The organism is Oceanobacillus kimchii X50 (assembly GCF_000340475.1).
GTDB lineage: Bacteria > Bacillota > Bacilli > Bacillales > Amphibacillaceae > Oceanobacillus > Oceanobacillus kimchii.
In genome coordinates, this window is the sequence record NZ_CM001792.1 from 3,226,948 (window position 1) to 3,284,618 (window position 57,671).

Genomic DNA, 57,671 nt, shown 5'->3' on the forward strand with positions numbered 1-57,671 from the left:
AATTTCAATCATTACAAGCAGAAACTATCTTACTTCATGGTGGGCAAGAACCAGATCCATCAACTGGATCACGTGCAGTTCCAATATATCAAACTACATCCTATGTGTTTCGAGATACCGAACATGCACAAAATTTATTTGGTTTAGCAGAACCAGGAAATATTTATTCACGTATTATGAACCCAACTGTAGATGCTTTCGAACAACGAATTACTCAACTAGAAGATGGTATTGGCGCTGTTGCTACATCATCCGGTATGGCTGCGATTACGTTAGCAATTCTTAATATTGCTGGTTCTGGAGATGAAATTGTTGCAGATAGCAACTTATACGGAGGTACATTCAATCTATTTGCTAATACCCTTCCACGTTACGGAATTAATGTAAAATTTGTAGATGGTACAGATCCTCAAGCAATTGAAGATGCTATTACAGAAAAGACAAAGGCAGTTTTTGGTGAAATTATAACCAACCCTAGCCTCTATGTATTTGATGTTGAAAAAGTTGCTGAAGTAGCACATAAGCATGGTGTACCGTTAATTATTGATAATACCTTTGCTACACCTTATGTAACAAAGCCATTAACTTGGGGTGCAGATATTGTTGTTCATTCCGCAACTAAATGGATTGGGGGGCATGGAACAACCATTGGTGGTGTTGTCGTCGATAGTGGTCGGTTTGATTGGAATAACCAACGTTTCCCGGACTTTGTAAAACCTGATGAAAGTTATAATGGGTTAAAATACGTTGATCTTGGTGCGGAGGCATATATTACAAAGCTTCGAGTGCAGTTATTGCGTGATATTGGAGCATCCCTTAGCCCACAAAATGCCTTTCTGTTACTGCAAGGATTAGAAACATTACACTTACGCATTAAACGACATACGGATAATGCATTACAATTAGCAAACTATTTACAAGCACATCCAGCTGTCGAATGGGTGAATTATCCAGGATTAGAAGAGCATCCATCTCACGAACTGGCAGGTAAATATTTAAAACAAAGCTTCGGATCTATTATTACTTTCGGAATATCTGGTGGTAGAGAAGCAGGTCGAACATTAATAGATAATGTTTCATTATGGTCACATGTTGCAAATGTAGGAGATGCCAAATCTCTCATTATTCATCCGGCATCTACCACTCATCAACAATTAAACGAAGATGACTTAGCATTAAGTGGTGTAACAGAAGAATTAGTACGATTATCCGTAGGTCTTGAGTCTATCGATGATATTATCGCTGATCTTGACCAAGCAATTGAAAAGGCTACTGGTAAATCACGTACAAATAAACCATCTCAAGAGGAAGTTGCAGTACAATGGTTACTTCAATCTCCATTTGATCGAAGCAATGGAGTGAGAAAAAAAGTAATAGCTACGCTTCAAATAGACCAAGATCAAATAGCACCGCTTAAAACACTAGGATATGAAATATTGCCGGTGACATCTTTAAGTGATCTTAATACAGAAGTTGATGCTATTTGGATTGATGAGACAATACCGTCTATCGAAGGAGTAGTACCTACAAATACGATTGTTTTTGCATCGGATAATCAATCTGCGCAATTAAAAAATAATATTGTGATAACCAATCAATCTCCAGCAAAAATCGCTCTACAACTTCGTAATGGTCAAGAGACGAAACAACCAATCAAATTATAATTAGCTCTAAAATGTGTTTATGTTTCATTTTATAAGGGTATTAAAATATATATAAGATAAGGAGCCTTCCATAATGAAGGCTTTTTTTTTTGAAAAGATAAGAGTATAAAAATTGGGAATTCCAATCGTTCATAGAAAGATAAGGCCACTTCTAGCTCCATCGACCAGCAACGGCGACTTCACGAAATTGCCCTACGAAGACTGCCGAATGGCGTGGTCGCACTTATACCCTTGGGTGAAAGTCATCATCGGTTGTCACCTTACCGTGTCCTTTATCTTAAAGAAAAAAGGAAGTTCGACCATTGTCGAACCATCCTTAAAAAAAAAGGGAGACACTCGCTACGTTGCTAAACGGTCGCTTGTGCTTTTATTCCTATAAATTGTTGGTTTAGGTTATCAATAAATGGATTAAACTATTATTATAAAAATCCATCTACTCCAGCCTTCTTCATAGACAAATCCATTTACTAATTCATAATATATAAGAAAAGAACTGCATAGGTGTGATTACATGAAAAACAAGAAAAAGATTATGATCTACAGCGGATTGGTTGCGTTAGTACTTCTTATTATAATTGGATTTATCTACCAATCTCAAGATCCATTTAAGCATCTTTCCTCCGACCAAATAGAGAAAGAAACAGCACTACAAAAACAAGTAGATCAAAATAAATCAAACAATCAACAAGACAATACGAATGACGAAACAGCTAATGAGAATGCAGAAGCCGAAGAAACATCAGGAAATTCCTTCCCCAAAGTTATCAATGAAGCTGTTCAGGGAACGATGAACTTCTTATCTACAGATGAAACACAAATCGTTGCTGTTGGTGATTCATTAACTCAGGGTGTTGGTGATGAAACCGAGCAAGGCGGTTATGTTGGCATTCTTGATAGAACAATAAATAGTACTGGATATAGTGCTGAATTTGATAACTTCGGAAAACGAGGTAACCGAACAGATCAACTGCTAGAAAGATTACGAAATGAACAAAATTTGATTGATGCCATTCAAGAATCAGATATTGCTTTAGTAACTATTGGTGCAAACGACATTATGCAAGTGGTTAAGGAAAATATCACAAGCTTAGATATTAATGATTTTCAAGTAGAACAAGTTCATTATGAGCAAAGGCTCCAAGATATTTTCACTGAAATCCGGGAAATTAATCCCGATTCTTATATTTATTTAGTAGGGATTTATAATCCTTTTAAAAATTACTTTGAAGACATCCAAGAGCTTGATATGATCGTTAGTGACTGGAATGATACTGGAATCAGCATTACAGACGAATATGAAAATAGTACTTTTATACCAATTGAAGATTTATTTAATGATACAAATAATATTAACCTATATGCCGACGACAATTTCCACCCGAACTACGAAGGGTATTATAGAATTGCTGAACGAGTATTAAATTATATGTCAATTAGATAAGGATGAACATAATGAGAGAACGATTAAGAAGACTAAAAAAGATAAACAAGTGGAAAAAACTTTTCATAGGGTTATTTACCTTAAATATACTTTTGATAATTATCGTTCTTTCCCTCATCTTTTGGCCTGTATCGAATAATGAATACCCATCCTCAAATGATATAAATGAACAAGAAAGTTCCGAGTTTATTATTCGTACAACAAAACAAAATTTAAATAGTTTAGTAAATGCATATATCGAAAAATTACTTGAAGGGACAAATCATCATTATCGAATAGCACTTGAAGAAGATGTACATTTAATGGGAGAATTACCTGTATTCTCTTCCACGGTTCCTTTATCAGTTAGACTTGAACCACTAGTCCAACCGAACGGAGATCTGATACTCAAACAAAAATCAATATCTGTAGGTTTATTAGAGCTTCCGAACAAAAAAATTATGGAATATATGGGAAGATACTTACCAATGCCAGAATGGGTTACGATTAACCCAGAAGAGCAAGAAATCTATGTTGCAGTTACGGATATGGATATACAAGGAAACTTTCATGTATCTGTAGAAAACATTGATTTAGAGGCTAATAATATAGCACTTAAATTGAATGTGCCGTATGAAACACTTGGTATTCAACAACTAAACTCAGAATCATTACGAGGGCTTTATGAGGAAGACTAACCATTTATGCGTGCGATAGTGGATAGCCTGATTATTATAAAGCCACAGTGGAGACATTCTTCTCCTATATACTAAGCTTCATCATAATCTTGAAGTCTGGATATTCCTGCACGTCACATGCAGAATAAGACATAATAAAAAAGAACCTATGTTTTGGATAATCTATACCCCTTATATCACATTCTACACATAGGTTCTTTTTCTAATAAAATAATATTATAAAATAGATAATGAGTGCTTTTCTATATTCTTTTTTAAACCGCAGTAATCATCTAACGTTCCTTCGTATAATAGTTCAATACCTTGTAGTTCACGTAAATCAGATGGTGTGGTAAAATAAGGAGGCTTTTGGAACTTAAAAGATGAGATATGTTGTAGTACTGTTGCTACAAATTGAGAACAGAAATATGCTGATTTTCGATTAATTCTAATATGAAGCATTACTCCAAACAAACCAATAAAATTATAACGATATATATTTTGATTATTTTCTATATCTCTTATATGTTTTTTTATACTAAGATAATCTTCATTAGACACTTGAAAACGATAAATAGCACAAGGCGAATATCGCATAAATGGATTTCTAATATCTTCCTTTACGAAACCACCAATAAACGGATTATTAGGTTGTTTTCTCCCAAAACTGTATAATTCGGTTAATTCTTCATCAAATCCTATGGATACATGATTTAAAGGTTTTTTCGTATACAAATTTATCGCTCTCGAAAGATAACTCCCCGTGTCTGTAAATAGTAAATATACCGTCCTTTCACACATTCCTCTTACCCCCTTTTGCTTAGGACGCATCTCTTTGTATTACTATATACAAAAGTACCTAGTTGTACAAGTTAATTTTTAATATATTTATAATATTACTTTTAATTTATGCACCTTTACCTAAATATGCCTACACAATTTAACTATTTCTAAAGCCCTATCTTGCATTGTAGCTACAAATGACGTAAGCTGAATTTGATACTTTTTTTCTGGAGGCAATTAATAATGATTAACGTTACGAATGTTAGTTTACGATATGGAGATAAAAAACTTTTTGAAGACGTGAATTTAAAGTTTACACCAGGCAATTGCTATGGAGTGATTGGAGCAAATGGAGCCGGTAAATCAACTTTTCTTAAGATACTATCCGGTGAAGTGGAACCACAATCTGGTAATGTATCCATGGCACCCGGACAGAGATTAACTGTATTAAAACAGGATCACTTTGCATATGAGGAACATCCAGTTTTAGAAACTGTGCTTATGGGACATGAACGCCTATATAAAGTAAAGCAGGAAAAAGATGCAATTTACATGAAAGAAGATTTCTCTGAAGAAGACGGAATTCGTGCTGCTGAACTTGAAGGTGATTTTGCTGAGATGAATGGTTGGGAAGCAGAATCCGACGCAGCTGTATTATTAAAAGGTCTTGGTATTGATGAGTCCATTCACGACAAATTGATGGCAGATATTCCTGAAGAACAAAAAGTAAAAGTTCTTCTTGCACAAGCATTATTTGGTAATCCAGATATCCTATTATTGGATGAGCCGACAAACGGTTTGGATATTCAAGCAATTCAATGGTTAGAAGAGTTCCTTATTAACTTTGAGAATACAGTTATTGTAGTATCCCATGACCGACACTTTTTAAACAAAGTATGTACGCATATCGCAGATGTTGACTATGGAAAGATACAAATTTATGTTGGGAATTATGATTTTTGGTATGAATCTAGCCAACTTGCATCAAAAATGGCACAAGAAGCGAATAAGAAGAAAGAAGAAAAAATCAATGAATTAAAAGAGTTTATTGCAAGATTTAGTGCAAATGCTTCTAAATCAAAGCAAGCAACTTCACGTAAAAAAATGTTAGATAATATTACGCTAGAAGATATTAAACCATCTTCACGTAAATACCCTTATATTGCATTTACACCAGAAAGAGAAATTGGAAATGACTTGTTACAAGTACAAGGACTAACTAAATCCATTAACGGTGTAAAAGTTTTAGACAACATCAACTTTACGTTAAATCCAAATGATAAAGTAGCATTAATTGGTAAAAATGATATTGCCAATACTACGTTATTGCAAATTCTTGCTGGTGAATTAGAGCCGGATGAAGGTTCTTTTAAATGGGGAATTACCACTTCCCAGTCCTACTTCCCGAAAGATAACTCGGAGTACTTCGAAGGAAGCAATTTACCATTAGTTGATTGGTTACGTCAGTATTCTCCAGAGGATGAAACAGAAACGTTCTTACGTGGGTTCTTAGGACGTATGCTATTCTCTGGTGAAGAAGCGAAGAAAAAAGCTAATGTATTATCCGGTGGGGAAAAAGTTCGTTGCATGCTATCTAAAATGATGCTTTCACATGCAAATGTGTTATTACTTGATGAGCCTACAAACCACTTAGATTTAGAATCCATTCAATCATTAAATAATGGATTAATCCGTTTTAAAGGTTCCATCATTTTCACGTCACATGACCATGAATTTATTAATAGTATCGCTAATCGTTTAATTGAAATTACACCATCTGGCATTATCGACAAAGAAATTTCTTACGATGAATACGCTCGTGATAAAGAACTACAAGATCGTATCCAAAAAATGTATGCATCATAAAATAATGTTTTTGAGATAGAGATATTTTACAATATGAAACACCTTCGATTTTGTACGTAACGCTTGTACCATTTCGAAGGTGTTTTTTTGATTGAATGGAAGAATGTATTCAAGTGAAGTTAACTGGGAGATGGTTTTTAGGAATATAATTACAGTATAAAATTCCTTGATCGCTCTTTCGAATGATTTTGGTTTATAGAGCATGTATATTAAACCCTTTTTACATTTTCTCCTTCTATTTTGGTTTATAGAGCACGTCTGTTAACCACTTTTTGCGATTTCTCCATCTGTTTTGGTTTATAGAACACGTCTGTTAACTACTTTTTACGATTTCCTCTTCTGTTTTGGTTTATAGAGCACGTCTGTTAACCACTTTTTGCGATTTCTCCATCTGTTTTGGTTTATAGAGCACGCTATGGAACAATTTAAGTTACATTCCTATTCAGATGTAAGTCAAGTCACCACCACAAAAATATTTCTCACTAATAAGAAAAAAGCCGCTTCATTCCAATTAATGAGGAAATAAAAGCGGCCTAACAAGCAGAGAAACTATTTTTTATTATACATTGATTTTTTTACGGACTTTACTTAACATATCTGTAGTCATACGATCGATATCATATTTGGCTTCAAATCCCCACTCAGCCGCTGCTGCATCAGCAGATATGGAATTCGGCCAACTATCTGCAATTGATTGACGAATAGGGTCAACAGAATAAGACATTTTAAAATCTGGGATATGCTTCTTAATCGCTTTAGCAAAATCTTCTGGTGCAGCTGAAATTGCTGCGATATTAAATGCATTACGGTGGACCAATTTGTTTGGATTAGCTTCCATTAATTTAACAATCGCATTTAATGCATCTGGCATATACATCATGTCCATATACGTTCCTTTTGAAATATACGACTCATAAGAACCTTTACGAATAGCTTCGTAATAGATTTCTACTGCATAGTCTGTTGTTCCGCCTCCTGGAGGAGCTACATATGAAATTAATCCTGGGAAGCGGACACCACGTGTATCTACACCAAAACGAGAATGATAATAATCACATAAAAGTTCTCCAGAAACTTTATTCACACCATACATTGTAGTCGGACGTTGCAATGTATCTTGTGGTGTTTGATCGCGAGGAGTTGATGGACCAAACGCACCAATAGAACTCGGTGTGAAAAATTTTAAATCTAATTCTTTGGCAGTCTCCAACGCATTTAATAATCCACCCATATTTATATCCCAAGCCATTTTAGGGAAAGCCTCTGCTTTAGCAGAAAGCAATGCGGCTAAATGCATTACTGAGTCTACTTTATGTTTTTTAGCAACATCAAATAATTGCTCGCCATTTGTTACATCAACTACTTCAAAAGGCCCTTGAAAATCGCCTTCTGGTTCTCTTAAATCTGTTGCAATAACTTTGTCGTCTCCATAGATACGACGGAGCATACCTGTTAACTCGGAACCAATTTGACCTAGGGCTCCTGTAACTAAAATCTTTTTCATAGTAAAAATCTCCTCTTACTTGTCATTCATTAAATAAGCTTCATTTCTTGCCCAATTTTTTTGTAAATGGCAATCGCATCATCAAGCATTTCTTTCGTATGTGCTGCTGTAGGCATATTTCTTACTCGGCCTGTTCCCCTTGGAACGGTTGGAAATACGATCGATTTTGCATATACGCCTTCTTCGTATAGACGTTTACTAAACTCTTGAGCTTTCTTCTCATCTCCAATAATACAAGGAGTTATTGGAGTTTCACTTTCACCGATATCGAATCCTAAGTCTTTAAGACCTTGTTTTAAGTAATCACCGTTTTTCCATAATTTTTCATTTAATTCCGTGCTTTCCATTAGCATTTCAATAGCTTTTTTACTTGCTACTGCGTCAGCCGGAGATACTGCAGTAGAGAACAAGAATGGACGTGAGCGTACTTTTAGCCAATCAATTAATGACTGTTTTCCAGCTACATAACCACCAATAACACCAATTGCTTTTGATAATGTCCCCATTTGCATATCTACTTTATCCTGCAAGCCAAAATGCTTAACCGTACCTGCTCCATCTCCGGTAACACCAGATCCATGTGCATCATCAACATACGTAATCAAATCAAATTCTTCAGCAATGTCTACAATTTCAGGAAGTTTTGCAATATCTCCATCCATTGAGAACACACCATCAGTAATTACCATAATTTTATTATATTGACCAGACTCTACTGCTTCCTTTGCTTTCTGGCGCAAATCATTCATATCCGAATGTTCAAACCGAATAATTTTTGCCTTCGATAAACGACATCCATCAATAATAGATGCATGATTAAGGGAATCGGATAAAATGGCATCATTTTTATCCATAACAGCAGAAATTGCAGCCATGTTGCAATTAAAACCAGATTGATAAGCGATTGCTGCTTCTGTTCCTTTAAATTGAGCGATTTTCTTCTCTAACTCAATATGTAAATCTAAAGTTCCGTTAATAGTTCTTACAGCACCTGCTCCGACACCGTGAGAATCAATTGCTTTTTTGGCTACTTCCTTCATTTCATTATTAGTAGCAAGTCCTAGATAATTATTAGAAGAAAGGTTGACGAGTTTTTTCCCTTTAATTGTTATCTCAGGACCATTTGCTCCTTGCACTGTATCAATTTCATTATATAGTCCACGTTCTTTCAAATCAGAAATATTTTCTTGTAAAAATTGATCTAATTTACTACTTGTCATCTAAATCATCCTCCTTAAGAGTGAGAGAATTTATCAACCTCTCTCAGTTTACCATAAACCCATTAAAATGTTTAATCTTGCCCTATTATTACTGTCTATAATTACCTATTTAAAAATATGTTTTTTATGTAGAAAAGTCAGTTATTTTCCCTTATACTGAAAATAGGAAATTAACTTTGGGGGATAGCACCATGAGAAAGATACTACTCGCATTATTTATTTGTATTATTGTTACTGTCGGAGTTGTTGGTTATAACGATTTGAGTGATGATCCAACTGAAGTAATTGAAGAAAAATCAACTCATTCAACCGAGATACAGCTTTAATATAATCTCTTGTTTTAAAATAACCAAAAAGGGGACCTTTATGAATAAAGGTCCCCTTTTTTTATGATTGACTATTATTAGTCTACAATAGTCACGTCTACTTGTTGTACACCAAAGTTATTTGCTTCTTCTTTTGTTGGAACATGAAGATCGATTTTGTTACCGTTAATTGCGCTACCAATATCTGCAGCTGTTGCATAGCCGTATCCTTCAACATAAACTTCAGAACCTAATGGAATTACATTAGGGTCAACTGCAACAACCTTAGCATTTGGATTGCTATTTAGATCAATGCCTGTGTATGTGACACCAGAACAACCATCGCATTTTGCTGTATAAGCTGTAGCTGACATAGAGATAGTTTCTCCCTCTGGTGCAGATTCTTCTGTTGATTCAGAAGCATTGCTTTCATCAGCTTCTGATTGATCCGATGTATTTTGTTCTTGTTGCGGTGTTTCTTTATTCTCTTTAGTATCAAGTTCCCCTTTAATGGATAACTCTTGATCTATAACAATTAAATCAGTAGAAAGATTGTTCCACTCCTTAAGTTGAGCAACCTTGACATCAAACTCATCACTAATACTTGTTAACGTATCTCCACGCTCAACTGTATATATATTATTAAGATAAACCATATCCTTTGGATGAACTACGGTTGATTTTAAATCATTTATATCCATTAACTCTTCTACTGTTGTATCATATTGGTCTGCAATTTCCCAAAGACTTTCTCCGGGTTGGATTTCATGTTCTGTTGATTCAGCGGAAACTGTGGTTGCAGCCAAGCCTGTAAATACAATACTTGCTGATAACGCTGCTACTAGTTTTCTCATCTGATAACCTCCTTCAATTTTGACAAACTCTATCCTATCACAGGGGTAAGGAGAATACAGTTACAGGAGATTTAAGTGTAAGTTACAATAATTACGTTATACTCTAAAACTATTACAAATGTAATATAAATGATATATTCATATACTTATATATTCCTATTATGTCAAAACTTCTTTATTCAAGAAAAACTGTAATAATTAAAATTCTTTTTCTAATCATAATCTCATGCAAATAGTTAAGTGAAACTTCACCAGAATGATTAATTATATTAAGGGGTTAAATTTCTATTTATTATGAATATTTTGGTTGTATTGTATGAAATAAACAGTAGTTGCTAATGATAAAAAAGAGGAGGTGTTTTTATGGCAAAAGATGTACTTTGTGAAGTGAATAACTGTACGTATTGGGCTGTTGGAAACAGATGCATGGCTGATGCAATTTACGTGGTTAGTCATAAGGGTAGACAAGCTTCTACAAGTGAAGAAACGGATTGTAAAACGTTCGTTCCGAAAATTTAAATGTGTAGCTAAAACATTGCTTCTATCAACGTTAGCAGTTCGTAAGTAGAGATTCATTATCTCTACTTACGAACTGACTTTTCACTTTACGATTTTATACCATCCCCATTCTCACTTAGTAAATAAAAATAGCTGAAAAGATCATTGTCAACGATCCTTCCAGCTATTGTTTGTTCCAAAATTACTTTTAAAATCAATCAATTAACTAAATAAATTTCCTATAGAACGAAATAAATCCCTAAAGAAGTTCGCTACTTTATCCCAAAATCCTTCATCAAGCCCGAGATCTTCAGCTTTCTCAACAATGGAATTTGTAATGCTATCGAGTTGCTCCTTTACTGCTCCAAAATCTATTTCTAACTCTTTCATTTTATCAAATAAATCCACTAGCATTTGGCGATCTTGCTCGCTTAAGTTAATTTCTAATTTATTGAGTTGCTCACTTACAATTTGCTCTACATCTTCTCTTGTCGCTGGATTTTGTTCTGCAATCATTTTTTTTATTTCTGTTAATAAATTACTTACTTCCTCTTGATTGACATCACCATTGTCAACAAGATCAGTTGCAACATTCAGCTCTTCATTTGCTAATTCCATTCTTTCTTTATCTAATTGCTCTCCCTCTACATCGTAGGCTTTATAAATACCTGTAAGTGCAGAGTGGCCAGAAACTTGTACTGGTGAAACAACATTCACTGTCGCATCTTCAGCTCCTGCTGTAAGTAATGCATTCTCATACATCTCTGCTGTAACTTCTGTTATATTTTGCGGTGTAACGATGTTAACCTCTAATCCTGTCCCTTGTGATTCTAAGATAATTCCTGCAGAAGAATACATATTTGATCGTGGGTTACCGTTAATGTAGTCCGCGTAATCTTGCCCAGTTACATCATGCTCCTCAACCATTTCTTGATCTGATATATCTAATAACTCTCTTACCTCCGCACGTTGGCTATCCGTTAATTTGTCTCCATATATAATGATTGTAGTTGAATCTGCAGATACTGGCATTGCAAAACTTCCAAACAAGATTAATCCTAAAGCGATATACTTCATCATATTTAATGTAGTTTTCATTTTTTTCCCCTTTCTTACAAGCTAATTCATCTTATGCTTGTCTCGAAATTATTAGAATTAGATGAGCTATCTTATATTATACCTCGAAAGGAATTAACTGACAGGAATTAAGCGCATTTTTTTTTGAGCAGATTTCTTTCTTTTTATTTCGTGTTTCTGTATATTTAGATTGACGAAATAAATCGGCAAGAAAGAAGGTTCGAACATCATTCATAACAATCAAGATGTAAAGCGCAACTTGGTCATCATGTGGTTAGCAAACTTTTTTATTAGCGGAAGCATGACTATGGTTGTTCCTTTTATCTCCTTATACATTGAGTCAATGGGAGATTTTTCTGAAGGCTACGTACAAACTTGGTCAGGGCTAACGTTTGCTGTTACATTTATTACAGCATTTGTCTTTTCTCCTGTTTGGGGAAGAATCGGCGATCGATACGGACGGAAAAAAATCATGATCGCCTCTGCTTTTGGAATCGGTATTTCTGTATTTTTAATGGGATTTGCGAATACTGTTTGGCAATTATTTCTTTTACGCTTGTTTATGGGAATTGTAACAGGATTTATCCCTATGTCACAAGCTTTTATTGCAACACAAACACCTAAAGAAATTGCAGGAAAAGTACTAGGAACCCTTCAAACGGGAACAATTACTGGTTCTCTCATGGGGCCGTTACTCGGCGGAGCATTAGCAGATGCATTTGGATATACGAGTACATTTAAATGGGTTGCAATTACTATTTTCATTTCTGGATTGCTCGTTTTATTTGGAGTTAAAGAATTAAAAATGAAATTCTCCAGTGATGAAAATGATACGAAAAAATATTCCAGAAAAGAAGTATTACAACACATTCTACAAAAACCCGTACTATTTGTAGTGATGTTATTATCTGCACTTGTTCAGATTGCCCACTTTAGCATACAGCCAATTCTTTCTTTATTTGTGGCTGAGATTCACGGTCCAGTAAATCTTGCATTTTTTGCCGGTATTGCTTTTTCAGCTGCTGGGCTAGGTAATCTTTTAATGGCTCGGCGCTGGGGAATCATCGGAGATAATCAAGGTTATATAAAAATACTCATTATTTTATTATTTGCTGCAGGGTTTGTATATTTACCTGGAATGTTTGTAACAAATATATGGCAACTCGTTATTTTACGTTTTCTACTTGGCTTATCTATTGGAGGCATTGTCCCATTGAGAATTGCATATATTCGTCAGGAAGCACCACTATCTATGCAAGGAGAAGTCCTTGGTTATAATACAAGTTTACGTTTCTTGGGTAATATTATTGGACCTGCATTGGGTGGTACAATTGCCGCCTCGTTTGGTTTCTCTGCCGTATTTTTAATAACAAGTTTATTATTGATTCTCAGTGGACTTATCATGTTATATGTTTGGTATCAATATGAATATGAATCAAGTGGGTCTCATTCTCACTCCTATTCTTCTAAGTAAGATCCATAAATCATTTCATTTCGATTTACACATATTTTTTTATCGCTAAGTTCACTTCTGTCTAGTTTCTAAGTCAATTAATTGATTTGTTGTATCAAATATGCTAAAAATAACAAGAAACTATTATAGAAAGAAAGTGATAGCAATGGGAATAGTCGTCGTTGAAATTTGTGACGGAAATGCAATCACTACCATTGATATAGAGTCTATCTTAGAGGAAGAATTTCCGGAGGTAGCTGTGCTAACAAATGAATGCTTATCTTTTTGTGGCCTTTGTGCCGTAAGACCATATGCATTAGTTAATAATAAACGCGTATTTGGTAAAACTCCCGAAGAGTGCCTAATTAAAATACGTAAGCAAATTAAAGAAGAGCTTGCCGTGTATGAATAATACACGACAAGCTCTTCTTTTATACGACAATTTATTTCCCGGGAAATTACAAACTTGCCGTAAAAATATCGACAGAATCTTGCCGAGTTAGTTTTTTATAATTACCAAATTCTGGTCTGGCAATCACCGTTTTATCTGCCATTTCTTCGACAGACTCTTCATTAATATCATAATCACTTAACTTGGTTGGAGCTCCGATACTAGTCCAAAATTCTTGAAGCTTATCAATACCTTCAAGTGCAACTTCTTTATCTGACTTACCTTGATCATCTACATCAAACACTCTCACAGCTAATTGTTTAAAGCGTGGTGCATTTTCTTCATCTAATACATGTCGCATCCACTGCGGGAATAAGATTGCCAACCCACCACCATGTGGAATATCATGAACAGCTGAAACTGCATGCTCTAAGTTATGTGTTGCCCAGTCACCATGATATCCTAAATTCAGCATGTTATTTAATGCTAAAGTACCGCCTAGCATTGCAGTTGATCTATACTCATAATTTTCTGGATCATCTAATAGTTTAGGTGCAGTATCTATCATTGTTAACAATATTCCTTCGCACCAACGATCTTGTATTGGTGTATTCGTTGTATGATGGAAATAATGCTCTAATACGTGAGACATCATATCAACAATACCGTATATCGTTTGATCACGAGGCACAGAAAATGTATGGACAGGGTCTAATATAGAAAACTTAGGGAATGAAAATGGAGAACCCCAGCCATGTTTTTCATTTGTTTCCCAATTCGTTATAACAGATCCAGCATTCATTTCAGAACCAGTTGCAGCTAATGTAAGTACCGTACCAAATGGCAACGCACCCTGTGCTTTTTCTTTTTTCGTAACAACATCCCACATATCCGCCTCAGTAACTGCACCGACTGCAATTGCTTTCGTGCAATCAATGGTACTACCTCCACCGACTGCTAATATAAAGTCAATGGATTCTTGGCGACAAATTTCTACACCTTTTTTAACCGTAGAAATACGTGGATTTGGCTCTACACCTGGTAATTCAAATACAGCTGCTTCTATTTTTCCAAGTTCAGCAAGAACATTATCATATATACCATTGCGCTTTATACTTCCTCCGCCATAAACAATCAATACACGCTTCCCAAAAGGCTCAATCTCTTTAGAAAGTTGTTCAATCTGTCCTTTACCAAAAATCAGTTTGGTCGGATTTTGGTACACAAAATTATCCATACTATTCCTCCTCTACATTATCTATTTTACGTATGCAACAAGGTCCATTTCAATTAATACGTCTTTCGGCAAACGACTCACTTCAACTGTCGCTCTGGCAGGATATGGTTCCTGTAAATATTTTCCGTATATCTCATTAACAACTTTAAAGTCTTCCATTGATGATAGATAAATAGTAAATTTAACTGCATGATCGAATGACGCTTCTGCTTTCTCTAAAATAGCGTTTAGATTATTTAAAACTTGTTTCGTTTGATTTTCTATTCCTTCTTCAACATTTCCACTATCTGGATTAATTGGAATTTGCCCAGAAATGTAAAGAAAATCACCAGCTTGAATTGCTTGAGAATATGGTCCAATGGCAGCTGGTGCTTCCTCTGTTTGAATTGCTTTTCTCATTTTCTTCTCCTCCTCAAACATATGATTTATTCCATCATATCAGTTTCCAATCTGTCTTTCTATTACAATCCTATAATCCATAACAGAGGAAACATAATAAATATCTCCATAACATGCTTCCAGTTCTTTTGCTTCTTCCCGTCTACACGTATAGATGGAATTATTTCTACCCGCTTGATCATACATTTTTTGTGAGAAAGTAATTGCCGCCTCTTGTGTGTACTCTCCCCCATTATCTTGAACGTACTCGATAAATCCATGCCCAAAATTATACGCTTGTACAGCCAATTTAATATCACCGTCGGCTTTATCTAAAGCTAGTGCAAAAAATGATACACCTTGCTGTATGGATAGGTCAGGGTCTTTTATACAGTTCCTCTCCCCGCATAAACTCTCAGATGATTGCATCGGGTCTAGTCCCCTTCCACCCGACTCTTGCATCATCATAGCAAGTATAACTGGTGTGTGTTCTTCGATTCCATACTGTTTGGCATATCTGCTAACAATCGAGTGATACTCCCATATATTCTCACTAATTTCCGGTAACGCATCTTTTTGCATCGGGCCTGGGGCATCTCTCGTACGGTGATTTTCAATGTAATTCGTAATCCAAGATAATACAATTAATGATAAAATAAGCAGAAGACTAATTCCGAATAGTTGTTTTGTCGTATATTTCCACTTCTTAGAAGTTTTTCTATTCAATCTTCATTCTCCTTCAAGTTTTGTTCCAATACTGTTGAAGTAATCCAATGGAGGAACCATAAATAAGGTGACCGATTAGCCAGATGATTATAGAATAGCCATCATAAAGTTCTGGGGTACGATTGGATAAAAGAGTAGTAGGATAAATTAATAAACCGATTAATCCACTTATACTTACATATGCCCAAAGTTTACGTTCCAAATCCCATAAACGAAGGAAGAAGATTAACGTGTAAACCAATACAATAGATACAATAATATGATAACTAAATTCAAATAGTGGTGGATGTTGCCATTTCCCTATTATTGGGAAATAATCAATGTTCATTAATAAGGTATATACTGGTTTATTTGTAATTAATTGGCATAAATAAAAAAACAAACCAATAATAAATCCGGATATAATTCCAATTAATAGAAGCATGTTTTCCTCCTACTCTGTTAATTAATTCGCGAACAATTCCTTCTGTCGCCATTTACCATATCGGTAATAAAAAATAGCGAACAAACTACTTAATACAAAACTCCCGCCCATACCAATTGCAATTCCAACTTCCCCAAACCACGAGGAAAATAGAGCCGTTAACGGATATCTTAAAATCCAGAAAGAAATAACATTTAGGATGAGCACTTGGTACATCGCACCAGCTGCACGCACTATTCCATTTAATATAAAGTTAATACCTAAAAATGGATAACAAAGTGCAACAATTTGTAAATATACCGTTCCAAAATCTACTGCATCAGATTCTCTGATAAATAACCGAACTCCATATTGTGCAAATACGGCTACTGCAATACCAATTATCAGCATAATAGCAAAATTATATATTACTCCATAAATTGCAATTTGACGTATTCGTTCCCAATTTTTAATTCCGATATTCTGTCCAGCCATACTTGCAACGGATGTACTTAATGCATGAGCAGGCAGCATAAGTAAACTGTCTAGACGTTGAGCCGCTCCAAACCCAGCTATCACAGACTCTCCATGTGTTGTCACTACACTCATAATTGCTGCAGAACCTGCTGAAATAACAGCCATTTGTAATCCAGATGGTATTCCTAAATGCAGAATTAATTTTATTTCTTCTCTTGCCGGTAACGCAGGTAGAGAGAACGGAGCCAATTTCTTCCATAAAACATAAGAAATTCCACATAAAAAAGAGAATGCTTGTGAAAGTAGAGTAGCATATGCAGCTCCTTCTATCCCCCAATTGAATACAGAAATGAACAACGGATCTAATAGAATATTTAAACCTACTGCAATGGTAATAAAATATAATGGCGTTTTACTATCCCCTAATGACCGAAGTACTGTACTAATAAAGTTATAGCCAAATAGAAACCAAATACCCATAAAATTGATTCTTAAATATGTACTGGCATCTTCCATCATCGTTTGTGGGGTTCCTAATAAACCTAAAAACTGCTCAGCAAATATGTATCCTATTACCCCTAAAAATATTGAAATCAAGGTTAATAAAACAACAAAAGCATTTAAGTAATTTCTTAAGCCTTTTTCATTTTGTTTTCCTTTTTGTTGGGAAAGAATGGTAAGTGCTGCATTATTCATACCAATAATAAAGGAGAGAACCACGAAAAGGATACTACCTGATATCGCTACCGCACCTAGAGCAGATGAACCTAATAAATTACCTACCCATAAACTATCTATAAATTGATAAGAAGTTTGTAATAAATTTGCCAGTAATATCGGTCCTGAAAAATAAAATAACTGTTTAGCGATACTACCCTGTGTAAAGTCATATTGCTGGTTTTTCATATGTATTCGCCTCTTCTTAATCAAAAATCACTGTTTCCATCATAACAGAAAGATTTTCTATGAAGAATTATTTAGAAATAATCCATTTTAATAATGTCATAATGTATAAGTAAACCCGCATGAAAACCATTTTGGGTTTCATGCGGGTCTTTATTCATCTAGTTGTTAGCTATACTTACTTCACTTTGATTATCATTATCTTTATCCCTAGTAACAAATTGTATCAGTAGTTGAAGTGCAAATAACACAAATCCTATGGTATCTGACATACCCTCAGGATAAATCAATAATAAACCTGTTGCAATTGCTAAGACCCTTTCGTACCACTTAATATTTCGGTACCAGTACCCTATCATACCTGCACTAATAGCAATCATACCGAGTATTGCAGTAAATAAGGAGAATAAGATCTCTAACCAAGTAGAATCAATCATTAGTAATGTAGGATTTAATACGAACATATACGGAATGATGAAAGCAGCAATTGCCAATCGAGCAGCATTCCCACCTGTACGAATAGGTTCTCCACCAGATATCCCTGTTGCCGCAAAAGCAGCAAGAGCTACCGGAGGTGTAATATCCGCTACAATACCGAAGTAGAATACGAACATATGAGCAGCTAATACAGGAATAGCTACATCTAAATTATCATTCAACGCTAAAATCGCTGGTAATGCGATGGTTGATGTAATAATATAATTCGCCGTAGTTGGTGATCCCATTCCTATAATAATGGAAGTTATCATTGTAAATACAAGTGTAAGCATTAATTGTATTTCAGGTGTACTTGCAATAGTTCCAGCAATAGATACTAAACTATTACCAAGTTTAAGTCCCAAACCGGTTTTCGTGACCACACCAACGATTATACCCGCACAAGCTGTTGCTGCAGCAACGCCAAGTGCTGTTCTTGCACCTTGTTCTAAGGCTACAAAAAACTTTGGAACTGTTATACGTGTATCTTTAAGGAACAAGCTAACAATGATGGTAGCTAAGATACCGTATATTGCTGCTCTTTCAACACTAACTCCAACAAATAAGAAATAAACGATAGCAACGATAGGTAGTAATAGATGTATTTTCTTTAATACCGTTTTTTTACTAGGAATTTCCTCACTAGACAAGCCTTTTAAGCCTGTTCGTTTTGCCTCCAAGTGAGTCATTATCCAAATACCTGCGAAATATAAAATAGCAGGTATGATAGCTGCCTTAGCTATATTCCAATAACTTTCCCCGGCAAACTCAATCATCAAGAATGCTGCTGCACCCATTATCGGCGGCATTATCTGTCCACCAGTTGAGGCCGCTGCTTCTACAGCCCCGGCAAAATTCTTACGATAACCAAGTCGCTTCATTAAAGGGATCGTATAAGAACCAGTAGTTACTGTATTTGCTACTGAACTTCCTGAAATTGTTCCATTCAAAGCACTGGAGAATATAGCAATTTTAGCAGGCCCCCCAACCCTTTTTCCAGCTATAGAAATAGCTAAATCATTAAAATAATTTCCTACACCCGTCTGTACTAAAAACGCCCCAAATAAAAGGAATAAGAAAATATATGTGGACGATACTTGTAATGGGGTACCTAAAATTCCTTCTGTTGTAAAGAACATAGAACGGATTAATTGTTCTAATGATAATCCAGAGTGTGCAAACATCCCTGGTATATAAGGACCTAACAATGCATAACCCAAGAATAGCAGAGCAATTATCGTAATTGGTAATCCAACCGCCCGACGTGCCGCTTCTAATACAAGCAGAATCGCTAATCCTCCAATAAGCATTTGATCTAGTGGGATTGAGCCAAATTGTTGTACAAGTGAATCGTAATTTAACGGCCAATAACCACAAACTACAATGGCTAACACCATCAGAATATAATCGTACCAAGGAATTCTATCTTTTTTTGTCTTACGTACTGCAGGAAATAGCAAAAAGATAAGCGACAGCGCAAATCCTAAATGTATGGTTCGTTGTAAGTATGCTGTCAATTGTCCGAATATCCCCGTATATAATTGAAAAATGGAGAAAAGAACAAGGGCAGCAAATATTATGATTGCTAAAACTCCAGTCAGTTTTCTAGTATTCGCTTCTGCATCATACTTTTCTAACAGTTCTTGTTGTTTGCTTTCAGAAAGATTTTCATATTGTTGATCACTCATGAATGTTCACTCCTTTCAATTGCTCAAATAAGGACATTTGTTTAACTTCTAACTTATACCAATTGCCCGGGATAAAGTAATCATTAAAAGGAACAGTGTGTACATCCGTGCGTTCATCGCTGTTCCCCCAAGAAAGTCTATGATTAGAAACTTTTTTACCGTTTCGTATATTTAAATAGTCAAATTCATTGGTCATGTTTTTTATATGATATTTTCCATCAATATATTCAAACTCTTCATCTACCATTGCATCATTTGGCATTCCTATTCCAAATTCTTCATAGATCATTTCATATTGTATAATTTTATTATCATCTGTAATATGGTACTTTTCCACGACATCTGTTAAGTGTATGGAATGCGTAAAAGTTATTCCAAAATAATCTCCAGAATCAAGAATCAGAAATGCCTGTTGATTATTCGTTTTTCCATCATAAAAGACAAGGGCGGTTCGGAAAGGTATGAAAAGCATACTAATCATAAGTGCAATAGTGAGAAGTATGAAAAGCCATTTTTTTTGCATAAAATCACCTTTTACAGGATTAAAATCAAAAAATAGCCGGCAGCCTATCCCTAAATGGGCGGAGCCGGCCATTTCATGAAATTATTTACTCTTCACCTTGTTCGTCAAAGTATTTTTGTGCACCTGGATGTAAATCAATTCCAATTCCATCAAGTGCAGTATCAATTGTTATAAATTCACCTTTTGCATGGGAAATCTTATCTGTATTATCATAGATTGCTTTAGTAATGTCATATACAAGTTCTTCTGATAAGTCACTAGATACTGCTAACATTGCAAGAACAGCAACGGTTTGAACATCTTCATCAAGGCCACCATATGTTCCTCCAGCAATTACATCAGAAGCATAGTAAGGATACGCTTCTACTAGTTCTTCCACCTTATCTTCTGCAATTGGAACAATAGAGATATCTACAGAAGCAGCTAGACCTTCTACAGCACCTGTTGGTGTACCTGAAGTAATAAATGCTGCATCGATATTACCGTCTTGGATACCACCAGTTGATTCACCGAAATCAAGATTTTGTGCTTCCACATCATCCATTGTCATACCATGTATTTCAAGGATTTGTTCTGCATTAATATACGTTCCTGACCCTGGCGCACCTACAGACACTTTTTTGCCCGCTAAGTCTTCCACTGAAGAAATACCAGAATCAACAGTTGTTACGATTTGAATAGTTTCTGGATATAATGACCCAATTGCCTGTACTTTTTCCACAGGTTCACCATCAAAGGCATTGATTCCTTCAACTGCGTGAGAAATTACGTCAGTTTGAATAAATCCAAGTTGAGCCTCTCCATTTTCAATTGCCAATACATTTTCAGCAGAGGCATTAGAGGAAATAGCATCTACTTGTACTTCGGTATTGTTATTAATATTTGTTGCCATTTCTCCACCTAACGGGTAATATGTACCACTTGTTCCACCCGTTACAAGTGTTAACATTTCTGGATCTTCTCCACCGTCTGAAGTATTCTCATCTCCATTAGATCCTTCATCATTACCGCCACAAGCAGCAAGAAGAAGAATAAGTGCAACTAAAATAGCTATTTGACTATACCATTTTTTCTTCATACAAACGCCCCTTTTAAATTATATTTATCTAGTAAAAATATCTTACAATATTTTAAACTAAGATGTCAAATAATTATCAAAATAGAAAGCGAATACATAATATCGTTTACATAACAATCTAATCGCTATTCCGCCGTGATAACCAAAAATTTTGATATATCTTAATTTTAGAACTTTATTTTTCGACAATAATTTTGAAATTATTGATTTTTGTGTCTGTATTAGGGTTTCTGATACATATTTCCTATTATATTTTTACAAAATTCTTTCTTTCTCAACATTCACCTTATTGTAAATCAATTCGTTCATGATATAATCATACAGATAGTATACTTATTGATAGAAAGGAAGTTAGCAAACTATGAGCCAACCAACAGAACACATAGAAACTCCCCAAACTGCTCATAAGCCACCTAATCCTAGGCTGAAAAGTTGGAAAATTGTTTTTAATAAGTTTAAGAAAAATAAATCAGCTATGATTGGTGGATTTTTAATTATTCTTTTATTAATTATTGCAATTGTTGGGCCATTTTTCACTCCATATGAACCCTATGAACAAGATATCGTGAACAAGTTACAAAGTCCTTCTGCCGAACATTGGTTTGGAACGGATAACTTTGGAAGAGATATTTTTAGTCGTGTTATTCAAGGGACAGGATTAACACTTACTATTGGATTTTTCTCCATAGCCTTAGGTGCAACCCTTGGCGTTCTTTTTGGTTTAATAGCAGGTTTTTATGGCAAACGAACAGATAGCATTATTATGCGAGTTATGGATATTTTACTTGCTTTCCCTGGTATTCTTTTAGCCTTAGCTATTGTAACTGTACTTGGAGGAAGTATTGCGAACTTAATCATTGCAGTTGCAGTCTCAAGTATTCCTGTATTTGCACGTATCGTTCGTGGATCTGTTTTATCTGTTAAGAATTTAGAGTATATCGATGCTATGCGCGCACTTGGCGCTAGTGACACCCGGATTATTTTTAAACACATTTTTCCGAATATTACCTCTCCTATCATCGTTCAGGCAACTCTGAGTATTGCCACAGCAATTCTATCTGCAAGTGGACTATCTTTCCTCGGTTTAGGCGCACAACCGCCATCCGCTGAATGGGGTGCGATGCTTAGTGATGGAAGAAACTACTTATATAATGCAGGACATGTTGCACTCTTCCCTGGTTTAGCTATTGTAGTAGCTGTATTAGCATTTAACCTGTTAGGCGATGGATTACGAGATGCATTTGATCCAAAAACGAAAGAATAGAAAGAGGTGAACAGCTATGTTTAAATTTATTATTCGAAGATTACTGCAAACCATCCCCGTATTGATTGGGGTATCTATATTAGTATTTAGTATGATGCACTTAATCCCAGGTGATCCAGCTCAAATTCTGGCAGGTGAAAGTGCACCAAAAGAACAAGTCGAAAATATTCGAGAAAGACTAGGTTTAAACGAACCCATTCCAATGCAATATTTCTCATATGTTACGGATGCTGTTCAAGGTGACTTAGGCAACTCAATGAGAAGCGGACGACCCGTCGCAGAAGAAATCGGAGCAAGATTCTGGGTTACCGTTGAATTTTCAATATATGCTACTATTCTAGGAGTATTTTTAGGTTTAATTGCTGGTATTGTATCAGCAACACGCAAATATTCATTTTTAGATACTTCTTTAATGCTAGTTGCCTTATTCGGACTATCCATGCCAAATTTCTGGCTTGGTTTAATGTTAATTCAATGGTTCTCTATAGGTATTGATCTACCAGCATGGGTACCGTTCTTTGACAACACGAGTTGGTTTAGTCCTTCAGGATGGGGAAATTTTGATCAATTAGTTCTTCCCGTTATTACTTTAGGAACAGGTAGTGCAGCTATTATTGCTAGAATGACAAGGTCCAGTATGCTAGATGTTATTGGACAAGATTATATACGTACAGCCCGTGCAAAAGGGGTGAAAGAAACCATTGTTATTTATCGACATGCATTAAAAAATGCAATGATTCCAGTAGTAACGGTTGTAGGGCTACAGTTTGGTAGTTTACTTGGTGGGGCAGTACTTGCTGAATCCGTATTTGCGATTAATGGTATGGGTAAATTAATTATTGATTCTATTACTGCTCGTGACTTTCCAGTTGTACAAGGTACTATTCTTGTAGTAGCACTATTATTCGTTCTCGTAAATCTATTAGTAGATATTACGTACAATTTCCTTAATAAACGAATCGACCTCGATTAACATTTTAGTCCTACAAGAAGTATGAAGTAAGAGAAAGGAGCAAAATATAATGACAAGTGCACCAAACACTTATGATAATATATTAGAGATTAATGAGTTACAGACTTCCTTTTTCACCAAAGATCTAGAGGTAAAAGCTGTTGATGGTGTATCCTTTAGTATTCCTAAAGGGAAAGTACTAGGTGTTGTTGGTGAGTCTGGTTCCGGAAAAAGTATTACCTCATTATCAATTCTTCGTCTCATTGAAGAACCGGGAAGGATTAAAGGTGGCGAAATCAAATTTAAAGGTGAGAACCTATTAGATAAATCAGAAGCTCAAATGCGTAAAATTAGAGGAAATGAAATTTCAATGATTTTCCAAGAGCCGATGACATCGCTAAATCCTACTTTTACAGTAGGTCAACAGATTGGTGAAGCTTACAAAATTCATCAAGGTTTAAATAAAAAAGAAGCTAAAAAACGTTCAATAGAAATGTTGAAATTAGTAGGTATTCCGTCTCCGGAAAAACGCGTGGATCAATACCCACATGAACTATCTGGCGGTATGAGACAACGTGTAATGATTGCAATGGCATTAGCATGTAAACCTGAATTATTAATAGCTGATGAACCTACTACCGCTCTCGATGTAACTATTCAAGCACAAATACTAGATTTAATTAAAGATTTACAAGAGCAACTCGATATGGGAGTTCTATTAATTACACACGATTTAGGAGTTGTAGCTGAGACATGTGATTATGTAGCTGTAATGTATTGTGGGAAAGTTGTTGAGTATACAGATACAAAAACTCTCTTCTCTTCACCTAAACATCCATATACTGTTGGATTAATGCAATCCATACCTCAACATGATAAAGATGTTGAAGGTGATTTATCTGTTATTAAAGGTTCTGTACCAAGTCCAGCAAACATGCCTAAGGGATGTCGGTTTGCTCCACGCTGTCCGTTTGCTACAGACTTATGTCATGAAAAACTGCCAAATTTAGAAACAGATGAAGATGGTAATCAAATTCGTTGTTGGATATACTCTGATGAATGGAATGGAGATCCGGAGGTGAGTGTTTATGAACAATCAGAAACAACTTCTTAAAGTACGGGATTTAAAACAACACTTTCCTATTAAAGGTGGAGTTTTCGGTAAAACGGTTAATCATGTTAAAGCGGTGGATGGTGTTTCATTTGATGTATATGAAGGTGAAACATTAAGTATCGTTGGGGAATCTGGTTGTGGTAAGTCAACTACAGGAAGAGCTATTTTACGTTTAGATGAACCGACGAGTGGAGAAGTAGAGTTTAATGGTACGAATATACTTGAATTAAAGAAAAAAGAAATGAATAAATTCAGGAAAGATATGCAAATTATCTTCCAGGACCCTTATGCCTCTATTAACCCACGTCAAACCGTTAGACAGGTGTTAACAGAAGCAATGGAGATTCAAAATTCTTATCCAAAAACGGAGAGAAAAGAGAAAGTATTAGAATTAATGGAACGTGTAGGCCTTGGCCCACACCAAGCGGATCGTTTCCCACATGAATTTAGTGGAGGACAGCGTCAACGTATTGGGATCGCGCGTGCTCTGACGGTTGATCCCAAACTTATTATTGCTGATGAAGCAGTATCTGCATTAGATGTGTCTATACAAGCACAGGTTATTAATCTATTAAAAGAATTACAGCGTGATTATAACCTTACTTATTTATTTATCTCTCATGATTTAGGGGTTGTTCGTCACATATCTGATCGTATTATCGTTATGTATCTTGGAAAAATCGTAGAAATTGCAGATAAAAAATCATTATTTGATAATAATATGCATCCATATACAAAAGCATTATTGTCTGCTATCCCAAGTACAGATATGGAGAAAAAACGAGAGCGTATCTTACTAAAAGGAGATGTTCCTTCTCCAATAGATCCTCCACAAGGTTGTCGGTTCCATACTCGTTGCCCATTTGCAACAGAGTTGTGTCGTACAGAAGTTCCTGAGCTTAGAAATGCAGATGGAATGCAAGAAGGTCACTTATCTGCTTGTCACCATATGGAAGCTATTCGTTCTGGTGAACATAAACAAACCGTAAATGCTTAAAACTATTAGACGCCTGAGACAAAAATCCTTTATCTCAAGGCGTCTTTTATTATGTGAATTAATTTGATAATAAGTCTTTTGTTTAATTTTCTGCTTATATAACCCTCTACGATACCATCTTAATAGATAGAGATAGATTTTCTTTCTTGCAAACAAAAAAGAACTATTGTACGCGTTAACGTACAATAGTTCTTTTTCATTACATATTATTGTTCTAAAGATACATCTTTTAACTGAAGAATCTGTGTTGGTAATTGTGTTAAACCTTGTACTTTATCACTTACTCCTAGTAAGAAATCTTGGTGATGAATGTATAGCATCGGAGCTACTTCTGTTAGCTTTTCTTGAATTTGGCTATAAAGCTCTTGACGAGCCTCTGGATCTGGCTCTTGACGTGCTTCATCTAGAAGTGCATCAAGTTCTTCATCTTTGGTAAACGTACGGTTACCAGGATCTCCTACATTATTAGAATGGAATAATGGATATAATCCATAATCCGCATCACCAGTAACAGTGGACCAACCTAGTACAAACATATCATGTTCTCCTTGTGCAGTCTGCTCTAAATAAGCACCCCACTCAAGCACTTGTACATCTACATCAATATTGAACTCTTTTAATTGAGCTTGGATATTTGTTGCGGCATCTACACGCTCTTGGTTATCGTTTGTCCAAAGTGTAGTAGAGAAACCATCTTCTAACCCTGCTTCCGCAAGTAATTCTTTTGCTTGTTCCGGATCATACTCCAATCCTGGAGCATTTTCGTCATACCCAAATACATCTGGAGCTAATGGCCCAATTGCTGGAGTACCTACTCCATTATAAATACCGTCAATAATTTGACTCTTATCAATCGCCATATTGATTGCCTTACGTACGTTCGGATCATCAAAAGGCTCTTTTTCCATGTTAAAACCAACATAAGATAAACTTACACTACCTTGTTGTTGTACACTAACTCCATCCATTGCTTCCACTTGTTCTACGTCATTTGGACTAAGCGGATCAGAAATATGTGATTCACCAGTTTGTAATTCTGCTACTCTTGTAAGACCTTCACTTACTACCTTAAATACTACAGAATCAAGTTTTGCAGGCTCATCCCAATATTCTTCATTCTTAACTAAGCGAATTTGTGAACCTGGATCCCATTTATCAAACTTGAAAAATCCGGTACCAACTGGATTACTACTAATTACACTACCAGGATCTTCTCCATTTTCCATAGCTGCATAATCTTCATTAATAACTTCTAAAGATACCATTGCTCCCCCATTATGCGCTAAGTGAGCTGGAAGTGGTGAAAATGGATACTCTGTTGTAAAACGAATTGTATAGTCATCTACAACTTCAATTTCTTCGATCATTTCATATAAGAATAAACGTGGAGACCCTACATCTGGATCTAAGATACGTTCGATATTTGCTTTAACAACTTCTGCGTTAAAGTCTGATCCATCGTGGAATTTAACACCTTCACGAAGTTTGAATTCCCATGTAGTATCATCAATTGCTTCCCATTCTGTTGCCAGACTTGGTTGCACTTCCATATTTGCATCTTGTTTGGTCAAAGATTCAAATATGTTTGCTTGTACATTACTAGAAGGTACGTCATTGGAACCAGCTGGATCCAACGATACAGCATCTGATAGATTTGCTATAATAAGTTCTCCACCTTCTGCACCTTCAGTAGTTTCTTCTGCGTCTGCATCAGAATCACCAGAAGAATCTGTGTCACCACCTTCATCAGGTTCACTAGCACATGCTACTAGTACAACACTGAGAAGTAAACCAAAAACTAGTAATAATAAAGACTTTTTTGACAATTTCACGTAAATCCCCCCTAAGTTGCTAATTTAAAATCTTTTTTTATTTCGGAAAACTGTCTATTATATATTAATCTATTTTTTGCAAAATTTCAATGATATAATCATTTTAGTCTAAATTTTAATTGGTAATTAGGTCATAATGCATATATTCAATTATTATCTCTGTTTTCTTGACAATATTCCGAAAATTCAATATGATAATTGCATATGTATTTTAATTGGAAGGGTGTATCGTCTTGTCATTAAAATATATTGAGAGATCTTTATCAGCTATTAAGCCTGCTCCCCCAGTTTCCGTTAGCGTAATACTTAAGACCAATACCGGAATAATTTGTTCAAAAGAAACAAAACAAATGCAATCAGCCAGCATAATTAAATTGTTTATTTTGGCATCAGCATATCATTTCAAAGAAATAGGCAAATTATCTTTAACGGAAAAAATACGAATATCTACTAATGGTCATGTTAAAGGGTCTGGCGTTATTTCTTACTTAACTGATGTTCCATTTCTAACGTATCAACAATTACTAGAATTAATGATTATTGTATCGGATAATACCGCAAGTAATTATCTTATAGACAGATTAGGAATCTCAAATATTCAAGCATTTATTGAGAGTTTGGGTTGTCAACAGACAAGATTAGAACGGAAGTTTATGGATGTGGAGGCACAAAAATTAGGTAAAGAAAATGTAACTTCAGCATTGGATGTATTACGATTATTTGATATATTTACAGAGAAGAATAATTTTTTAGGGGAAAATTCCCAACAACACATACTACACATATTAAATAATCAACAGTTTAATAGTAAATTAACTGCTTTTACAGAATATAACCCTCTCGTTACGTCATATCACAAAACTGGTGAATTAAAAGGTGTAGAACATGACGCAGCTATCTTTCTACAAAATAATAAATTCCTTAAAGTAGTAGTACTTACAGAGGGTTGGGAAAACAACGGAGATGGTCAAGCGTTTATAGCTTCATTCGGAAAAGTACTTCATAGATTCTTACAACAAGATGTTTAAAAATATGTGTAATAAGGAGTGCTTCATATGAAGACGAAAATCGGTGTTTTTGGTGATACAAAAACTGTCCACCGTGTACGTAACCTTGCTGAACACTACTCACAAATGGAATTATTACCGTTTATCTATGACTCAGTAACTGAGGTTGCGGACAAAATTGAAAGGGCTTTCATGTGTGACATGCTTTTATTTACTGATTACTGCTCTTACCAACACGCGTCTGAAAAAATCAAAAAAAAACAGACTCTTATTTATGTAGATTATGATGAATACACATTTTTGTCGTCTATATTAAGACTAAAAAAGTTTTATTCATTAAATCGTATTTCTATCGATGTACCAAAAAAAATACACATTAATGAATTACTTCAAGACATGCAAATGACTGACTTACAAATACATGCTTATGAATATGAAAAGAATCAAATCATTCCAGAAAGCGAGATCGCTTTCTATCATTTAAAACTATACAACGAAGGAAAGATAGATGGTGTTCTTACATCTAAAATAGCTGTTCGTGATTATCTTAAAGCAGAAAATGTACCCGTATACCAATTACAGCTCCCTAATAAAAATATCATGGATGCTCTTGATAAAACACAAGAACTAATAGAGTTATCAGAACACCATAGCACACAATTGGTAACAGGAATTATTTCAGTTAAAGAAGGAGCTAAAATTACTCAAGATCAAATAAACGACTTAACCCATTGCCTAAATAATTTTTCTGAGGAAACGGATGCAATGCTAATACCTTGCAAAAATAATCAGTTTCTCTTAGTAGGAACGAAAAAATTATTACAGAACTTAAAAAATCATTATCGTGATTTTCCACTTATACAAGACATTGAAGGAATTGTTGCTAGTCCAGTGAATATAGGATTTGGGTTTGGACTAAGTCCTCGTTCTTCTTTGAAACACGCACAACAAGCACATTCACAATGTAATGCGGAGACGCATAGCATCAGCTACATTGTTAACGAACGACAAGAGACAATTGGTCCAATTGGAATAAAGCGTGATATTGATACTTCAAAGCTTTTTCATGCACTTATCCACAAGGCTAGATTAAATAATGAACTATCCTATAATTTTATAGATTTCATTATAGAACGGAATAACGAACCTTTTTCGTCAAATGATATTGCTGACTTTTATAAAGTGACAAAACGGAGTGCAGAGCGTACGGTAAATAAATTATTAACTGGGGATGTTATTAGGATAGCTGGAGAAGAACGTCCATATTTAAAAGGACGACCACGAAAATTGTTCTCACTAAAACAATAAATATATAGATCGATTAATGCTCCCTAATTACAACTATGTCACAGGTTGAAATAGGAATGCTTCCACGAGCTTTAATCTTCATTTGAAGGTTATAAATATCGCTGAAGTCCACCTATTTCAACCGCTAATAAAATACATTATGCAAATCCTGTTTGTTAATAATGACTTTATTTTCTACTCAAGCGATAACCATTGTGATTCGATATAATCGTTGCTGCTTTTTCAATGTCATCTTCAATTATTTGCGCCTCTAATAAATGTGTCATTGATTGTTCGTTTTCTTTATTATCTTCATTATCTTTTTCCTGTATGGCAACATCTTGAATTAATCCCCAATGTGGACCATACGGTATTACCGGAATAAATATTTCATTTTCAAATCCTGTTGGAATCTCATCAATAAATAGATGCTGACTTCGTACGGAGGCTAAAGAAGATTTTGCAGATACAGCATCATTCTCACTTTGAAAATATGCTCTTAATGTTTTCATTTCCATATACTTCTCTCTCCTTTATCGTTTGCTACTATCATTCCCCCTCCCCCATAAAAACAAACACTATAAAAAAGCTTTCTACCAGAGGACTGGTAGAAAACCTTATAAACTTAGCAATTCTTTTATATCATCCTCATTTAATGAAGAAAGCATTGTTTCTCCTGGTTGAATGACTTGATCTATCAATTCTCTTTTCCTTTGCTGTAGATCATATATTTTTTCTTCAATTGTTCCTTCTGTTACTAATCGAATCACTTGTACAACCTTTTTTTGTCCGAAACGATGAGCTCTTCCAGTTGCTTGGTCCTCTACTGCAGGATTCCACCATAAGTCAAACAAAATAACCGTATCTGCACCAGTTAGGTTTAGACCTGTACCACCTGCTTTAAGTGAAATAAGAAAGATATCATTTTCGCCATTATTAAATCGTTCACTCATTTCGACTCTTTCTTTGGAAGACGTCTGACCATGAAGATAAAAGTATCCATAACCTTCTCTGTTCAACCGCTGCTGAATAATTTCATGCATACTTGTAAATTGAGAAAAAATCAACAATCGCTTGCCGTTATCTAATGCAGTCTGGATTGTTTCCATTAATTGCTCGAGCTTTCCAGACGCTCCTTCATAGTTTTCAATAAACATGGAAGGATGACAACATATTTGTCTTAGACGAGTTAATCCAGCAAGAATTTTCATTCTGTTTTGTTGGAATCCATTTTCTTTAAATGATTGGACTGCATCCTGCTGAACCTGTCGTAAATAGCCAACGTATAGATCTTTTTGTTCCCTCGTTAATTCAGAGACATGTACAGATTCAATTTTCTCAGGTAACTCTTTTAAAACATCTTGCTTTAATCTTCGTAAGATAAAAGGTCGAGTTATTGCGGCAATTTTTTTAGGATCTAGCTGTTTAAACGACCGTTGATCGGGCATCAACCCTGGTAGTACAACTTGAAATATGGACCATAGCTCTTCTATCGAGTTCTCAATAGGGGTACCACTTAATGCAAATCGTCTTGTTGCTTTAATTTGTCGAATAGCCCGAGAAGTTTTTGTTTGATAATTTTTTATATATTGTGCCTCATCCAGTAATAATGTCTGGAACGTTATTTCCTTATAAAATTCAATATCCTGACGTAATGTTGCATAGGATGTTATCCATATGTCCTTATTGGTTGACTCTGACATAACTTGATGACGTTCGACAGGGTTTCCTGTCAACACTGCTACCTGTAAGTGAGGGGCAAACTTCTCTAATTCATTTTTCCAATTATAAACTACGGATGATGGAACAACAATCAAGTGTGGCCCAATTGTTTCCCCTGCTGATTCAGATACCAAATACGTAATACTTTGTAATGTCTTACCTAATCCCATATCATCTGCTAATATACCACCTAAATGATACTGACTCAAAGACTTAAACCACTGATAGCCTACTTTTTGATAACTTCGTAAGGTTGCTTGAACGTTTTCAGGGATCTCATATACCTGCTCTTCGGGTGAATGGAGGTGACTTAATAATTCTCGAAAATGTGGATCATAATGTTTTTTTGTTTCAATTAAATCATCTAACTGCGAACCACGGTATGCGGGCATATGAATCGTACCATCTAATAACTCGTCTTTTGAAATCCTCATATCATTAAACAAGCGCTGCATCGAACTAAATTCTTCCGTCTCCAGATTCATCATCTGACCTGATTGCAGTCGAAAAAACCGCTTCCGTTCAATTACAGCTTGCAGTATCTTATTTACTTCATTATCGTTTATTCCATCAATATTAAAACCGATTTCTAATAAGTTCGATTGCCCTTCCATTCGAACACTAGTATATGGTTCTGGCTCATTTTCTATAAACAATCCTCTGAATTCGGATGATAAAAATAACTCAACATAGTTATCTAGATACGGTAAGACATGATAAAGAAAATTATATAAATCTTCTTCCCCCGCATCCATATACAGTTCTTTTCCGTTATATCTAAAGTTTGCATCTTCAATATATTTCATGATTAATTTTTCCTGCGGTACATCTCGAATAATCATGACCTGATGATCTTTTTTCCCTTGGAAAGGGTCAATACTATGAGAACCATAATGGTATTCTAACTTCCCAATTATCAATCCCTCTCTTAATTCCAAGTGACATTTTGCTCGTAATGGAGCTTTGATAAGTTCATCAGATAGTTGCTCATCCATATCAATATCACCAACGCGTTGAAGTGAAGGCATAACTTCAGATAGGAATGTATCAGTTTGTTCTTTTGGTACATCAAAATTCATATCTTCAAATCGGAACTTTTCCATCTGTTGTAAAACTGGAATTTGCTCATAGGTTGGAAAATAAAAGATTCCTTGCTGAAACAGAATATTATATAAAGGAAAAAAGATAGTCTCTTTTAATTCAGACATAGACAGAACAACATGCTCATCTTGTTTTGTTATATAAAATTGAAAGGGAAGTTCAGCCTCTTGCAATTGTATATCCTTATACTGGCTCACATTATCAACAATATAAAAATTACGATCTACAAGCTTAAATAATAAATCTTTCACTACATAAGGTGGAATAGTTACATACCTTCTATCTGTACTTTTCCCCCCAAATGTATAGCTATCATACAATTCTTCGTTCTTACAAAGATCATGCAATATACGAAGGATCTCCATATCCGCTTCAGCAAAAGAATGTATGGACGGTTCATAAGTAAACTTCTTCGTAAATGAAAACGGTTCTTGATCCTGTACCGCATCTAAAAAAGAAGCTACATTTCGAACGACATAACGATGTTGTTCTCCCGTTTTTATTTCTAACTGTAATCGTCGATCATACGTCCAGCTTCCTATATACTCTACCGACATTTCTGATTTAGAATAATTCTCTTCTTCTACAGCATCTAACGGGGTTAAAATATTACTCATCGCTTCAATAAACCTGCTCGAGCGATAAAAATTTGGTTGTCTTATGGACGTACCTCCATTTTTTTCTATAGCTGTTATAGCAATTAATGTTGCTACAATATGCTTACAAGAACCAAATGTTTCAAAAGCAGGACAATCACAAAATGTATCAATGGAACCTTTCTCCATATCAGTTAAACCAATTTCAACAAAATAATCCTCTGAACCTTGTACTGTCGCAGTCCAAACATTATGGTTACGATCAAATACAACGTCTTTTACTTGGTCATTTTTATAATAGGTTAATCCCCGCTTATAAAATGCAGAAGGAAATAGTTTTTGAATATCAATATCTTTAATACTTTTCAAAGCTTATTAACCCACCTTTTTTGACCGATTTCTTCTATTATATAGTAAAAATACCCATTTTTATACGAATTACGCAAGTTTCTCTTTCGATTTAAGCACTATGAAAATATAAATAAGCATTGAAATTACAATTGATCCTGCTGCAGTTAAGTAAATCGAAGCATAGTTAAACCAGGAAGCAATTTGTCCAAACAAAATTGCGCCAATCCCTACTCCCAAATCAAATGAAGAGAAAAACGTTGCATTAGCCATTCCTTTCCGATCATTAGGTGCTTTATTTACAGCCCATGCTTGTAAAGCTGGTTGGACCGCTCCGAATCCTAATCCAAAACATCCAGCTGCCGTCAATAGAATAGCCGTACTAGGTAACCAAGATAACAGCAACATGGAAACAAAAATCAATACTGCTGCTGGTAAAAATATATATTTATGTCCTTTCCGGTCATAAATTCGACCAGAAAATGTACGAGATATCATAATAAAAATAGCAAAAATCAAGAAATACAAATGAATGCCTTCTACTCCTTTTTCCATTGCATGTAAGGGTAAGAATGTAGCAATTCCTCCAAATGCAAATGTAATAAAAAATAAGAGAATGGAAGGTTGTATAGCAGATTTTTCAAACACATCAAATCGAGCTACTTGTGTTTTATGCGGTGATAAATTCACTTTTTTATAGTGAATTTTCAAGGCAAATAATAATGCAATTAAACCAAATACTGCACAAAATAAAAATAACTGACTAAACGAAATAATACCAGCTAATGTTAATCCTAGGGATGGACCAAATGCTAATGCAATATTTCCTGATAAACCAAAATAACCCATACCTTCGCCTCGACGCTTTGGCGGTATAAGATCAGTTGCAACAGTTCCACCGGCAGTTGTAGAAAATCCCCAGCCGATTCCTTGGACAATACGAATAATGACAAGTAATACAAGACTTGCTGTAAATGCATAAGCTCCCACAGATATGACAAAAATGCCTAAGCCTAACAAATAAACAAATCCTCTTCCCTTCGATTCTAAAGCATGCCCTGCATAGGGACGAATCAGTAATGCTGAAAATGTAAATATACCAACAATAATACCGACCATTTGATCACTACCGCCAAGTTCTTTTACAAATAATGGAATCGTTGGTAATGTCATCTGGAATCCTAGGAAAATAAAAAAATTCGCTATCCAAATAAATAGAAAGTCCCTAGACCAAATTTTCTCTTTACCCAAGTCAGTTTTAGTATTTACTTCTTGCACCATAAAAAAACTTCCCTCTATGTTTAGTTAGATTACGATGTTATTATACAAGAATTTTTTAATAATTAAAATCAATCGACTCTCCTAATTTTAGAGTTACTAATTATTCGGTTTATGAAATATCTAACAAAAAAACGAGCAATCATTTTGTCTTGTTACCAAGATCCAAATCATTGCTCGTTATCTCTACATCTTCTCTTTTACTACTTAACTTTTAGTTGTTCTAATTCTCTTTCTAAAAATTTCGCAACTTCTAACATTCCGTAAGTTCCATAGTTTTCTTCTGCTTCTGAATTATAATTTGTGTTGGTATTAATATCGTACGTAAAAATATTTCCATTCGCATCTTCTATAAATTCGATTCCAGCGATTTGAATATCATTTGCTGCTAAAACTTTCTCGTATTGTTCTATTATTGGGTGATTAAATCCTTCCCGAACTTGAAATTTTGCAGGTTTTTCAGGTTCTTCTCCAGCTGGACAAAATAAGTCTTCCACAGAACAAGCATCTGCTGGACATAGCTCAAATCCTTCTGAAGTATCCACCTTCACAGCATATACAAATTTCCCATCTACAAACTCACAACGTGTAATATAAGATTCTGGAGATACAATATATTCTTGCAATAACGTTATACCATCTATCGGTTCTTCAAAATTACTACTATTCACATACGATTGAAGAGCTTGCGTTGATCGGAATAATTGTACACCTAATCCCTTTCCTGCTCGGTTATGCTTGGTAATAAAACTTTTTCCTTCAAATTGTTCTGCTGCTTTTAAGATATTCTCTTTTCCAACTGCTGCAGCTGTTTTTGGCGTTTTTACACCAAACCTCTCAAGTTCCAAGTATTGTTGAACTTTACTTACTTCCAATTGTAGGGCACGGCTACCATTAATAACCTTTCTTCCATGAAACTCTAACCACGCTAACACAGCATTTGTAAACTCTGGCGCAAAACGATTTCCTCTTGTATGAGAGGATGCGCTCATGCGATTATAAAATATTCCCTCTGGTGGTTCACTCAGTAAATCTATATGTCCTTCTTGAAGTAACCAATCTTCATAAGGAAGTTCTAAATCATTAAATCGTTTTATAAGATGTTCTGTCCATTCCATATTTTCATGTAAAACATAAATTTTACTCATTATCATGACTCCTTTAGTGTAACGTAGATGTCTTCTTTCTTAATTCTTCTACTTTCGGCATCACTTGCTTAGCAAATCGTTCCAACTCTTCCAATTGAGGGGAGCATTGTAGTAATAGCTGATCCAAACCAACTTTCTCATATTCTATTATTCTTTCTGCAATTTGTTCAGGTGTTCCTACAAGATTCGGACGTAACCCTCTGTTCGAAACAGAATAATCTTTTATTTGTAATTGTTGTTCTAATTGGGATTTAGAAGTAAAATCTTTCATTCCTGCATATCCTTTTTCGTCTTTTATTGATGTAATTCTTTCCAACTCTTGTAATGCTTCTTCCTCAGAGTCTCTACATATCACGTAGGCAGCCATACTAAATGATTGCAATGCTTCCTTATCGAGATTATTTCTCCGATTTTTCATATTACCTATTTTTTCTTGAATTTCTTCTACTGTTCCACCATGCATCACATATGCATCGCATAAAGTAGAAATTACTTGCTTCCCTTTTTCACTTTCTCCCCCAGCATATAGAATTGGATTCGGTTGTTGAATAGGTTTTGGTGCTAACTTCGTATTCTCTACCTGATAAAATTTCCCGTAGTAAGAGAAGGTACCTTCCGACCAAAGTCCTTTTAAAACCTCTAGGAATTCGATTGTTCTATCGTACCGCTCATCATGTTCAGTGAAGTCTCCACCATATTGTTTCGCTTCTTCTGACCACCATCCAGAAACAACATTTAGCGTGAATCTTCCTCCACTTAATTGGTCAATATTAGCAGCCATTTTCGCAATTACTGCTGGATTGTGATATATCGGTCTAACCGCTGTCATAATTTCAATTTTATTTGTTACAGCAGCTAACCCAGCTGCTGTTGTCCAAGCTTCTAAAGAATTCGCTTCTATCCCTTTAATATCATTTAAATATAATTCAGCAATTAATGTCGTATCATAGCCCCATTCCTCAGCATGCTGAATTACCTGTTTCGCATATTCAAACGTAGGAGGCATCTGCTCATCTTCTACATTACGAAGCCAACCTCCAAAAATCGGCAACCAAAAACCATACTTCATTTTCATCCCCCATGTCTATAGTTGTAATAATACTAAAAAAGCCCTTTCCTTAGATAAGAAAAGAGCTCTGTCACCGTCTTCTCTTATCTACCAAGCATAAAAATGCTTGATGGATTTGGCACAGTATTCAAACTAGAACCTGTTGCCGAGGCTTCTGTGGGCCATGTCCCTCCACCTCTCAGGATAAGATATTTCATTATTTAGTTTGTTTCAACGATAATAATACAAGCTGATAGAATTGTCAATTAAATTTCCTCACAAAACAAAGTTGACTTATCGGGATTGATATATTAGAATATATAAAAAATTAATACATCTTATCAAGAGAAGCCGAGGGACCTGGCCCGTTGACGCTTCAGCAACCTCTAATTTCATTAGAAAGGTGCTACCTCCAGCAAGTTATATTTCTTGAAAGATAAGAGCCCAGATTAAAAAAAATCCGCGACGCTCTTATTTGTTAAGCTTATCGCGGGTTTTCTTATATTCTAATTTATTTTCAAAGGAGATAGGTAAAATGAACAACATTGTGACATTGTCCGGCAGCCCCTCCGAACTATCTAGGTCAGAAAAGGTCTTACATTATTTAGGTGATCAACTAATCCAACAGAAATTTTCTGTAACCCATATTTCTGTTAAAGATGTGCCGTATGAAGATTTATTTACAGGGAATTTTCAAAGTGCGGCTATTAAGAATATAACCCAAAAAATCCAAGTGGCAGATGGTGTCATCGTTGGTTCTCCTGTCTATAAAGGAGCATATTCGGGTGTTTTGAAAGCTTTAATTGATCTATTGCCCCAGGATGCACTTAAACACACACCAGTCTTACCAATTATGACAGGGGGCAGCCCTGCACATTTATTAGCGGTTGAGTACACATTAAAACCTGTTCTCGCAACTTTAAAAGCACATAACCTCAAAGGATTATATTTTTTAGATGAACAAATAGATAAACAACACGAAATCCCTATTATCGATAATAATATCTTACAACGAGCAAAGAAACAGGTGGACTATTTTGCACAAATGGTTGAAGGAACTTCGACACAAGCATTAACAACTTATTGAGGAGACTTTAATCAATGAATAAACGAATTTCTTTAACGTTTTTGATACGATGTATCAATACTGGTCTATGGAGACATACCCAGGACCAATCTCATATATACAAATACAGTCTTCCACCAAACACAATTATAATAAAGTAGAAAAGAGACTAGGAACATTTATTCTTTGTCCTAGTCTCTTAAAGTTTAAGAATGGAATTAATTATTCTCCTATTACACCACACGCAATACGATCTCCTGCGTCACCAGATGGTTGAGACCTATAATCATCTGGACCGGAATGAATCATTAATGAGGTTCCTTGCTCTGTATACAATGTATTCTCCGTATCAGCTTGTAAAGTCACCATTGGAGCATCAACTTCTGCCTGAACGGTTCCGTCTTCATTTACGGTGATGTTCTCTAAATCACCTGCATGAGGTCCTTCTGGATGATTAAATCCGTGCTTAGCATTTGTTGGGTTATAATGCGAGCCAGCTGATTCAAAATCTGGCAATTCACATTTACCTACTTCATGAATATGAAAACCATGTTCTCCTGCTGGTAAATCTTCACCCTCTAATGAAATATGAACTCCTTCTTCACCTTCTGTTAATGTAGCTGTTCCAACAACTTGTCCTTCGTTATTTTCTAGTGAGACTAAAACCTCTTCCTCTGCAGTTGCATTCGATTCTACTGCTTCCTCACCCTTATCCTGATTTTCTTGCCCTGTTTGATCATCGTTACATGCTATCAGTAACAGGGTAATTAACATAAACGACAATACATATACCCATTGTTTTTTCACTATGTTTACTCCTTTCGTTGAAGATATGAATATATAATTATTACCTATATCTATCATTCACAACTTAGCTTAGATTTAAACGCGAAATTTGGCATAATATGTAATTGTAAAATCCATTATAATTATTTAAAAAACTCCCAAACTATTCGTTTGGGAGTTTTAGATTCCTATTTTAAGCAGCTACTGTTGTTTTATTTTGTTTCTGTTTTCTATTTTTCCAAGTTTGTTTCATATATGGCATTACCCAACGATCTAATCCGTATTTACCAGCATTTGCTCCAGCTACGATGATGAAGATTGTCAGTAACACCATCTGTGCATTGGTGCTGACTGTTCCACTAAATAAGAATGCGAAGTTCATGGTGATACCCATTAAAGCAGCGAAGTTTGTGAATAATCCAAGAATTAATGCTATACCTACTAATACTTCTCCCCACATTACTAAAACTGTAAATAAATCGGCATTTGGTAGAGCAACTGCTTCTAAAAAGGCACCCCACCAAGCTTGAACTGTTGGATGTTCACCACCAGTTTGAGCAACAGCTCCTTGCAAGAATCCACTCGCATCAAATTCTCCCCCCATTAATTTACCTAAACCACTGGTTAACCAAACATAACCTATATACACTCGAATAATTGTCCATAACCCTGCAGCTACTTTATGATTTCTAATAAAATTCATCATTGCCTTTTCACTCCTTATTTGGAATTAAATGAATTAATAACATTTGTTCAACATTTCACATATTGTTTTATAGGATATCCTTATCACACTTTTATAATAGCACCTTCTTGTTATTGGAACCACATTTTGTGAATGTTTTCACATATTAGTAACAAAGTAGTGAATACTTTTTGAACAATTAAAATTAAATTGAAACTTTTCACATAAGTAAAGCGTACTTATACTATCGATGAATAAATTCAATCAAGGAGGTAATTGAATGGAGCCTTTATTACATGTTCATAACTTGAAAAAGTCTTTTAAAGATAAACAAGCTTTAAAAGGAATTTCATTCGAAGTTCACCGTGGTGAAATCATGGCTATTCTTGGTCCTAATGGTGCAGGAAAATCTACTACAATTCGTAATATTATGGGAATTATGTACCCTGATAGTGGAACTGTTCAGTTTAATTATAATGGGAAAGGAATACCTAAAAATAAAATCGGATATTTACCTGAAGAGAGAGGATTGTACAAAAATGTAAAAGTCATGGATATTCTATTATATTTAGCAGATTTAAAGGATTATCCAATTCAACAAGCAAAAGAAAGAGTACTTTATTACTTAAAAAAATTTGATTTAGAAGGAAAAGAAAATGTATCTATAGAAGAATTGTCCAAGGGGATGGGACAAAAAGTACAATTCATTGGTTCAATTATCCATGAACCTGATTTATTAATTTTAGATGAACCTTTTTCAGGATTGGATCCGGTCAGTCAGGACATTTTTAAAGACGAGATCTCACAACTTGCCGCTAACGGAACAGCAATCTTACTTTCCTCTCACCAAATGAATTTGGTAGAAGAAATGTGTGATCGATTGTTTATGATCCAAAACGGACAAAAAGTAATATATGGTACATTAGATGATGTGAAAAAACAATATGCTAACTTTAAATGTACAATTTCAGGGAAAAATAGCACTGAACAGCTACAAACAATTCCTAACGTTGACCGAATTGAACAAAATGGAGATACGACTATTCTCCATCTTAATCAAGATGTAAATCCACCTCTTTGGTTACGTCAATTACCTGAGGATTTACATATTTCAGAACTGAAGCTTAATCGTATCTCACTCCACGAGATATTTATTGATATCGCTACCAACCAACATCTAATAAAGAAAGGAGAAGGTGAGATTTATGTATAATGCTTGGAAAGTTGCCAAATGGGAAATAAAACGTAATCTAAAGAATAAAACATTTGTGATTGGTCTATTTATCTCTCCTCTTTTACTTCTTTTATTTTATTTCATCGGTAGTCTATTTTCAGATTCAAATGAATCCGAACAAATGACAGTATATGTAAATGATCAAATGGAAGTATTTTCAGAGTTTGAAAACATTGTAGATCAGCAAGGATTGGATTGGCAGATAGAATCTACAGATGTAAGTCAAGCAGAACTAGATGAAGTCGAAGAGGATAATACTGCATATCTGTTTATTTTTGAAGATGCAATACAGTCAGGTTTTGTCCCAATGCATTTAAGCGAAGATATTGATCCTGCTTTTATTGGCCAAGTCCAATCGTTAAGTGCTCCGCTCCAAGCAATGAGAGCTACAGACTCTGGACTCTCTAATCAAGAAGCTGAGCAGTTATTACAACCAGTTGTCTTTATAGATGAGACAACGATTGATGCAAATGAAGAATCGGAAGCAATGGCGGATACCCTTCAACAAATCGTACCAGGTATTTTCGCAGGAGTAATTATGCTTTCCATTGTGTTTACTGGAATGGCGATTTTCCAAAGCGCTTCGCAAGAAAAGAAGGATAAAATCGCAGAAATCATTTTATCTTCATTAACTCCATCAGAACTTATGCAAGGAAAAATTATTGGTTACTTTGTACTTGGATTAATTCAAGTTGTCGTATTTATTGGTATCATTCTTCCAGTTGCTGTATGGCAACTCGATATTCCTCTTTTGGAGTATATATTCGTACCTGAAACCATCCTATTAGTATTTATTGCTCTATTAAGCTATTTAATGTTTGCTGCTATTTTTGTAGGAATTGGTGCAACAATGGCTGATGTCTCTACCGCTGGAAACTTCCAGGGCATGGTAATGATGCTTCCATTCTTACCATTCATTTTAGCCGGTCCAGTCATCAGTGATCCAAATGGGATTGTCGCAACTGTAAGTACGTATATACCTTTTACTTCTCCTGGGGTACTACTGTTACGGCTTACCTTTTTAGAAGAGTGGCCATGGATAGAAATTATAATTGCATTAGCCATTTTAATTGTGAGCATTATTATATTTATGAAGCTAGCAGGTAAAATCTTTCAAGTTGGTATTCTTATGTATGGTAAGAATGCAACGCCTAAAGAAATTTGGAAATGGATACGAGCGTAAAATAAAAAGTGTGAGTGATTTCCATAGGGACAGTCTCATCTATTCCCTGCTGGATTCACTCACATTTACATTTTCATAGTAATGAATTTTAAAAGTGCAAGATATAGATAGTAAAAATTATTCTGAATGATCAACAAATAGTTCTCCTATTTGCTCGCGTTTTTCTTGTGCTTTAGCGTGGAGAGGTGAATTGCGGATATTTGATTCAATTTCCTGATACTGTTCCTTCGACGTATAAGCTCAAATAGCTGTTATTTCTGTTTGCTTTTCATTCACCCACCTACCGATTAACTTACTTCCGTGTTCTAACTGATTAGGCAGTAAATATTTGTGAAAAAAATTATTAAAAACAGCTAAATTTTCGGATTTGATTTTGTATGTTTTCTTACGATAAATTATTTCCATTCACCTTTCTTTCATTTTATATGGAGTCGATACATATACTGCATATAAGAAAAATTAGAGCAAACCTTGCTAGCTAAGACTTTTCCTTGAAGCAACAAGGCTGAGACAAAAGTATAGATACGAGATCAGTAGGAGCAATTAACATTTTCCACAAGCATAAGTTTATCTAAGTCTTTGTCTGTTGACGCCTTGCCAATCGCTCACAATTCTTTTAAAACAGAATTATACGATGTTAACTTAGGTACGAGGTGCTTAAAACTGGACAAAGATATTACTCTAAAACAGCAGTCTATTTACACAAATTTATACCAAAAGACATTTCCCTTAATGAGGAGGATATACATGAGTGTAATTGTTTTTCACGGTTCAACAAGGGAGCATGGAAATACAGAATTATTAACCTATCGTGCTGTCCCAAAGGAAGTAGGTACACATATATATTTACGAGAGTACCAAATCGAGCCAATTGTTGATCAGCGCCATGATGAAGAAGGATTTGATAAAATAGAAGACGATCATCAATTACTGATTGATCAATTGTTGCAACACGATACGATTGTTTTTGCTACCCCTATTTATTGGTATAGTATGTCAACACCAATGAAGCTTTTTATTGATCGTTGGTCGCAAATATTAAGACATCCTAATTATGCGCATTTCAGAGAAGCTTTATCTAAAAAGGACGTATATGCAATAATTGTTGGTGGAGATACTCCACAGATTAAAGGTTTACCTTTAGTACAACAATTTCAATATATTTGTCAGTTTTATCAGATGAATTTTAAAGGATACGTTATTGGAAAAGCAAGTAAACCAGGGGAGATCACAATTGATCATCAGGCATTACAAGCTGCCTCCCACCTTTTACCTTCAATCAAATAATTTTTATTGATTTTTCTAAAGAACAATCCCCTATCCGTCGATAATAAGAGATGATTCTAAAATTGCTGGGACCTAAGTGAGAATCTAATTTCCTATAAGAGGGAAAAATGTAAGCTAATATTCCCTCTCTCGCGTTACTTTAAATAGGATGTTGTATTTGTTTTTTTATAATTATGTTTATTCTCATTATTTTTAGGTTATCCTAAGACTATCATAGAATCTAGTAATCTCAAAAAGGGGAGGAACCGATGAATAAGAAAACATCTATTACAACATTATTTTGCATGGCATTGATGATTGTCATGTTTAGCTATTTAGTATCACCTGTTATCACTTATGCTAATGATACAGAAACATATGAAGTTAGCTCTTCTACTTTAAATATTCGTAGTGCTCCTTCTAATGATTCTAGAATTGTAGGTCAGTTTGTCAAAGGCAATCAGCTTACGACTTTTAAAGAGCAATATGGATGGGTTCAAACTTATTATGGTGGAAAAGAAGTTTGGGTAGCGAAGCATCATTTAACGCCAGTTTCTACTTCTAGCTCAGCTTCTACTTCGCCTGAAATGAAAGAGAACTTAACTGTAACTGTTGCAGCAGAAAGTGTAATGATTCGTGCTGGAGCTGGTACGAATTATAAAAATACACACTCTGTCTATCAAGGTGATGAATTTGATGTGATTTCTTCTGAGGGTGATTGGTACCAAATTAAGTTACAAAATGGAGAAACAGGTTGGATTGCTTCTTGGTTAACTACAGAAGTTGGAGGAGTTGTTAGCGAGGAGACTTCGAGTAGTAGTCAAGAGAACATTAGTAATCCTCCACAACAACAACCAGCAAGTTCAGGTTCTCTAGCTGGTTATACCATTGTTATCGACCCTGGGCATGGTGGTAAGGATCCTGGGGCAATTGGTATTGGAGATGTTCAGGAGAAAGATATCGTGTATAGCACTTCCAACCATGTAGTGAATCAATTAAAAGAAGCTGGAGCGAATGTAATTACTACTAGAAGTGGCGATTATTTTGTTTCTTTAGAAGAACGTGTACGGATTAGTAATGACTATCAAACAGATGCATTTATAAGTATACATTTTGATTCATTCCCATTGCTATCTGTTAGCGGAACAACAGCTTATTATGCTCATAAGGATGATCAGCCTTTAGCAGCTGATATTCAGTCTTCTATTGCTTCTTCTGTAGAACTTACTAACCGTGGTTCGATGCATGCAAACTATAAGGTGTTAAGAGACACAAACGCCCCGTCTGTATTAGTTGAACTTGGTTTTATTAGTAATCAATATGATGTTTCAATTGTGCAAACAAATGATTATCAACAGAGAGTAGCAACAGCAATTACTAATGGACTCATTCAATACTTCAAGTAATAATATAATGTTTACTGAACTATCATCTCCGGAGGGTAGTTCATTTTTTATTGTACTAAGAATTCGGCTTTGGCTTTACTTTTGTAGTACACGAAAACAATGCTATACTGTGGTTAAGCTATAATATGAATTGAGGGTAAATATGAATAAAAAAGTGAAACAACTTATTGAAGATACGAAGAATAAGTGGCTTCTATCGAATTATACTTTAGAATCACATTCATTTTTCCAAGAAAAATTGGACTCACACAAACCAGGATTCGTATTGTCGATGACTTGGAAACCTAGCAGTTCTGCAACTAATGATAATACAGAAGAAGTTGCTGAATTAAGTACGATTAACATTGATTTAAATTTAGATTCCGGCAATGTTCGTCGTATGTTATTTACTAATTATAATAACAATTTAGAAGAGAATCTCTTTCCAAATCAAGAGGATACAGAAACTATTATTGAGTGGGTTGAGATACAATCTGGATTAGAATTTGGAAGACAATTTACATTAATCGATCAAAGTGAAACAGAATTAACATTCCAAGCATCTGTGGATAACATTTCCGTTTTCCCTTCTGGATCAATACAAATTAAATTTAATGAAGAAGGAAAGCTAGTTCAATTTACAACAGACGGCGTATTCCCAGATGAATCACAACTCAACTGGGAGCCGTTTGCTTTAACAAGCGATATCATCAACCCAATTGCAGAAGAACAAATTCAATTAATAGAGATCCCATCTGAAGAGAAAGAAGCTTGGATCCCTATCTTTGTTGTTTCATCTGTATTTATAACAAATGATGGTAATAAAGCATTATCTTATAATGAGGTGGAACGGCCAAACTCCTATATTGGAAAAGATACAGTTTTACGTTGGACAGAGCCAAAAGAAGGGACGTTACAAACCGTTAATCTGGAACCAAAATTAGAATTTTCAGAAGCAGAAGTATTTAGCCAAGCAGACATAATTAATAATGATCTACCTATTTCCAAAGAGTATCAACTTACCATTACCGAGAAGATTATTCATTTTTTACAAATGAATTATCCACAAGATAGCGGAAAATGGAGACTAACCGGATTATGGCGAGATGCTGGTTATATTATCGGTCAATTATTACCTGTGGAAAAAGATAGTAAAGTAATAGAACATAAGATAAATGTTGTTATTGATTCTGAAAAGTTAGATGTACTAAATTATGTTGATACCGAGTCTTTATTAAATATGTATGATTTTCTTAGCCCAGCAAACACTCCAACGTTAACAGAAACCGAAGCTATAGAAAAATTATTACCTGATGTTGATATTTCACCGGTCTATGTATATGACAAATCTACCTCACGTTATCGCCTTTGTGGAAAACTAGATTCTAATTTCGGTATACATGCTGTTACAGGCGAGATAGTATCGCTTGATGTTTTATAGTTTTAAACAAAACTGTACTGAAAGAGTAGAACTTTAAAAGCCGAACTACATGATAGTTGTATCTAACCTCCATCTAATCATGTAGTTCGGTTATTTGTAATTCGCTCTAATATATGTATTACTGTGGATAATTTATTAAGAAAAATCTGTAGCTGCGATAAATCACAGTCTATTTTAACTATATAAAATTACATAGATATCCACAAATTAAAAAAGCGGATTATTAATGTCCGCTTTTTTATAAATCATCAAATCCATTTAAATCACTTGTTTTCGTATACTGACGAGATTTTTGTTCAAAGAAATCTGTTTTCGTACCATCAAAGTTATCCACATATGCACGGACCCACTTCATAGGGTTTTCCACATGTTGTGGATATAATTCTTCTAGTCCCATCATTCTCAACATTTTGTTAGCTCGATACTTGATATAACCATCCATGTCATCCATGTCAATACCTTCTAAATTATTTAACACGTAGTGAGACCATTCTATCTCTAACTCAACAGATTGCTGGAAGCGATCATAGATCCAATCAATAAATTCAGCATTATTGTAAGATGGGTTTTCTGCTAAAGTAGCTCGAAATAGTTCGGTTATAAATCGTCCATGTTCTAACTCATCACGATTAATATAACTAATCATTGTAGAAGTTCCTACCATTTTATTTTGTCTTGCTAAATGGTAGAAGAACGCAAAACCTGAGTAGAAAAACATTCCTTCTAATAGAGAAGTATACACAAGCGTCTTTAACATATTTTCCATACTTGGGTTATCCACAAACGCATTGTATTGTTCTGTTAACTGTTCATTTCTTTTTAATAATAAATCATCTGTTCTTCCTAACTGGAATGCTTCATTTTGTTCATTCCAAGAAACAACGGAAGACAATACATAAGAATAACTTTCATTATGAACTGCCTCTTGTTGGGCTATTACCGCCATAATAGACTGAACAGAAGGATCGGTTGCGTATAAAGAAATTAATAATGCTGTTCTTGTCTGTGGTGCATCCAATGTGGATAACAATCCAATTATTTTTAGGTATGCATCTTGTTCTTCTTTACTTAATGTGGAAAACTGCTTAACATCGCTAGACATATTTACTTCATCTGCTTGCCAATAGTTTCCTACTAATCGTTTGTACATTTTATACCAGTGTGGATAAGCAATATCATTCCAATTTAGGATTCCACTTGATTCTCCACCAAACAGCTTTGTGGATTTATTAGGATTTCTAGGCTCTAATGTTTTTGCTTTCTCAAGCATAACTTTTTGCATGATGTAACACTCCTTCTAGCCAATCATATACAGCTCGTTGCTGATATCCTCTTGGCGACTGCTCAATTTTTAGTACAGGATGAGAGCTTCCATAAAAAACAGATAACTTATCCACAGCTTTACAGAATAAATCGTCACCACCAAATTGCGTATCTCCCGTTCCGAAGATTACCATATTTGATGGTTTATACCCAATTTCCCAGACAAAGTCTTTTACTTCATCTGGTGTTGCTCCTTTCTCCCAAGTAAACGTACCTAGGAACACCAAATCATACGTTTCTGGATGGAAGGGAGCATCGATACCGATTCGATGCAAATCCACTTCAATTCCATCCTTTTGTAAATAATCTCGGATCATCAAAGCAACTTCTTCTGTATTACCACTATAAGTTAGATAGGCTATTATCATCCTCAACTTGAACACCACTCACATTCTTCAATATCATTGGATGTAGAACGTACATAATAGGTAGTTTTTAAACCCTCTCTCCATGCTTGTTTATGGAGATCTAACAATACTGATGCTTTTATTGTGTTTGGAACATAGAAGTTAAAAGAGATACTTTGGTCAATGTGTTTCTGCCGTTTCGCATTTTGTTTTACGGAAAAGCGTTGATCCACAATATACGCAGATCGACGATAAACATTATACGTACGATGATCTAACTCAGGTGCTGTTACAGGAATCTTGAAGTCTTTCTTCTCTTCGTAATAGAATACCTGAAAGATTGGATCGATACTAGCTGTTGAACCAGCAATCATTGCAGTAGTGGAATTTGGAGCTACTGCCATAAGATATCCATTACGCATCCCATGTTGTTTGACATCAGCTTTTAATTCATCCCACTTACTTCCTGTATATCCTTTTTGGTCAAAGTACTCTCCGGTTTGCCATTTGCTTCCTTCATAGACTGGATAATGACCTTTTTCCTTACTTAATTCCATGCTGCTTTGAATAGTTAAATATGCAATTTGTTCATATAATTCATCTGCATACGCAACGGCTTGATCTGACTCCCAAGCAATACCTTTTAGTGCCAATAAATGATGCCAGCCAAACGTTCCTAATCCAATTGCACGATATTTTCTATTTGTAATTTCTGCTTGTTTAATTGGTAATGTATTTATATCAATCACATTATCCAACATACGAACTTGAATTGGAATAAGTCTTTCTAGTACTTCGTTTTTCACTGCTCTACCTAAATTAACAGAACTTAAGTTACAAACCACATAGTCTCCAGACTTAAATTTCTTTACAATTGTATTCTCATTTTCTAAGAACTCTTCTACGAACTCGGTTGGAGATTGATTTTGTGTAATCTCTGTACATAGATTAGAACAATAGATTAAGCCTTCATGGGAATTTGCATTTTGACGATTCACTTCATCACGGTAAAACATAAACGGTGTTCCTGATTCTAATTGTGATTTCATCAAACGTTTCATAATCTCAATAGCAGGCACTTTACGTTTCGATAACGCTTCATTTGCAATACATTCTTCATATTTTCTTCTAAAGCTTCCGCTACCTTTTTGTTCATCATAGAAATCTTCTAGAGAATATCCCATTACTTGTCTTACTTCATGTGGATCAAACAGGTACCAATCTCCGCGATTTTCTACTTGTTCCATAAAGTAATCCGGTAAGCATACACCAGTAAAGATATCGTGAGCACGCATACGATCGTCACCGTTGTTTAACTTTAAATCAAGGAATGACTCAATATCTTGATGCCAAACATCTAAATAAATGGCAATTGCACCTTTTCGAGTACCAAGTTGATCAACACTTACCGCTGTATTATTCAGTTGTTTAATCCATGGTACAACGCCACTCGACATTCCTTTGAATCCTTTAATAGAACTACCTCTTGCACGGATTTTCCCCATATAAACACCAATACCGCCACCGTTTTTAGAGAGCTTAGCAATATCGGTATTGCTATCATAAATAGATTGTAAGCTATCATCGACAGTATCTATGAAACAACTAGATAATTGACCATGTGTCTTTCCAGCATTTGTGAGCGTTGGTGTAGCTACTGTCATATATAAATTACTTAGCGCCCAATATGCTTCTAAAACGTACTCTTGACGTTTGTCTGCTGGTTCATCTTGCATAATATGCATAGCAATGACCATCCATCTTTCTTGAGGTAATTCATACACATTTTTTTCATGATCGGTAGCCAAATAACGAGTCGCTACAGTGTATATTCCGAGATAATTAAATAATTGGTCCCGTTCAGGTTGAATAGCTTTTCCGAACGCTTCAATATCATCTTTAGCATATTTTTGTAAAAGGTTAGGCGTATAAATACCTTTTTCCGTTAATTGTTCTAACAATGCGTAGAAAGAGCCGTAAGACCCTTCTGTATAACCTCTATTTTTGCTAGCTTCACGATATAATTTTTCTACATAGATACGCGCAGCCGCAAAACCCCAATTAGGACTAGCTTCATCCATGTTTTCTAAAGCAACATTAATAAGCGCATCCTCTAACTTAGCTTCTGAACTATTTGTATGAATAATTTTCTCTGCTTTCTCATACCATTCATCTTTGTTTATATTCAGATTTTGACTTGCTTTTTCTACCTTTTGCCAAGCTGATGCTTCCAACGTTGTTCCAATGTCCATTGTCATATTTACGCCCTCCTAAAAATCAAAAATTATGTATAAATAAAAAAACCAATCTCCCTATCTAGAGATCGGTTGTTAATGACAGATAATTTACTCTATCTTCACCATCTCTTCACGAGGAGATATCAAACTACTTCTTGTTAGGTAGTCTCTTAACTTTTTCAGCTTTTGTTAGACCTTCTTAACTTACCATTTGAACATCTAGAAATTCTCGTTCTTCCAGCTAAAAGTTTATTGGAATATTCACTTTATTCCTTTGAAAACCAATGAAACACCATTGTGGCATTGCCTCAACAAGAACACAATATATAGTATTGTTGTTAGTTATCGATTTCTATATCTTGTATTAAACTCTAGCACATAACAATTTTATAATCAATAGATATTAATAATTATATTAAATCATTTTCCAGTAACGAAAACTAATTTTTTACCACTTTTCTATTATGACAAATCAAGCTCAAGAAGGAAACTAATCTGATGATAATGAAACTTTTCTGATATTTTATTTTGCTGATCTATCCTAATAGAACCAACAATACTTGGTTTGTATTTGTTAAATTTTAATATTTTTAATTAATTCGTCATATGACATTCCGATTTAGAGGACTAGCCAGCTCTGATTATAATAGACGGCATCCTCCTACTCAAAATAGCAGATCTTGAAACTTCCATTCAGAAATTATGTATTTTTTTTCAAGCTAGCTAAACAACACTGTTTGCAATGGAAATCAAACAGTGTAACATTCAGATTTCTTATTAATTAAGGTTTATACCTCTTTCATTGCTAGGGAAGCGTTTATTTAATTAGTACAAAAATAAATTTAACGCAAATGTTTGGGAGGACTTGTCTTATGTTCTTTTTGACGTACCTCAACAAATAGTTCATCAGAGAAATCAGCTTGTTTTTCTCTCGGTATATAGTGAAAAAGCATTTGTTTCAATTCTTCAATATCTTTCTTTGTAGCTGGCTTTGCTTCCTCTTTTAATATAAAACCAATTCTTCCATTAGATTCTAACGTTGCCCAGCGAATATCTTTTATGCTAGAAACATTTTGTTGTCGTAAGTTCATTTCCAATTGATCAACAGTTAATCGAAGTTTACGAAGATTTGTTTCATTAAGTAGTCCATCTTCAATCACAACAATAGATTTTCCAGTTAAAAATTTCTCTAACTTATCACTTTTTATTTGTATAAATTCCATAACAATTAAAGTTAATATTAAAATTAGTCCTACACCAATAGTAACCCAAACACTTTTTCCTGCAATAGGTTGTATTAATAATGAGCCAATCCCAATCATAATCACTGTTTGAGCAAGTGTCATTTGTGAGATTGATTTTCGTCCTGCTATACGCAATAGTAAGGTTCCTGCAACTACAATTAATACTGCTTTCCAAATCCAATCCCATTCCATCAATATCATTCCTTTCGGTAATTAGCTTGACTCTGTTGTTTATTTTTATTCATCTAATAAGTCAACTTACGCTACAAACTATTTAAAGTAATTTATTTAAGAAGATTCCTTTTCCCATAGAAAAATCGGTACCTTAACTGTCACACCACATCTTATAAAACTTTTACGTGAAGTTATTTATTTGCATCAAGAAAGGTAAAAATTGATAAAATATATTTATTTTTTGGATATGTAATAAAATAATTAAGTGAAACTTCGTTCTGTGGGAGTGTCGTTCCCACTTACCCACTTTCGCTACTCCTCATTGTCTCAAAGTGGAGATACTCTATTCAGTTACATGCAGGATAAAAAGGAACCTTTTGAATATCTTAGGTCCCTTCTTAAACACTTATGATATTGTTCTATTCCAAAAGCGATGTGCGGCAACTGCGTCTATGAATTGCTTCGAAAAATGCTCCGGTTGGTGAGTACTTATAATGACACCTAATTTACTTGGAAATTGTTTTTGATTAAACCATTGTTCTCCTTCATTAGAGACTCCAATTGGTTTATAGTGATCGAATGCTTCCTGCATAAACATTTTAGCATTTTTCTCAAACATTTTATCCGCTTTGGTTCCTCCTGCAATATACACAGCATCAAACACTACCGATGAATCTGTAACAAACGTATGCATAGATGCTAGTTGACTATTATCATCTGCTAAAATCGGACCTAATTTATCACTTAATATCGCTACTTGAATCCCTGCTGCTTGTATATTTTCAATAATTCTTTTTACTTCGACTCCATTAAATCCTTCTGAAATAATGACAGCAATTTTTCGAGTATTTGGTAACTTAGGTGTGTTTTCTTGACTTAATGCTGGGGAGGATTTTGTCACCTTACTTTGAACATCTGCTGAAGGTACATTTACATCAATTTTTTCTGCAATTGCATTGGCTAGCTCATAATCAACTTTAGCAAACATATCAACCACCTTTTGTTGGATTGGTTTATGTTGCACTTTCCCTAGTTCGAATCGAAAAGCATCAATAATATGTTGTTTTTCAGCATCACTCATACTATTCCAAAATAACTTTGATTGACTAAAATGATCTTCAAAACTTTTGCTTCTTGCCCTAATTTTACGTCCATCGATTTTTTCTTGATAATGAGCAAAACCACCATTCTCTTCATCTACAGTATGGGGTGAATTATTAGCTAGAGAATTATTTCTATAGGAAACCTGTCCTTTATTAATCGTTTGCCGATGAAATCCATCACGTTGATTATTATGGAATGGACATACTGGTCGATTAATTGGTATCTCATGAAAATTCGGACCTCCTAATCGAAGTAATTGTGTATCCGTATAGGAAAACAAACGCGTTTGAAGCAGTGGATCATTTGTAAAATCAATTCCAGACACCACATTACCTACATGAAAAGCGACTTGTTCAGTCTCTGCAAAAACATTATCTACATTTCTGTTTAAAGTCATTTTACCAATAATTCGCACTGGAACATCCTCTTCTGGCCATATTTTAGTTGCATCAAGGATATCAAAATCAAATGCAAATTCGTCTTTTTCTTCTAAAATTTGTACCCCAAGCTCATATTCAGGGTAGTTTCCCATGTTAATCGACTCCCAAAGATCACGACGATTATAATCAGGATCCTTCCCTCCAAGTTTTTGGGCTTCATCCCAAACTAGCGAATGAGTGCCTAGTACTGGTTTCCAATGAAACTTAATAAAATGAGCTTTTCCTTCATCATTAACAAATCGAAATGTGTGTACACCAAAACCTTCCATCATTCGGAAACTCCGAGGAATAGCTCTATCACTCATAAGCCACATAACCATATGGGCAGTCTCCTGGTTTTGAGAAACCCAATCCCAGAATGTATCATGAGCAGCACTTGCTTGAGGCATTTCATTATGTGGTTCTGGCTTTATGGCATGAACTACATCTGGAAATTTTATACCATCTTGAATAAAAAATACTGGAATATTATTCGCCACTAAATCAAAGTTTCCTTCTTCTGTATAGAATTTCGTGGCAAACCCTCTAGCATCTCTAGGTGTATCCATCGATCCTCTAGAACCGACAACGGTAGAAAATCGAACAAAGACAGGTGTTTTTATACTTGGATCTTGTAGAAATTTTGCTTTTGTGTAAGGTTTCATTGACTCATATACTTGAAATTCCCCATGAGCAGCAAAACCACGCGCATGTACAACACGTTCTGGTATACGCTCGTGATCAAAGTGAGTCATTTTCTCACGGAAATGGAAATCTTCTATTAAGGTGGGTCCTCTTTCACCGGCTGTTAAAGATAATTCATCTTCGGTTAACTTAACTCCTTGATTAGTGGTGAGCTCTTTGTCCTCACTATCAGCACTTCGATAATATTCTAACTGATCGTTTTTACTATTTGAATTAATTTCTTTATCTTCATTCATGATCTGAGCAGCTCCTTTCTAAGTACTGTTATTTCAATTGACTAAAAAAGAAAATCTTAAAGCCCCTTCAAAAGAGAAGAGGCATACTCTTTTAATGTAAAGGTGGCTTGTTAGGGTTTTGTGATTGAACATTAGTAGGTGCATATCCTTCCTGCATCTGCATCATATCTTGCGGTGTAAGTTGTGGTACTTGGTAATAACCATGTTTGTTTTGATACAAAGAAATTTCATAAGCCATTTCAATACAGTTTGGAAGTGAATCCGCAAGAACTCTACGTACAACGGGGTTCGTGGTTTCTAATGCTGCTCCAGCTTTGACTGGTACACTTGCTTTAACAGCACTTAACATACCAAGAGCTATTGTTTCATCATTTACTTCTGCTGTTGCTTGCATTGGTTTTTTTGGTTGAGACGCTTTTAATCCATAGGTAAATTGATTATCTTGATTCATTTTATAACTTTGGGTGGGCATTGAAGGATCCTGACCAGTTTTAAAACATTCTAAAGTAATATTATATTCCTCTTTCATAAACGATTTTTGTCGCTCAAGTATATCTCGAAGTTCCGGGTCTCTAATTTGTTCACTCAGAAGTGTATATGTGTTTATAGTATTAATCGAACCTGATAAGACTTCATGAACATCAAACATTTCATGTCCCCCATGATTCATTTGGGGTGGAACAGCACTACTATTCATTTGTTCGTTTTGTTTTTGATTATTTTCCATAATAATCCTCCTCATTAATTTAGTCTTACAATATATGTTGACTACATAAAGAAAAAATATGTATGTTATTTTCTTGTTAATGAAGTTTTAATTAGATAATAAGATTAATTCTGAACTGCTTCGAGCAGTTTTCTTCTCCCTATCTGCCAAATTATTGCCTCTTTTTCACTTCTTCATTTACTATTGTTACCCAATTGATAACAGAAAAGTTTAGGTTTTATTATATTTATCATCAAAAAAGCTGCCGGAAATAAATAATTCCCGACAGCTTTTTCTATTTATTCATACTAGAGAAGAAATCTCCAAGCGGATCCTCTTCCTCTGCTTCTTCCTCTGTAGTTTCTTCGTTGTTATGAACATCTAACTCTCCAATATCGAAGTCATCTATACGAAATTCAGTCGCAGCTGCAGATTCATGAAATTCTACAGGCGGGTCTTCTACGTGCCCTAGGTATTGATCAGCTTCTTCAATATCTTTGTTTAACGTTGTCATTATAGATGTAACTCTTTTTGGGTCTGTTAGAAGCTGATACAAAATAGAGCCAATCATAGCTTCTGAATGCTCATGCTTTAACCAGCTTTTCTGCTCTCTTGTTAATGGTTTAGGCAAAGGAACTGTTACAGTCTCTCTTTCTCGAACTACCGTCTCATGAATACCCTTTAAAACAAAATGTGCTATTTTACTCGAAAAGTTTCTTCTTTCTATATCTTTCAACTGTTGCAATTGTTTTAACAAATAATCTGGGGTGTCAGAGGGTACTCGAAATGTTATCGTTTGACCTCTTTCAATTTTCTTTACCATTTAATCACCTTATTTTGATTTCGTAGTCTTTTTTTCTTTATCTACTTGTGGAGTAGATTTTCGCACAAAGTCGGTGATTAGCTTATAATATGCATTCGCCATCATCCAAATGCTCTCATTTTCATCTTCAAAGAATTCAATATTGTAGCCATCTAATTTATTGTTTAATGCTTTAAGATAATCTTTTAATACAGCCGATCCGCCACCCACAAAGTAGCAAATTTCTGATTGAGAATTTTTCGCCCATACATTTCTTAAATAACGATACTCTTTCTTCGCTAATTCTAACAGTATATGGTCTGTAATATCATGGACATTCGTACGACTTCCTTTTACCATAATATGATTCCGATCATTTTTCCTGGTTATAATGTCTACTACATCTCGACGACTGTCTAATTCTACTCCGTGTTTAGTCCGGATTTCTTCTCGTATTTGTTCCAACGATTCAGACACACCTAAATTAAATCCTTGTGCTTTATCATCATCCACATTCCGATTTCGAATAACAGCAATATCTGTGGATAAACCACCGATATCTTGAATAAGAATTTGTTTATCTATTAAATCTTTGTTGATAACTTTTAAATCATTATCCATTATTAAATTCACATAAGCAGCGAATCCTTCTGGATATACTTTAACTTCATCAAACTTTATATTGACTTTTTTACCTTGATATTTTGGTGTTACAAGAAATTCAACTTGATGAACTGAACTTAATAAGTGGGAACGATAAGCTACGTCTTTTCCTTCTTTTACTTCACGAAGTGGTAAGCCGGTACCTAATGTATAGTTTGCATCAGTTACTCCATTTTTCTCTTCAAAATCACTGGTACTTACAGCATCTAGTGCCAATGAAGTTAACAACATAATCAATGTTTGGTCCTCTTCTGATTTACTACTGCCTTGATCTAACTCTTGTGAATTAGTTGTCTTTGTCGCCAAGCTCCCTACTCTATAAATAAGGTTATTCTCTGATAGGGCAGGAGAGTGAATTCGGATATGTATATTCTCTAGTATCTCCTTATCATCCAACTCTTCAATTCCAATTACTGGTCTTTCTTCTAAATCTGGAGCAATAACATTCGGAATATATAATTCATTTTCTAACTTTCCATAGTTTCCTTTTAAAGCATCATTTCCTACATCTACTGCAGCAATTCTTGATTTTGTCATCATATTACTCCTCTCTTCTATTAACCTACGAATCTAGCATAGCTTTTTTAAATGAAAACCTCAAGTACTAATTTCATAAAGTTTATATTGTTGTATACTTGTAATCTTTTTGAAAACATTGGCGTGTCAATATGTTTTCTTATTTGTTTACATGTATACATTATAAGTTTACTTTTGTTTACTTATTTTGTATACATGTATACAAAAAGCAATGTTGATTACTACCAATTAAAATGAACTTTTTATCCTTTAAAATTAAATTGTTAAATTTTACAATAATTTCTTACAATTACGGTCTTTATGTGCTATTATATTTAAACATAGGTAGAATAGCCTATTATCTATCTACTAAAAAATCAACTTTGGAAAGGATTAATTCTATGTACCGGTTACGCTTTTTTATACTATTTATTTTCGCTTCCGCAATAACTGTTGCATTTATATCTGGACCAATTGATGTTAATATTTCTACTTATCTACTCATCTTTTTAGTATATTTCTTGTTTACAGCTTTATATTCCAATCTGAAAACAATTGTGAGAACTGGGAATGTAAATGTAGACTACAGTATCTCATATAATTTATCTTTAGTTTTATATACTGGACCGCTAGGATTATTTATTTTTGAAGTATTTAGCAGATTTTATGTGTATTTTATTCGTAAGAAAAATGGCACAGCAGATGAAGATGAATTTCTTCATACTTTTTATAACATCGGTGGACCTACTCTTCTTAACGTATTTGGATACTATTGCTTTTTTACTGTCTATCCATATCTTGAACATCTTAAATTTGGTTTCTGGTTTTTATTAATACCTATAGTTATTATGAT

General features: G+C 34.8%; 50 protein-coding genes and 2 riboswitches (2 of these 52 only partly in view). Of the genes, 21 read left to right on the plus strand and 29 right to left on the minus strand.

The genetic code is table 11. From position 1 onward, the window contains the following. The 3 genes from C794_RS16470 to C794_RS16480 form a co-directional block, all read left to right on the plus strand. Positions 1–1,664, plus strand: the 3' portion of a protein-coding gene (locus C794_RS16470; RefSeq protein ID WP_017798267.1) for an O-acetylhomoserine aminocarboxypropyltransferase/cysteine synthase family protein. 7 nt of this gene lie to the left of the window's left edge; only the last 1,664 of its 1,671 coding nucleotides appear in the window; its start codon lies beyond the left edge, outside the window; it ends in the stop codon at positions 1,662–1,664. 511 nt (positions 1,665–2,175) lie between these two features. Beyond that, complete coding sequence (locus C794_RS16475) at positions 2,176–3,105, plus strand: SGNH/GDSL hydrolase family protein (protein ID WP_017798268.1); 930 nt, start codon at positions 2,176–2,178, stop codon at positions 3,103–3,105. A gap of 11 nt (positions 3,106–3,116) precedes the next feature. Continuing rightward, positions 3,117–3,782 carry a YpmS family protein gene (locus C794_RS16480; RefSeq protein ID WP_017798269.1) on the plus strand — a complete coding sequence of 222 codons (666 nt, stop codon included), beginning with the start codon at positions 3,117–3,119 and terminating at the stop codon, positions 3,780–3,782. Between the two features lie 216 nt (positions 3,783–3,998). Here C794_RS16480 and C794_RS16485 read toward each other — a convergent pair whose 3' ends face one another. Beyond that, positions 3,999–4,562: a hypothetical protein gene (locus C794_RS16485; protein WP_017798270.1), complete on the minus strand. Its 564-nt coding sequence runs from the start codon at positions 4,560–4,562 to the stop codon at positions 3,999–4,001. Between the two features lie 225 nt (positions 4,563–4,787). Here C794_RS16485 and C794_RS16490 point away from each other — a divergent pair, with 225 nt between their 5' ends. Continuing rightward, positions 4,788–6,410: an ABC-F family ATP-binding cassette domain-containing protein gene (locus C794_RS16490; RefSeq protein ID WP_017798271.1), complete on the plus strand. Its 1,623-nt coding sequence runs from the start codon at positions 4,788–4,790 to the stop codon at positions 6,408–6,410. A 559-nt stretch (positions 6,411–6,969) separates the two neighbouring features. Here C794_RS16490 and C794_RS16500 read toward each other — a convergent pair. Both C794_RS16500 and C794_RS16505 read right to left on the minus strand, forming a co-directional pair. Continuing rightward, complete coding sequence (locus C794_RS16500) at positions 6,970–7,914, minus strand: NAD-dependent epimerase/dehydratase family protein (protein WP_017798273.1); 945 nt, start codon at positions 7,912–7,914, stop codon at positions 6,970–6,972. A 29-nt stretch (positions 7,915–7,943) separates the two neighbouring features. Next, positions 7,944–9,134: a glycine C-acetyltransferase gene (locus tag C794_RS16505; protein ID WP_017798274.1), complete on the minus strand. Its 1,191-nt coding sequence runs from the start codon at positions 9,132–9,134 to the stop codon at positions 7,944–7,946. Between the two features lie 191 nt (positions 9,135–9,325). Here C794_RS16505 and C794_RS21200 point away from each other — a divergent pair, with 191 nt between their 5' ends. Beyond that, the gene (locus C794_RS21200) at positions 9,326–9,460 is read left to right on the plus strand and encodes a hypothetical protein (protein WP_017798275.1); all 135 of its coding nucleotides are present in this window, start codon (positions 9,326–9,328) and stop codon (positions 9,458–9,460) included. A 77-nt stretch (positions 9,461–9,537) separates the two neighbouring features. On the opposite strand, the gene C794_RS16515 is transcribed toward C794_RS21200, so the two are convergent. Continuing rightward, positions 9,538–10,293: a 3D domain-containing protein gene (locus C794_RS16515; protein ID WP_017798276.1), complete on the minus strand. Its 756-nt coding sequence runs from the start codon at positions 10,291–10,293 to the stop codon at positions 9,538–9,540. Positions 10,294–10,656: 363 nt separating this feature from the next. On the opposite strand from C794_RS16515, the gene C794_RS20530 reads away from it, so the two are divergent. Further along, the gene (locus C794_RS20530) at positions 10,657–10,812 is read left to right on the plus strand and encodes a DUF1540 domain-containing protein (RefSeq protein ID WP_017798277.1); all 156 of its coding nucleotides are present in this window, start codon (positions 10,657–10,659) and stop codon (positions 10,810–10,812) included. 201 nt (positions 10,813–11,013) lie between these two features. Here the strand turns inward: C794_RS20530 and C794_RS16525 are convergent, their stop codons facing one another. Then, on the minus strand, positions 11,014–11,889 hold the full coding sequence (locus C794_RS16525) for a DUF1002 domain-containing protein (RefSeq protein ID WP_017798278.1): 876 nt from the start codon (positions 11,887–11,889) through the stop codon (positions 11,014–11,016). Between the two features lie 247 nt (positions 11,890–12,136). Here C794_RS16525 and C794_RS16530 point away from each other — a divergent pair, with 247 nt between their 5' ends. After that, complete coding sequence (locus tag C794_RS16530) at positions 12,137–13,342, plus strand: MFS transporter (protein ID WP_039819842.1); 1,206 nt, start codon at positions 12,137–12,139, stop codon at positions 13,340–13,342. 145 nt (positions 13,343–13,487) lie between these two features. Beyond that, positions 13,488–13,733 (plus strand): YuzB family protein, encoded by a 246-nt coding sequence (locus C794_RS16535; protein ID WP_017798280.1) that lies wholly within the window; start codon positions 13,488–13,490, stop codon positions 13,731–13,733. Between the two features lie 46 nt (positions 13,734–13,779). On the opposite strand, the gene C794_RS16540 is transcribed toward C794_RS16535, so the two are convergent. The 8 genes from C794_RS16540 to C794_RS16575 all read right to left on the minus strand — a co-directional run bounded on the left by C794_RS16540 (position 13,780) and on the right by C794_RS16575 (position 21,602). Further along, positions 13,780–14,949, minus strand: a complete 1,170-nt coding sequence (locus C794_RS16540; protein WP_017798281.1) for an iron-containing alcohol dehydrogenase — start codon at positions 14,947–14,949, stop codon at positions 13,780–13,782. 21 nt (positions 14,950–14,970) lie between these two features. Then, positions 14,971–15,348 carry a RidA family protein gene (locus C794_RS16545; RefSeq protein ID WP_017798282.1) on the minus strand — a complete coding sequence of 126 codons (378 nt, stop codon included), beginning with the start codon at positions 15,346–15,348 and terminating at the stop codon, positions 14,971–14,973. Between the two features lie 39 nt (positions 15,349–15,387). Next, the gene (locus C794_RS16550; RefSeq protein ID WP_017798283.1) at positions 15,388–16,053 is read right to left on the minus strand and encodes a lysozyme family protein; all 666 of its coding nucleotides are present in this window, start codon (positions 16,051–16,053) and stop codon (positions 15,388–15,390) included. Between the two features lie 13 nt (positions 16,054–16,066). Further along, a complete protein-coding gene (locus C794_RS16555; RefSeq protein WP_017798284.1) occupies positions 16,067–16,477 on the minus strand; it encodes a hypothetical protein in 411 nt (136 codons plus the stop codon). 21 nt (positions 16,478–16,498) lie between these two features. Next, positions 16,499–17,839, minus strand: coding sequence for an MATE family efflux transporter (locus tag C794_RS16560; protein WP_017798285.1), 1,341 nt, complete (start codon positions 17,837–17,839; stop codon positions 16,499–16,501). A gap of 158 nt (positions 17,840–17,997) precedes the next feature. Then, positions 17,998–20,001 (minus strand): TRAP transporter permease, encoded by a 2,004-nt coding sequence (locus C794_RS16565; protein ID WP_017798286.1) that lies wholly within the window; start codon positions 19,999–20,001, stop codon positions 17,998–18,000. Further along, positions 19,994–20,524, minus strand: coding sequence for a DUF1850 domain-containing protein (locus C794_RS16570; RefSeq protein ID WP_026133834.1), 531 nt, complete (start codon positions 20,522–20,524; stop codon positions 19,994–19,996). Before C794_RS16570 ends, C794_RS16565 begins: the two co-directional genes overlap by 8 nt. Positions 20,525–20,609: 85 nt before the next feature. Next, the gene (locus tag C794_RS16575; protein WP_017798288.1) at positions 20,610–21,602 is read right to left on the minus strand and encodes a TAXI family TRAP transporter solute-binding subunit; all 993 of its coding nucleotides are present in this window, start codon (positions 21,600–21,602) and stop codon (positions 20,610–20,612) included. A 361-nt stretch (positions 21,603–21,963) separates the two neighbouring features. Here C794_RS16575 and nikC point away from each other — a divergent pair, with 361 nt between their 5' ends. From nikC to C794_RS16595, 4 genes are read left to right on the plus strand one after another with little or no spacing between them, the layout of a single operon-like run. Next, a complete protein-coding gene (nikC, locus tag C794_RS16580; RefSeq protein WP_017798289.1) occupies positions 21,964–22,866 on the plus strand; it encodes a nickel transporter permease in 903 nt (300 codons plus the stop codon). A 16-nt stretch (positions 22,867–22,882) separates the two neighbouring features. After that, positions 22,883–23,839 (plus strand): ABC transporter permease, encoded by a 957-nt coding sequence (locus C794_RS16585; protein WP_017798290.1) that lies wholly within the window; start codon positions 22,883–22,885, stop codon positions 23,837–23,839. Positions 23,840–23,888: 49 nt separating this feature from the next. Beyond that, positions 23,889–24,932 (plus strand): ABC transporter ATP-binding protein, encoded by a 1,044-nt coding sequence (locus C794_RS16590; RefSeq protein WP_017798291.1) that lies wholly within the window; start codon positions 23,889–23,891, stop codon positions 24,930–24,932. Further along, positions 24,907–25,929 (plus strand): ABC transporter ATP-binding protein, encoded by a 1,023-nt coding sequence (locus C794_RS16595; RefSeq protein WP_017798292.1) that lies wholly within the window; start codon positions 24,907–24,909, stop codon positions 25,927–25,929. Before C794_RS16590 ends, C794_RS16595 begins: the two co-directional genes overlap by 26 nt. Positions 25,930–26,135: 206 nt before the next feature. On the opposite strand, the gene C794_RS16600 is transcribed toward C794_RS16595, so the two are convergent. Next, positions 26,136–27,761: a glutathione ABC transporter substrate-binding protein gene (locus C794_RS16600; protein ID WP_017798293.1), complete on the minus strand. Its 1,626-nt coding sequence runs from the start codon at positions 27,759–27,761 to the stop codon at positions 26,136–26,138. Between the two features lie 233 nt (positions 27,762–27,994). Here C794_RS16600 and C794_RS16605 point away from each other — a divergent pair, with 233 nt between their 5' ends. Together C794_RS16605 and C794_RS16610 are read left to right on the plus strand one after the other, a co-directional pair. Then, the gene (locus C794_RS16605) at positions 27,995–28,789 is read left to right on the plus strand and encodes a serine hydrolase (RefSeq protein ID WP_017798294.1); all 795 of its coding nucleotides are present in this window, start codon (positions 27,995–27,997) and stop codon (positions 28,787–28,789) included. A gap of 27 nt (positions 28,790–28,816) precedes the next feature. Beyond that, positions 28,817–30,076, plus strand: a complete 1,260-nt coding sequence (locus tag C794_RS16610) for a hypothetical protein (RefSeq protein WP_017798295.1) — start codon at positions 28,817–28,819, stop codon at positions 30,074–30,076. 167 nt (positions 30,077–30,243) lie between these two features. Here C794_RS16610 and C794_RS16615 read toward each other — a convergent pair whose 3' ends face one another. The 5 genes from C794_RS16615 to C794_RS16635 form a co-directional block, all read right to left on the minus strand. Next, the gene (locus tag C794_RS16615; RefSeq protein ID WP_017798296.1) at positions 30,244–30,573 is read right to left on the minus strand and encodes a hypothetical protein; all 330 of its coding nucleotides are present in this window, start codon (positions 30,571–30,573) and stop codon (positions 30,244–30,246) included. Between the two features lie 99 nt (positions 30,574–30,672). Beyond that, positions 30,673–33,843 carry a DEAD/DEAH box helicase gene (locus C794_RS16620; RefSeq protein ID WP_017798297.1) on the minus strand — a complete coding sequence of 1,057 codons (3,171 nt, stop codon included), beginning with the start codon at positions 33,841–33,843 and terminating at the stop codon, positions 30,673–30,675. A 69-nt stretch (positions 33,844–33,912) separates the two neighbouring features. Continuing rightward, complete coding sequence (locus C794_RS16625) at positions 33,913–35,103, minus strand: MFS transporter (protein WP_017798298.1); 1,191 nt, start codon at positions 35,101–35,103, stop codon at positions 33,913–33,915. Between the two features lie 200 nt (positions 35,104–35,303). Next, positions 35,304–36,248 (minus strand): ATP-grasp domain-containing protein, encoded by a 945-nt coding sequence (locus C794_RS16630; protein WP_017798299.1) that lies wholly within the window; start codon positions 36,246–36,248, stop codon positions 35,304–35,306. 13 nt (positions 36,249–36,261) lie between these two features. Further along, complete coding sequence (locus C794_RS16635) at positions 36,262–37,317, minus strand: LLM class flavin-dependent oxidoreductase (RefSeq protein WP_017798300.1); 1,056 nt, start codon at positions 37,315–37,317, stop codon at positions 36,262–36,264. A gap of 80 nt (positions 37,318–37,397) precedes the next feature. Beyond that, a riboswitch (SAM riboswitch) is annotated at positions 37,398–37,507 on the minus strand. Positions 37,508–37,631: 124 nt separating this feature from the next. Then, a riboswitch (SAM riboswitch) is annotated at positions 37,632–37,739 on the plus strand. A gap of 92 nt (positions 37,740–37,831) precedes the next feature. On the opposite strand from C794_RS16635, the gene ssuE reads away from it, so the two are divergent. Beyond that, positions 37,832–38,383 (plus strand): NADPH-dependent FMN reductase, encoded by a 552-nt coding sequence (gene ssuE, locus C794_RS16640; protein WP_017798301.1) that lies wholly within the window; start codon positions 37,832–37,834, stop codon positions 38,381–38,383. 201 nt (positions 38,384–38,584) lie between these two features. On the opposite strand, the gene C794_RS16645 is transcribed toward ssuE, so the two are convergent. Together C794_RS16645 and C794_RS16650 are read right to left on the minus strand one after the other, a co-directional pair. Then, positions 38,585–39,169 (minus strand): superoxide dismutase family protein, encoded by a 585-nt coding sequence (locus C794_RS16645; protein ID WP_017798302.1) that lies wholly within the window; start codon positions 39,167–39,169, stop codon positions 38,585–38,587. 172 nt (positions 39,170–39,341) lie between these two features. Further along, entirely contained in the window at positions 39,342–39,854 is a 513-nt protein-coding gene (locus C794_RS16650; RefSeq protein WP_017798303.1) for a DoxX family protein, read from the minus strand. A gap of 259 nt (positions 39,855–40,113) precedes the next feature. On the opposite strand from C794_RS16650, the gene C794_RS16655 reads away from it, so the two are divergent. The 5 genes from C794_RS16655 to C794_RS16680 all read left to right on the plus strand — a co-directional run bounded on the left by C794_RS16655 (position 40,114) and on the right by C794_RS16680 (position 46,342). Next, complete coding sequence (locus tag C794_RS16655; protein ID WP_017798304.1) at positions 40,114–41,046, plus strand: ABC transporter ATP-binding protein; 933 nt, start codon at positions 40,114–40,116, stop codon at positions 41,044–41,046. After that, entirely contained in the window at positions 41,039–42,250 is a 1,212-nt protein-coding gene (locus tag C794_RS16660) for an ABC transporter permease (RefSeq protein ID WP_017798305.1), read from the plus strand. The genes C794_RS16655 and C794_RS16660 overlap by 8 nt, the downstream gene beginning before the upstream one ends. A gap of 747 nt (positions 42,251–42,997) precedes the next feature. Continuing rightward, positions 42,998–43,537 carry a flavodoxin family protein gene (locus tag C794_RS16670; RefSeq protein WP_017798307.1) on the plus strand — a complete coding sequence of 180 codons (540 nt, stop codon included), beginning with the start codon at positions 42,998–43,000 and terminating at the stop codon, positions 43,535–43,537. Between the two features lie 248 nt (positions 43,538–43,785). Continuing rightward, positions 43,786–44,922, plus strand: coding sequence for an N-acetylmuramoyl-L-alanine amidase family protein (locus tag C794_RS16675; RefSeq protein WP_017798308.1), 1,137 nt, complete (start codon positions 43,786–43,788; stop codon positions 44,920–44,922). Between the two features lie 142 nt (positions 44,923–45,064). Continuing rightward, complete coding sequence (locus tag C794_RS16680; protein WP_017798309.1) at positions 45,065–46,342, plus strand: hypothetical protein; 1,278 nt, start codon at positions 45,065–45,067, stop codon at positions 46,340–46,342. Between the two features lie 238 nt (positions 46,343–46,580). On the opposite strand, the gene C794_RS16685 is transcribed toward C794_RS16680, so the two are convergent. From C794_RS16685 to C794_RS16720, 8 genes are all read right to left on the minus strand, one after another. Next, entirely contained in the window at positions 46,581–47,624 is a 1,044-nt protein-coding gene (locus C794_RS16685) for a ribonucleotide-diphosphate reductase subunit beta (RefSeq protein ID WP_017798310.1), read from the minus strand. After that, complete coding sequence (locus C794_RS16690) at positions 47,605–48,033, minus strand: flavodoxin (protein WP_017798311.1); 429 nt, start codon at positions 48,031–48,033, stop codon at positions 47,605–47,607. Before C794_RS16690 ends, C794_RS16685 begins: the two co-directional genes overlap by 20 nt. A 2-nt stretch (positions 48,034–48,035) precedes the next feature. After that, positions 48,036–50,270, minus strand: coding sequence for a ribonucleoside-diphosphate reductase subunit alpha (locus C794_RS16695; protein ID WP_017798312.1), 2,235 nt, complete (start codon positions 50,268–50,270; stop codon positions 48,036–48,038). An 821-nt stretch (positions 50,271–51,091) separates the two neighbouring features. Then, positions 51,092–51,685: a DUF421 domain-containing protein gene (locus C794_RS16700; protein ID WP_017798313.1), complete on the minus strand. Its 594-nt coding sequence runs from the start codon at positions 51,683–51,685 to the stop codon at positions 51,092–51,094. Between the two features lie 388 nt (positions 51,686–52,073). Continuing rightward, a complete protein-coding gene (locus tag C794_RS16705) occupies positions 52,074–54,131 on the minus strand; it encodes a catalase (protein ID WP_017798314.1) in 2,058 nt (685 codons plus the stop codon). 91 nt (positions 54,132–54,222) lie between these two features. Next, positions 54,223–54,858 (minus strand): spore coat protein, encoded by a 636-nt coding sequence (locus C794_RS16710; protein ID WP_017798315.1) that lies wholly within the window; start codon positions 54,856–54,858, stop codon positions 54,223–54,225. Positions 54,859–55,132: 274 nt separating this feature from the next. Next, positions 55,133–55,660, minus strand: coding sequence for a hypothetical protein (locus tag C794_RS16715; RefSeq protein ID WP_017798316.1), 528 nt, complete (start codon positions 55,658–55,660; stop codon positions 55,133–55,135). 9 nt (positions 55,661–55,669) lie between these two features. Next, positions 55,670–56,839: a ParM/StbA family protein gene (locus C794_RS16720; protein WP_017798317.1), complete on the minus strand. Its 1,170-nt coding sequence runs from the start codon at positions 56,837–56,839 to the stop codon at positions 55,670–55,672. A 380-nt stretch (positions 56,840–57,219) separates the two neighbouring features. On the opposite strand from C794_RS16720, the gene C794_RS19965 reads away from it, so the two are divergent. Further along, positions 57,220–57,671: the start of a GGDEF domain-containing protein gene (locus tag C794_RS19965; protein ID WP_017798318.1), read on the plus strand. The gene runs 826 nt beyond the window's last position; 452 of the gene's 1,278 nt are visible here — the first part of the coding sequence; it begins with the start codon at positions 57,220–57,222; the stop codon falls past the right edge of the window.

Excerpts from the sequence above, each read along its gene's own strand:
- C794_RS16475 (WP_017798268.1), top strand. The coding sequence starts at position 2,176 with ATGAAAAACAAGAAAAAGATTATGATCTACAGCGGATTGGTTGCGTTA.
- C794_RS16480 (WP_017798269.1), top strand. The coding sequence starts at position 3,117 with ATGAGAGAACGATTAAGAAGACTAAAAAAGATAAACAAGTGGAAAAAA.
- C794_RS16485 (WP_017798270.1), bottom strand. The coding sequence starts at position 4,562 with ATGTGTGAAAGGACGGTATATTTACTATTTACAGACACGGGGAGTTAT.
- C794_RS16490 (WP_017798271.1), top strand. The coding sequence starts at position 4,788 with ATGATTAACGTTACGAATGTTAGTTTACGATATGGAGATAAAAAACTT.
- C794_RS16500 (WP_017798273.1), bottom strand. The coding sequence starts at position 7,914 with ATGAAAAAGATTTTAGTTACAGGAGCCCTAGGTCAAATTGGTTCCGAG.
- C794_RS16505 (WP_017798274.1), bottom strand. The coding sequence starts at position 9,134 with ATGACAAGTAGTAAATTAGATCAATTTTTACAAGAAAATATTTCTGAT.
- C794_RS21200 (WP_017798275.1), top strand. The coding sequence starts at position 9,326 with ATGAGAAAGATACTACTCGCATTATTTATTTGTATTATTGTTACTGTC.
- C794_RS16515 (WP_017798276.1), bottom strand. The coding sequence starts at position 10,293 with ATGAGAAAACTAGTAGCAGCGTTATCAGCAAGTATTGTATTTACAGGC.
- C794_RS20530 (WP_017798277.1), top strand. The coding sequence starts at position 10,657 with ATGGCAAAAGATGTACTTTGTGAAGTGAATAACTGTACGTATTGGGCT.
- C794_RS16525 (WP_017798278.1), bottom strand. The coding sequence starts at position 11,889 with ATGAAAACTACATTAAATATGATGAAGTATATCGCTTTAGGATTAATC.
- C794_RS16530 (WP_039819842.1), top strand. The coding sequence starts at position 12,137 with ATGTGGTTAGCAAACTTTTTTATTAGCGGAAGCATGACTATGGTTGTT.
- C794_RS16535 (WP_017798280.1), top strand. The coding sequence starts at position 13,488 with ATGGGAATAGTCGTCGTTGAAATTTGTGACGGAAATGCAATCACTACC.
- C794_RS16540 (WP_017798281.1), bottom strand. The coding sequence starts at position 14,949 with ATGGATAATTTTGTGTACCAAAATCCGACCAAACTGATTTTTGGTAAA.
- C794_RS16545 (WP_017798282.1), bottom strand. The coding sequence starts at position 15,348 with ATGAGAAAAGCAATTCAAACAGAGGAAGCACCAGCTGCCATTGGACCA.
- C794_RS16555 (WP_017798284.1), bottom strand. The coding sequence starts at position 16,477 with ATGCTTCTATTAATTGGAATTATATCCGGATTTATTATTGGTTTGTTT.
- C794_RS16560 (WP_017798285.1), bottom strand. The coding sequence starts at position 17,839 with ATGAAAAACCAGCAATATGACTTTACACAGGGTAGTATCGCTAAACAG.
- C794_RS16565 (WP_017798286.1), bottom strand. The coding sequence starts at position 20,001 with ATGAGTGATCAACAATATGAAAATCTTTCTGAAAGCAAACAACAAGAA.
- C794_RS16570 (WP_026133834.1), bottom strand. The coding sequence starts at position 20,524 with ATGCAAAAAAAATGGCTTTTCATACTTCTCACTATTGCACTTATGATT.
- C794_RS16575 (WP_017798288.1), bottom strand. The coding sequence starts at position 21,602 with ATGAAGAAAAAATGGTATAGTCAAATAGCTATTTTAGTTGCACTTATT.
- nikC (WP_017798289.1), top strand. The coding sequence starts at position 21,964 with ATGAGCCAACCAACAGAACACATAGAAACTCCCCAAACTGCTCATAAG.
- C794_RS16585 (WP_017798290.1), top strand. The coding sequence starts at position 22,883 with ATGTTTAAATTTATTATTCGAAGATTACTGCAAACCATCCCCGTATTG.
- C794_RS16590 (WP_017798291.1), top strand. The coding sequence starts at position 23,889 with ATGACAAGTGCACCAAACACTTATGATAATATATTAGAGATTAATGAG.
- C794_RS16595 (WP_017798292.1), top strand. The coding sequence starts at position 24,907 with ATGAACAATCAGAAACAACTTCTTAAAGTACGGGATTTAAAACAACAC.
- C794_RS16610 (WP_017798295.1), top strand. The coding sequence starts at position 28,817 with ATGAAGACGAAAATCGGTGTTTTTGGTGATACAAAAACTGTCCACCGT.
- C794_RS16615 (WP_017798296.1), bottom strand. The coding sequence starts at position 30,573 with ATGGAAATGAAAACATTAAGAGCATATTTTCAAAGTGAGAATGATGCT.
- C794_RS16625 (WP_017798298.1), bottom strand. The coding sequence starts at position 35,103 with ATGGTGCAAGAAGTAAATACTAAAACTGACTTGGGTAAAGAGAAAATT.
- C794_RS16630 (WP_017798299.1), bottom strand. The coding sequence starts at position 36,248 with ATGAGTAAAATTTATGTTTTACATGAAAATATGGAATGGACAGAACAT.
- C794_RS16635 (WP_017798300.1), bottom strand. The coding sequence starts at position 37,317 with ATGAAGTATGGTTTTTGGTTGCCGATTTTTGGAGGTTGGCTTCGTAAT.
- ssuE (WP_017798301.1), top strand. The coding sequence starts at position 37,832 with ATGAACAACATTGTGACATTGTCCGGCAGCCCCTCCGAACTATCTAGG.
- C794_RS16650 (WP_017798303.1), bottom strand. The coding sequence starts at position 39,854 with ATGATGAATTTTATTAGAAATCATAAAGTAGCTGCAGGGTTATGGACA.
- C794_RS16655 (WP_017798304.1), top strand. The coding sequence starts at position 40,114 with ATGGAGCCTTTATTACATGTTCATAACTTGAAAAAGTCTTTTAAAGAT.
- C794_RS16660 (WP_017798305.1), top strand. The coding sequence starts at position 41,039 with ATGTATAATGCTTGGAAAGTTGCCAAATGGGAAATAAAACGTAATCTA.
- C794_RS16670 (WP_017798307.1), top strand. The coding sequence starts at position 42,998 with ATGAGTGTAATTGTTTTTCACGGTTCAACAAGGGAGCATGGAAATACA.
- C794_RS16675 (WP_017798308.1), top strand. The coding sequence starts at position 43,786 with ATGAATAAGAAAACATCTATTACAACATTATTTTGCATGGCATTGATG.
- C794_RS16680 (WP_017798309.1), top strand. The coding sequence starts at position 45,065 with ATGAATAAAAAAGTGAAACAACTTATTGAAGATACGAAGAATAAGTGG.
- C794_RS16685 (WP_017798310.1), bottom strand. The coding sequence starts at position 47,624 with ATGCAAAAAGTTATGCTTGAGAAAGCAAAAACATTAGAGCCTAGAAAT.
- C794_RS16690 (WP_017798311.1), bottom strand. The coding sequence starts at position 48,033 with ATGATAATAGCCTATCTAACTTATAGTGGTAATACAGAAGAAGTTGCT.
- C794_RS16695 (WP_017798312.1), bottom strand. The coding sequence starts at position 50,270 with ATGACAATGGACATTGGAACAACGTTGGAAGCATCAGCTTGGCAAAAG.
- C794_RS16700 (WP_017798313.1), bottom strand. The coding sequence starts at position 51,685 with ATGGAATGGGATTGGATTTGGAAAGCAGTATTAATTGTAGTTGCAGGA.
- C794_RS16705 (WP_017798314.1), bottom strand. The coding sequence starts at position 54,131 with ATGAATGAAGATAAAGAAATTAATTCAAATAGTAAAAACGATCAGTTA.
- C794_RS16710 (WP_017798315.1), bottom strand. The coding sequence starts at position 54,858 with ATGGAAAATAATCAAAAACAAAACGAACAAATGAATAGTAGTGCTGTT.
- C794_RS16715 (WP_017798316.1), bottom strand. The coding sequence starts at position 55,660 with ATGGTAAAGAAAATTGAAAGAGGTCAAACGATAACATTTCGAGTACCC.
- C794_RS16720 (WP_017798317.1), bottom strand. The coding sequence starts at position 56,839 with ATGACAAAATCAAGAATTGCTGCAGTAGATGTAGGAAATGATGCTTTA.